Origin of the sequence: Streptomyces sp. NPDC059398, assembly GCF_042751845.1 — a bacterium.
GTDB lineage: Bacteria > Actinomycetota > Actinomycetes > Streptomycetales > Streptomycetaceae > Streptomyces.
Map to the genome: position 1 here is coordinate 1,115 of NZ_JBHYWP010000045.1, position 49,138 is coordinate 50,252.

The following is a 49,138-nucleotide window of genomic DNA, read 5'->3' on the forward strand; positions in this document are numbered from 1 at the left end:
AGGCGCGGGTGCCGGCGGTGAGTCCGGGGGCGGGGTCGGGGGGGCCCGGGGGGGGGGGAGCCCCGCCCGGCCCCCCCCCCGCGCGCGGGGGTGGGGGGCCCAATATCCGCGTGCCGGTCGTACTGGCTACTGGTGCGGCTCGGGCACCCGCATGGCCAGGATCGCCATGTCGTCCGATGCCGGTTCGGCGGCGAACCGCTCCACCGCGCGCAGGATACGGCCGGCCACCGCGCCCGCCGTCAGACCGGTACAGGTGCTGAGCACGTCGGCCAGCCCGTCGTCGCCGAGCATCCGGGTGCCCTCGCGGCGTTCGGTGACCCCGTCCGTGACACAGAGCAGCACGTCGCCCGGTTCGAGGGTCACGGCCTGTTCGTACAGCTCCAGGTCCTCCATCACACCGAGGAGCGGCTGGGGCTCCGCCGCGGGCTCCACGGTGCCGTCCTGGCGGAGCCGCAGCGGGAGCGGGTGGCCGGCGCAGACGACCTTGAGGAGGGCGCTGCCGTCCTCCTGGGGCCACAGCTCCCCGTAGAGGAGCGTCAGGAAGCGGCTGCGGGCGCCCTCGTCGAGGATCGCCGCGTTGAGCCGCTCCAGGACGGCGGGACCCGAGAAGCCCTCACGGGCGAGCAGGCGCAGCGCGTGGCGGGCCAGGCCGGTGACGGCGGCCGCCTCGGGGCCCGTACCGCAGACGTCGCCGATGGCGAAGCCGTAGGCGCCGTCCCGGATGGGGAAGAGGTCGTAGAAGTCGCCGCCCACTTCGTTGCCCTCGCCTGCCGCGCGGTAGATGACCTCCACCTCGACATTGGGCACGTCCGGCAGGCCCGGCGGGAGCAGGCTGCGCTGCAGGGCCTGGCTGATGGCGGTGCGCTCCGAGTACAGGCGGGCGTTGTCGAGGGCGAGCGCCGCCCGGCGGGAGAGGTCTTCGGCCAGCTCCAGGATCTCCTGGCGGAAGTGGTCGTCGGACGGTTTGCCGAGCGTGAGCATGCCGATGACGCGGTTCCGGGCGACCAGGGGCAGTACGACGGTCTCGCCGCCGACCGCGGCCGCCGTGGCGAGCGTGGTGCCGATGCCCGAGCCGAGCGCCGGGCTCGATCCGAGACCGAGGCTGCGCATCGAGGAGGTCAGCGCCGCCTGGTGCGCGGCCTCACCGGGGGCGGCCCAGCTCCTGGCGCCCGGCGTCGGGACAGGCTCGGGCGGACTGATCCGGGAGAGCAGCGCCTTGAGGCCGTCGATGCGCTCCTCGTCCTCGTGCAGGACGTAGGAGAGGTACGGCTCCGACGACTGGTCGGCGATCGTGTAGACGGCGCACCAGGCGGCCAGGGTCGGCACGGTCATCTGTGCCATCAGGGCCAGGGTCTGATCGCGGTCGAGGGTCCCCGCCAGGAGGTCGGAGGCCTCGACGAGGAAGGAGAGCGAGCCGCGGCGCAGCTTCTCCAGCTCACCGAGGCGGGCCGACTCGACGGCGAGCGCGATGCGGTCGGCGGCGAACTGGAGGCGCAGCGCCTGCTCGTTGGAGTACCGGCCGGGGGCCTCGGTGGAAACGCCCAGAGAGCCGGTGAGGCGGCCCTCGACCTTGAGCGGGACGGTGACGACCGAGCGCATCCCCGTGCCGTTGAGCAGCGGCACGGCGCCGGGCACGGCGGCCAGGTCCTCGTGGACCGCGGGCATCCGCGCCGATCCGTACCGTCCGGTGCCGGCCTCGACGGGGACCCGGGCGAAGCGCTGCCGGGCGGAGGGCAGCCCGGTGGTGGCTCTCACCTCCAGCTCCGTCTCGTCGTCGGTCGCGAGGAGCAGGAAGGCAGCGTCGGCGTCGAGCATGTCGCGGGCGCGCTCGACGGTGCGCTGGAGCAGGCCGTCGAGGTCGTCGGGGGCGGGGGAGCCGATGAAGACTTCGAACGGGTCGGTGGTGCGGTGGTCGGAGAAGGAGTTCGAGTCGTTCTGCGGGGTGCGCGGCGGTGTCTGCAGCACCGCGCGTTCGTAGTCGTTCACCAGGAGGCAGACGGTGCTGGGCTCGCCCTGGGCGTCCCGTACGCGCAGATGTGACGCGTAGACGGGCACGACCCTGCCGTCGGCGGTCCGGATGCCGTAGCTGCCCTCCCAGCGGGAGAGCTGGAGGGCGTCGGCGATGCCGGTGCCGGTGCCGGGGGTGTGCGGCCAGGCGGCGAAGTCGGTGAGCTGCTTGCCGACGACCTGCTCGGCGGGGTGGCCGAAGAGCTCTGTCGCGTCCTCGTTCCAGGAGGAGACGGCGCCGTCCGCGTCGATCTGGACCACGGCCACGCGGACCCGCCCGTCGGCGACCGGGAGGAGCTCCGCCGGGAGCAGCGGGCCCGCCGAGCGGGCGCCCACCGGGCGCTGCGGAAGATCGAGTTGGAACCAGACCTGCTTCTGGGTGGGCGTGTAGTCGACGCCCCAGCGGGAGGCGAGCGCCGCGCAGAGCAGCAGTCCGCGGCCGCCCTCCCGGTCCGGGCTGCCGAAGGACTGGCCGCTGCCCTGGAGCGGGACCTCGCGCTCGGGGTAGTGGTCGGCGACCTCCACGCGGATGCCGTCGTCGGTCCGCAGGCACAGGACGTCGGCGTTGGTGCCCGCGTGGACCACCGCGTTGGTGACCAGCTCGCTGGTGAGGACGACGGCGTCGTCGACGACGTCGGAATATCCCCACCCCTGGAGGGTGTCACGTACAAAGGTACGGGCGGTCGCTACCGACCGTCCGACCGGTTCGAAACTGGCAGCCGCTCGCGCGGTGATCACAGAACTCCTCGTACGCGTCTCGACGCCCGGCTCTGCCATGTCGGCCCGCCCCTCGCTGCCCGGTGGTAGTACTGGTGCCTCCGCCCCCGCCGGGCGGACCGGGACGGTTGGACAGCCGGATGCCAGGTTACTTACCTTCGCTGTCCTTGCGGATGCCGGTTACAGGGTTTCCGCCCCGAGTGGGCGGGGACGGTATGCAAAGCTGCCGAACTGTTATGGCCTGGTCCTGCCATGGTGAAACACTGGGCACGCTTCTCGGTACAGCCCCGGGCAGTACGGCCAACCCCTGCGGGAGGGACACGGTGGAGTCTGGCACGGCGGCGCGTGACAAGAACACGCGCGCAAAAAGCGGACAGTCGCCCAAAAAGCGACACCACGGGACAACTGAAGTGGATACCGCTGCCCTGGGCAGACTGCTGACCGCTCTGGCCGCGATGCGCGACGGGAACTTCCGGCGGCGTCTGACGGTCTCGGGCGACGGCACGATGGCCGAGATCGCGGCCGTCTTCAACGAGGTCGCCGACCGCAATCTCCATCTGACGGGCGAGGTTGCCCGGGTGCGCAGGATGGTCGGCCGTGAGGGAAAACTCACGGAGAGGCTGGAGACGGGGGCCCTGGAGGGTTCCTGGGCGGTCGCGATCGACGCGGCGAACGAGCTGGTGGACGATCTGGCGCGGCCGGTCTCCGAGGTCGGCAGGGTGCTCTCGGCGGTGGCCGAGGGCGATCTGGAACAGCGGATGGATCTGCGCTCGCAGGCCATGGACGGTGTGGAACGGCCGCTGCGCGGTGAGTTCCTGAAGGTCGCGCGTACGGTCAACAACCTGGTCGACCAGTTGTCGGCGTTCACCGACGAGGTGACGCGGGTCGCGCTGGAGGTCGGCACCGAGGGCAAGCTCGGCGGTCAGGCCCAGGTGCGTGGTATGTCCGGTTCGTGGAAGGGCCTCACGGATTCGGTGAACACCATGGCGTACCGGCTGACCGCGCAGGTACGTGACATTGCTCTCGTGACGACCGCGGTCGCCCGGGGCGATCTGTCACGCAAGGTCACCGTCCATGTGGCCGGTGAGATGCTCCAGCTGAAGAACACCGTCAACACGATGGTCGACCAGCTGTCCTCGTTCTCCTCCGAGGTGACACGGGTCGCACGTGAGGTGGGGACCGAGGGGGAGCTGGGCGGTCAGGCGGCCGTGCCGGGTGTGGCCGGGGTGTGGAAGGACCTCACCGACTCGGTGAACACCATGGCCGGGAACCTGACGTCCCAGGTGCGCGGTATCGCGGAGGTCACCACGGCCGTCGCCAACGGTGATCTCTCGCAGAAGGTCACGGTGAGCGCACGCGGCGAGGTCGCCCAGCTCGCCGAGACCATCAACCAGATGACCGAGACGCTGCGTACCTTCGCGGACGAGGTGACCCGGGTGGCCAGCGAGGTCGGCGCCGAGGGGCTGCTGGGCGGCCAGGCGCAGGTGCCGGGCGCGGCGGGCACCTGGAAGGACCTCACCGACTCCGTCAACACCGTCTTCCGCAACCTCACGACACAGGTGCGGGACATCGCCCAGGTGACCACCGCGGTCGCCAACGGCGACATGTCGCAGAAGGTCACGGTGAACGTGGCCGGGGAGATGCTGGAGCTGAAGAACACCGTCAACACGATGGTGGACCAGCTGCAGTCGTTCGGTTCCGAAGTGACCCGGGTGGCACGGGAGGTCGGTGTCGAGGGCCGTCTCGGCGGGCAGGCCGAGGTGCCGGGCGCCGCGGGGACATGGAAGGACCTCACCGACTCGGTGAACACGGCCTTCCGTAACCTCACCGGCCAGGTACGGGACATCGCGCAGGTCACGACGGCGGTCGCCAACGGCGATCTGTCGCAGAAGGTCACCGTCGATGTGGCCGGCGAGATGCTGGAGCTGAAGAACACCGTCAACACCATGGTGGCGCAGCTCTCGTCCTTCGCCGACCAGGTGACGCGGATGGCGCGCGACGTGGGCACGGAGGGCCGCCTCGGAGGGCAGGCCCGGGTGGACGGTGTCAGCGGTACGTGGAAGGAGCTCACCGACTCCGTCAACTTCATGGCGGGCAACCTCACGTCGCAGGTGCGCCAGATCGCCCAGGTGACCACCGCGGTGGCGCGCGGTGACCTGTCGCAGAAGATCGACGTGGACGCGCGCGGCGAGATCCTGGAGCTCAAGAACACCATCAACACGATGGTCGATCAGCTGTCCGCCTTCGCGGAGCAGGTGACCAGGGTCGCCCGTGAAGTGGGTACGGACGGCAGGCTCGGCGGCCAGGCGCAGGTGCCGGGTGTGGCCGGGGTGTGGCGCGATCTGACCGACTCGGTGAACGGGATGGCGGGCAACCTCACCGCGCAGGTCCGCAACATCGCGCAGGTGGCGACGGCGGTGGCGCGTGGTGATCTGTCGCAGAAGATCGATGTGGACGCGCGTGGCGAGATCCTGGAGCTCAAGAACACCCTGAACACGATGGTCGATCAGCTGTCTTCGTTCGCGGAGCAGGTGACGCGGGTGGCCCGTGAGGTGGGCACCGAGGGGATCCTGGGCGGTCAGGCGGAGGTCCAGGGGGTCTCCGGCACCTGGAAGGACCTCACCCAGTCCGTCAACTTCATGGCGAACAACCTGACGTCGCAGGTGCGGAACATCGCCGAGGTGACCACCGCGGTCGCCAAGGGCGATCTCTCGAAGAAGATCACGGTCGACGCGAAGGGCGAGATCCTCGAACTGGTCACGACCGTCAACACGATGGTCGACCAGCTGTCGTCCTTCGCCGAGCAGGTGACACGGGTCGCGCGCGAGGTCGGCACCGAGGGAATCCTCGGCGGCCAGGCCCGGGTGCGCGGGGTCACCGGCATCTGGGAGGACCTCAGCGACAACGTGAACCTGATGGCCAACAACCTGACCATCCAGGTGCGGAACATCGCCCAGGTCGCCACGGCGGTCGCCAACGGCGACCTCACCAAGAAGGTGACGGTGGAGGCGCGCGGCGAGGTCGCGCAGCTCGCGGACACCGTCAACACGATGGTGACGACGCTCTCCTCGTTCGCCGACGAGGTGACGCGGGTGGCGCGTGAGGTGGGTACGGACGGCTCGCTCGGCGGTCAGGCACGGGTGCCGGGGGTCTCCGGTACGTGGAAGGACCTCACCGAGTCGGTGAACTCGATGGCCTCCAATCTGACCGGACAGGTGCGCCAGATCGCCACGGTCACCACCGCCATTGCCAAGGGCGACCTGACGAAGAAGATCGATATCGACGCCCAGGGCGAGATCCTGGAGCTGAAGACCACCATCAACACCATGGTCGACCAGTTGTCGAGCTTCGCCGAGCAGGTGACCAGGGTGGCCCGCGAGGTGGGCACCGAGGGTCAGCTGGGCGGTCAGGCGCGGGTGCGGGACGTGGACGGCACCTGGCGCGACCTGACCGAGTCGGTGAACGAGATGGCCGGGAACCTGACCCGTCAGGTGCGGGCCATCGCGGCCGTGGCCACGGCGGTGACCCGCGGCGATCTCAATCTCAAGATCGATGTGGACGCGGCCGGTGAGATCCAGGCGCTCCAGGACAACATCAACACGATGATCGCCAACCTGCGTGACACCACGGTCGCCAACAAGGAGCAGGACTGGCTGAAGGGCAACCTGGCCCGTATCTCCGGACTGATGCAGGGGCGCCGTGAACTGGTCGATGTGGCGTCGCTGATCATGAGCGAGCTCACGCCGGTCGTCTCGGCCCAGCACGGCGCGTTCTTCCTGGCCGTGCCGACCGGCTCGGCCGCGGAGAGCGGTGCGGACGCCGAGAACGCGTACGAGCTGCGGATGCACGGCAGTTACGGGTATTCGGCGGGCTCCATGCCGACGACGTTCCGGCCGGGTGAGACGCTCATCGGCACGGCGGCCGAGGAGAAGCGCACGATCCTGGTGGAGAACGTGCCGCCGGGGTACCTGAAGATCTCGTCCGGTCTCGGCGAGGCGCCGCCCGCCCATGTGATCGTGCTGCCGGTGCTCTTCGACGGGAAGGTACTCGGAGTCATCGAGCTGGCCTCCTTCCAGCCCTTCACACATATCCAGAAGGACTTCCTCAACCAGATCGCGGAAATGATCGCGACGAGCGTCAACACGATCAGCGTCAACTCGAAGACCGAGGTGCTGCTCAAGCAGTCGCAGGAGCTGACCGAGCAGCTGCGGGAGCGCTCCGCCGAACTGGAGAACCGGCAGAAGGCACTTCAGGCGTCCAATGCCGAACTGGAGGAGAAGGCCGAGCTGCTGGCCCGGCAGAACCGCGACATCGAGGTGAAGAACACCGAGATCGAGGAGGCCAGGCAGGTCCTCGAAGAGCGTGCCGAGCAGCTCGCGGTCTCGATGCGCTACAAGTCCGAATTCCTGGCGAACATGTCGCACGAGCTGCGTACGCCGCTCAATTCGCTGCTGATTCTCGCCAAGCTGCTCGCCGACAATGCCGAGGGGAATCTCTCCCCGAAGCAGGTGGAGTTCGCGGAGACGATTCACGGTGCGGGTTCGGATCTGCTCCAGCTGATCAACGACATCCTGGATCTGTCCAAGGTCGAGGCGGGCAAGATGGATGTCAGCCCGACCCGGATCGCGCTGGTCCAGCTCGTCGACTACGTCGAGGCGACCTTCCGGCCGCTCACGGCGGAGAAGGGCCTCGACTTCTCGGTACGGGTCTCGCCCGAACTGCCCGCCACGCTGCACACGGACGAGCAGCGGCTGCTGCAGGTGCTGCGCAACCTCCTCTCCAACGCGGTGAAGTTCACCGACTCCGGAGCGGTGGAACTGGTCATCAGGCCCGCCGGAGCCAATGTGCCGAACGCCATCCGTGAGCAGTTGCTCGAAGCCGGTTCGCTGCGCGACGCCGACGGGGATCTGATCGCGTTCTCGGTCACGGACACCGGGATCGGTATCGCGGCGAGCAAGATGCGGGTGATCTTCGAGGCCTTCAAGCAGGCGGACGGGACCACCAGCCGCAAGTACGGCGGCACCGGGCTCGGTCTGTCCATCAGCCGGGAGATCGCCCGGCTGCTCGGCGGTGAGATCCATGCGGCGAGTGAGCCGGGGCGCGGTTCGACGTTCACCCTGTATCTCCCGCTGCACGGCAGTGAGCTGCCTCCCCAGGGATATCCGCAGCTGGCTCCGGGTTCCGTGGAGCGGACGCCCGGCGGGTCCGACGACGGGACACGGACCGAGGCCGGCCAGACGCCCGGCATGACGCCCACGGACAGCCAGGGTGGTCCCGCGGAGCTGCTGCGCAGGCGCCGCAGGTCGCTGGGGCAGGCGAACGGACAGCCGGCGCTGCCCGCCAGTTCAGGGGTGCAGGCAGCTACGTCGGAACCAGGGACATGGGTGGAGGAGACCGAGGAGACGGCCGAGCCGCGCCGGGTCTTCCAGTTCGGCGGCGAGAAGGTGCTGATCGTCGACGACGACATCCGCAACGTCTTCGCGCTCACCAGCGTCCTGGAGCAGCACGGCCTCTCGGTGCTGTACGCGGAGAACGGCCGGGAGGGCATCGAAGTCCTCGAACAGCACGACGACGTGACGGTCGTTCTGATGGACATCATGATGCCGGAGATGGACGGTTACGCGACGACCACGGCCATCCGCAGGATGCCGCAGTTCGCCGGGCTGCCGATCATCGCGCTCACCGCGAAGGCGATGAAGGGCGACCGGGAGAAGGCCATCGAATCCGGTGCTTCCGACTATGTCACCAAGCCGGTGGATCCCGATCATTTGCTCACGGTAATGGAACAGTGGATGAGCGGTGAGTGATCGATTGAAGAGGAAATCTCCATGAGTTGCTGACTGGCCGTGGCCGGAGGCGTGTGAGGCGGGCGTATGCGGGGAACCTTCTGGGCTCCCGGCGCGTTTCTGCATACATGTGCCGTGACATGGCGGTGACATCGCGGTGACAGGGTGTGGCGACAGGCGGGGTGCGGTTACCATGACCGGCACAAGGACGGACGGCGTTACGGAGCTGTCCCCTGGGGCGGCGCCCGGTGCACTGCCGGGACGAGGAGGACGGGCCATGGTGCAGAAGGCCAAGATCCTCCTGGTCGATGACCGGCCGGAGAATCTGCTGGCGCTGGAGGCCATTCTCTCCGCGCTCGATCAGACACTGGTGCGGGCATCGTCCGGGGAGGAAGCGCTCAAGGCGCTGCTGACGGATGACTTCGCAGTGATTCTGCTGGACGTCCAGATGCCGGGCATGGACGGTTTCGAGACCGCCGCGCACATCAAGCGGCGGGAGCGGACCCGGGACATCCCGATCATCTTCCTCACCGCGATCAACCACGGGCCGCACCACACCTTCCGGGGCTATGCCGCGGGGGCCGTGGACTACATCTCCAAGCCTTTCGACCCGTGGGTGCTGCGCGCGAAGGTGTCGGTCTTCGTCGAGCTCTACATGAAGAACTGCCAGCTGCGGGAGCAGGCGGCGCTGCTCCGGCTCCAGCTCGACGGCAGCGCCCCCGCCGTCGGCGACGCCAAGGAGCCGGCCGGGCTGCTGGCCGAACTGTCCGCCCGTCTGGCGGCAGTTGAGGAGCAGGCGGAGGCGCTCTCCAAGCAGCTCGACGAGGAGTCGGCGGACGCGGCCGCGGTGGCCACCGCGGCCCATCTGGAGCGCAAACTCACCGGTCTCCGCAGGGCCCTGGACGCGCTGGAGCCGGGCACGGGCGGCCCGACCGCCGCGGTGCCGTCGCAGAATTGACGGCCCGTCCGGCCGCTGTTGCCGCTGAGGGGGCGTCATCACGCGTCACCGTGCGTCAAGAAGGCGTGCTCACCAGGGCGACACGAACGGGTGAAGCGGTAAGCACACGTGTCCGCCGCCGCGGACCCAGGTAACCTCGGCTCCATGGCCTCACGTACGTCCGGCAAGGGTTCCCCAGGTACGGCGGGCACCGCCAAGCCGCGTGCCGGCCGTACCGGCCCAGCCAAGAAGGCAGTTCCGGCGAAGAAGACGGCTGCGAAGAAGGCCGCCCCCGCGAGGCGGGCGCCCGCCAAGAAGGCGGCGGCGAAGCCCGCACCGAGACCGGCACCGTCCCCCACCGGGGGCGTCTACCGGCTCGTACGGGCCGTCTGGCTCGGCGCCGCGCACGGCGTCGGGGCGATGTTCCGCGGCATAGGACGCGGCGCGAAGGGGCTCGACCCGGCCCACCGCAAGGACGGGGTGGCCCTGCTGCTGCTCGGCCTGGCCCTCGTCACCGCGGCCGGCACCTGGTCGAATCTGCACGGGCCGGTCGGCGATCTCGTCGAGATGCTGATCACCGGCGCCTTCGGCCGGCTCGATCTGCTGGTCCCGATACTGCTGGGCGCCATCGCCGTACGGCTGATCCTCCACCCGGAGAAGCCGGAGGCGAACGGCCGGATCGTCATCGGACTCTCCGCGCTGGTGCTCGGGGTGCTCGGCCAGGTCCACATCGCCTGCGGAGCCCCCGGGCGCGGGGACGGCACATCGGCGCTGCAGGACGCCGGCGGCCTGATCGGCTGGGCCGCGTCCAAACCGCTGATCTTCCTGATGGGCGACGTCCTCGCCGTACCGCTGCTCCTGCTGCTGACCGTCTTCGGGCTGCTGGTCGTCACGGCCACCCCCGTCACCGCCATCCCGCACCGGCTCAGGGCGCTGGGGGCCCGTCTTGGCATCGTCGACCCGGAGCCCGCCGCCGAGCTGGACGAGGACGACGACGAGCGCTACGAGGACCAGTGGCGCGAGGCGCTGCCGGCCGGCCGGCGTACGAGCGGCGCGCGCGGGCGCACCCCCGAGCTCTACGACGCCGAGGCGGCCGAGGAGCAGGCCGTGGAGCAGGCCCTCACCAAGCGCCGCTCCAAGCCGCGCAGGCCCTCCGTGCAGCCCGCGCCGGGGCGGGGCATGGACCCCGTGGATGTCGCCGCCGCCGCTGCCGCAGCGCTGGACGGGGCCGTGCTGAACGGGCTGCCGCCCTCACCGCTCGTCGCCGATCTCACCCAGGGTGTCTCCGTGGAGCGCCCCGAGGCCACCCCGTCCGGTACGCCGGCCGCGGCGCCCGTGCCGTCCGCCCGTGAGTCGGCGGGGGCCGGGAAGTCGGGGGACGCGGACGCCGACGGGGCGAGCGGGGCCGTACCGGACCTGACGAAGAAGTCCCCGAAGCCGCCCGAGTCGCAGCCGCTGCCGTCCCGGGCCGAACAGCTCCAGCTCTCCGGCGACATCACCTACTCGCTGCCCTCACTGGACCTGCTGGTGCGCGGCGGCCCCGGCAAGACCCGCAGCGCCGCCAACGACGCGGTCGTCGCCTCGCTCTCGAACGTCTTCAGGGAGTTCAAGGTCGACGCGGCCGTCACCGGCTTCACCCGCGGCCCGACCGTCACCCGCTACGAGGTGGAGCTGGGCCCGGCCGTGAAGGTCGAGCGGATCACCGCGCTCACCAAGAACATCGCCTATGCGGTGGCCAGCCCGGACGTGCGGATCATCTCCCCGATCCCGGGGAAGTCCGCGGTCGGTATCGAAATCCCCAACACCGACCGGGAGATGGTCAACCTCGGCGATGTGCTGCGCCTCGCGGACGCGGCGGAGGACGACCACCCGATGCTGGTGGCGCTCGGCAAGGACGTCGAGGGCGGCTATGTGATGGCCAACCTGGCGAAGATGCCGCACGTCCTGGTCGCCGGTGCGACCGGTTCCGGAAAGTCCTCCTGCATCAACTGCCTGATCACCTCGATCATGGTGCGGGCGACCCCCGAGGACGTACGGATGGTGCTCGTCGACCCCAAGCGCGTCGAGCTGACCGCGTACGAGGGCATCCCGCATCTGATCACCCCGATCATCACCAACCCCAAACGCGCCGCCGAGGCGCTCCAGTGGGTCGTACGCGAGATGGACCTGCGGTACGACGACCTCGCCGCGTACGGCTACCGGCACATCGACGACTTCAACCAGGCGGTGCGCAGCGGCAAGGCCAAGGCGCCCGAGGGCAGCGAGCGCGAGCTCGCCCCGTACCCGTATCTGCTGGTCATCGTCGATGAGCTGGCCGACCTGATGATGGTCGCGCCGAGGGACGTCGAGGACTCCATCGTCCGGATCACCCAGCTGGCGCGCGCCGCCGGTATCCATCTGGTGCTGGCCACCCAGCGGCCATCGGTCGACGTGGTCACCGGTCTGATCAAGGCGAACGTGCCGTCACGGCTCGCCTTCGCCACCTCGTCGCTCGCCGACAGCCGGGTCATTCTCGACCAGCCGGGCGCCGAGAAGCTGATCGGCAAGGGCGACGGGCTCTTCCTTCCGATGGGGGCGAACAAACCGACCCGTATGCAGGGCGCCTTCGTCACCGAGGAGGAAGTCGGGGAGATCGTCCAGCACTGCAAGGACCAGATGGCGCCCGTCTTCCGCGACGACGTGGTGGTCGGCACGGCCAAGAAGAAGGAGATCGACGGCGATATCGGCGACGATCTCGATCTGCTGTGCCAGGCGGCCGAACTGGTCGTCTCCACGCAGTTCGGGTCGACATCGATGCTCCAGCGCAAGCTGCGGGTCGGCTTCGCCAAGGCCGGCCGGCTGATGGACCTCATGGAGTCGCGGAACATCGTCGGGCCCAGCGAGGGCTCGAAGGCCCGCGATGTGCTGGTGAAACCGGATGAACTGGACGGTGTGCTCGCGGTGATCCGCGGGGATACCGAGCCGTAGCCGGTCCGTGGCCCTCAGGGGCAACCCTTTCCCCCGGCCGTACGTCCAGTTGGGGAGAGACAGCAGAGAAATTGGGCCGGAGATGTACCGCAGTCGGGTTGTCATCCGGTCCTACCGGCGGGTCGCCCCGTGATCCGCCTATCTGATGGCGTACAAAGTGCGCGCTCAGGTTGCCCCACCCTTTCACCACCCCCCTAGACTGAACATCCAGCAGGTGGCTCACGCTCGAAAGGCGCCCCCGTGTCCATCGGCAACTCCCCCCAGGACGACCGGCCTTCGATCGGTCACACCCTCCAGCAGGCCCGGATCGCCGCGGGTCTCACGGTCGAGGAAGTCAGCTCCGCCACACGGGTGCGCATCCCCATCGTGCACGCGGTCGAGCAGGACGACTTCTCCCGGTGCGGCGGCGATGTGTACGCCCGCGGCCACATCCGTACGCTGGCGCGCGCCGTCTCGGTCGACCCGGCTCCGCTGGTCGACCGGTACGACGCGGACCACGGCGGCCGTCCCGAGCCGACCCCCGTCGCGCCGCTCTTCGAGGCGGAACGGATCAGGCCGGAGCGCCGCCGCCCGAACTGGACCGCGGCCATGGTCGCGGCGATCGTCGTCGTGGTCGGCTTCGTCGGGTTCACCATGTTCAGCGGCGGCGACAGCGGCAGCAAGGGCAACAAGCAGGTCGCCGAAGGCCCCACCACCGCCACCAAAGGGCCCGGCCCCAAGCCCAGAAAGCCGGCCGATCCCAAGCCCAGCACCCCCGCCGCGTCGGACAGCGCCATCGCGGCCGTGCCGAAGGACAAGGTGACGGTCAAGCTCTCCGCCGTCGACGACAAGAGCTGGATCTCCGCGAAGGCGCACAACGGAAAGCTGCTCTTCGACGGGGTGCTGGCCAAGGGCGAGTCCAAGACCTTCACCGACGCACAGCAGGTCGATCTGATCCTCGGGAACGCCGGCGCGATCCAGCTGTTCGTCAACGGCAAGGACGTCCACAACGACTTCCAGGCCGGTCAGGTCGAGCGCCTCTCGTACACCAAGGGCGACCCGGAGGCGGGCTGATCACCCTCGCGGGACGGGCGTGGGCCGGGACAAAGTAGTCTTGAGCCCATGCCCGAACGCCGTACCGTCGCCCTTGTCACTCTTGGCTGCGCCCGTAACGAGGTGGACTCGGAGGAGCTCGCAGGCCGCTTGGCAGCGGACGGCTGGGACCTCGTCGAGGACGCCGCCGCCGCGGATGTGGCCGTAGTCAACACCTGTGGATTCGTCGAAGCCGCCAAGAAGGACTCCGTCGACGCCCTGCTCGAAGCCAACGATCTCAAGGATCACGGCAAAACCCAGGCGGTCGTCGCCGTCGGCTGTATGGCCGAGCGGTACGGCAAGGATCTCGCGGAAGCGCTCCCCGAGGCCGACGGGATCCTCGGATTCGACGACTACGCCGACATCTCCGACCGCCTCCAGACCATTCTGAACGGCGGGATCCACGCCTCGCACACCCCGCGCGACCGCCGCAAGCTGCTGCCGATCAGCCCTGCCGAGCGCCAGGAGACGGCCGGGGTGGCACTTCCCGGCCACGCCCAGGACACCCCGCCCGACGATCTCCCGGACGGTGTCGCCCCGGCCTCCGGGCCACGGGCCCCGCTGCGCCGCAGACTCGGCAACAGCCCCGTGGCCTCCGTGAAGCTGGCATCCGGCTGTGACCGGCGGTGCTCCTTCTGCGCCATCCCGTCCTTCCGCGGCTCCTTCATCTCGCGGCGCCCCTCCGACGTGCTCGGTGAGACACGCTGGCTGGCCGGGCAGGGCGTCAAGGAGGTCATGCTGGTCTCCGAGAACAACACCTCGTACGGCAAGGACCTCGGCGACATCCGGCTCCTGGAGACACTGCTGCCCGAGCTCGCCGACGTCGAGGGCATCGAGCGGATCAGGGTCAGCTATCTGCAGCCCGCCGAGATGCGGCCCGGACTGATCGACGTGCTGACGTCGACACCGAAGGTCGCCCCGTACTTCGACCTCTCCTTCCAGCACTCGGCGCCCGGGGTGCTCCGCGCGATGCGCCGCTTCGGGGACACCGACCGGTTCCTGGAACTGCTCGCGACGATCCGTGGCAAGGCGCCGCAGGCCGGCGCGCGCTCCAACTTCATCGTCGGATTCCCGGGCGAGAGCGAGAGCGACCTGGCCGAGCTGGAACGCTTCCTGACCGGTGCGCGGCTCGACGCCATCGGCGTCTTCGGCTACTCCGACGAGGACGGCACCGAGGCGGTCGGCTACGAGAACAAGCTGGACGCCGAAGTCATCGCCGAACGGCTTGAGCACATCTCGCGGCTCGCCGACGAGCTGACCGCGCAGCGGGCCGAGGAGCGGCTGGGTGAGACGCTCTCGGTGCTCGTGGAGTCGGTGGACGACGAGGACGGCGCCGTGGGGCGGGCCGCCCACCAGGCGCCCGAGACGGACGGGCAGGTGGTGTTCACGACAAGCGAGGGCCTGGTCCCCGGCCGTATGGTCGTGGCGAAGGTGGTCGGCACCGAAGGTGTCGACCTGGTGGCCGAGTGTCTCGGTGAGGAGGCAGCCAGATGACCGGAGTCCCGGCATCCGCCACAGGCGGTACCGGTGCCAAGCCGGCGCCCGCCGGCAAGCTGGGTGCTGCGGCGGTCAATCAGGCGAGCCTGTGGAATGTCGCCAATCTGCTGACCATGGTGCGGCTGGTGCTCGTGCCCGGGTTCGTGCTGCTGCTGCTCCACGGCGGCGGCTACGACCCGGTCTGGCGTGCCTGGGCCTGGGCCGCCTTCGCCGTCGCGATGATCACGGATGTCTTCGACGGCCATCTGGCACGGACGTACAACCTGGTCACCGACTTCGGGAAGATCGCCGACCCCATCGCCGACAAGGCGATCATGGGGGCGGCCCTGGTCTGTCTCTCGTACCTCGGTGATCTGCCCTGGTGGGTCACGGGTGTGATTCTCTTCCGGGAGCTCGGGATCACCCTGATGCGGTTCTGGGTGATCAGGCACGCGGTCATTCCGGCCAGCCGCGGAGGCAAGATCAAGACGCTCGCCCAGGGCACGGCCGCCGGGATGTACGTCCTGGCTCTGACCGGTCCGCTGGCGACACTGCGCTTCTGGGTGATGGCGGTCGCCGTGGTGCTGACCGTGCTGACCGGGCTCGACTACGTACAGCAGGCCGTGACCGCGCGCCGCAGGGGACTCGCGGCCGAGCGGGCCGCCCGGTGAGTTCGGCGGCCGTGGTGCTGGAGCTGCTGGCTGACCGGGGGGAGACCCTCGCCGTGGCGGAATCGCTCACCGGCGGTCTGCTGGCCGCGGAGCTCACTTCCGTCCCAGGGGCCTCCCGGGTCTTCCGCGGCTCTCTCACGGCGTACGCGACGGCCGTCAAGCAGGAAGTCCTCGGCGTCGACGGGGGGCTGCTCGCGGAGCGCGGTGCGGTGGACCCCGGGGTTGCCCGGCAGATGGCGGCCGGCGTGCGGCGGCTGCTGGGCGCGGACTGGGGGATGGCGACCACCGGGGTGGCCGGCCCCGGCACGCAGGACGGGCAGGCGGTCGGCACGGTGTATGTGGCGGTTTCCGGACCGGGCGGGGCAGAGAATATGGCCTCACTGCGGTTGAACGGGGACCGGGCGGAAATCCGTAGGGAGAGCGTGCTGGGCGTTCTCGGACTGCTCTGCGATGAACTCCGCAGGAATGCGCGGACACAGGATACGGAAGAGAACGGGGGGAATTGATGTTTGCAGCCCTGAGTGAACACGACATCGCTCCCCGCACGGCCGCGGCGCAAGGCGGTACGGTGGGGCGTGAAGGATGCGGCTACGCGGTCCGAGGAGGGAGCCACCGATGATTCTGCTCCGTCGCCTGTTGGGTGACGTGCTGCGTCGGCAGCGCCAGCGCCAGGGCCGTACTCTGCGCGAAGTCTCCTCGTCCGCCCGAGTTTCTCTCGGTTATCTGTCCGAGGTGGAGCGGGGGCAGAAGGAGGCATCCTCCGAGCTGCTCTCCGCGATCTGCGACGCGCTTGACGTACGGATGTCCGAGCTCATGCGGGAGGTGAGCGACGAGCTGTCGCTCGCGGAGCTGGCCGAGTCGGCGGCGTCGACCGAGCCCGTACCCGTGCCGGTACGCTCGATGCTCAATTCCGTCTCCGTGACGTCGGTCACGGGCGTGCCCGAGCGCGTGACGATCAAGGCGCCTGCCGAAGCCGTGAATGTAGTAGCGGCGTAGTACGGCTTTCCGGCTCCGGCTGGTCCTCAGGGACCGGTCGGAGCCATTTTTTTGCCCTGAATGTCCGGTGTGAGGATATTTGTGCCATGGTGGTGGGAACGTACGAACATATGGGAGGCCCCGCATGTCTGGCGTGAAGAGCTCTCTGCCCGAAGCCGATCTGAAAGTGGTCGGAGAGGCACTTCAGGGTGCGCTCGCGGATCTGGTCGATCTCTCGCTGGTCGCCAAGCAGGTGCACTGGAATGTGGTCGGGCCGCGCTTCCGGTCGGTGCACCTCCAGCTCGACGAGGTGGTCGACACCGCGAGGCAGTACATGGACGCGGTCGCGGAGCGGGCCTCCGCGGTCGGGGTGACACCGGACGGACGGGCCGCGACGGTCTCCAGGACCAGTGCGATCAGTGAAGCCCCCGCAGGGTGGATCAAGGACACCGACGCCATCAGGACGCTGGTGGACGCGCTCGGGGCCGTCATCAGCCGGATGCGGGAGCGGATCGCGGCCACCGATGCCCCGGACCCGGTGACACAGGATCTGCTCATCGGGGCCACCGCGGCCCTGGAGAAGCACGCCTGGATGTACCAGGCGGAGAACAACGCGTAACGGCGTGCGCATATGCGCCGGGCGGGCGTCTCGTGCGCCCTCCCGCCGGGTGGCGGTGACCGGCCCCAGGCGGCGCCCCGGCCGGAACGTTTACCGGGCTCCCCGCTCCGGTGCGACCTCTGCGACGGCCTGCTCTGCCTTCTCGTCGTTCCCCGCGCCTTTTCCGGCGCGGTTCCGGCGGTGCGGGCGGCTCGGTTTTCGGGCTGATGGGGCTGACTGCAAGGGAGTGGCGCGGCGGTGGGTGCCGGCGGGGGCGCTGGCGCTGCTGCTCGGCGGGCTGTGGTGGTGGGCCGTGCTGCGGCTGGTGCTGACACCTTCCGGGTCCGGGCCGCTGGAGAGCGCTGTCGCGGTCGGGGGATGGGGGCTGAGCCTCCTGCCGATACATGTGGTGGCGTTTCCGGCCGGGCGGGCGGGGGGCCGTTCGCGGTGGGCGGGTCCGCGCTCTGCCTCGGCGCGGCGGCGGGGGTCCGGACGGTGCCGGTTCACCAGGGCATCGCGACGCCGCCGTTGGGGCGCAGGATCTGACCGGTGGTGAAAGCGGCGGCGTCGGATGCCAGATGGAGTACGGCGTGCGCGATCTCCTCCGGGGCGCCCACGCGGCCCAGCGGTGACATCCGGGACATCAGGGCGGCGGTGTGCGCCTGGGCCTCGCTGTTGTTGTGCCGCTCCGTCATGGGGGTGCGGATCCAGCCGGGCGCGACCGCATTGACCCGGATCCCGTGCGGGCCCACCTCGGTCGCGAGTGTTTTCGTGAGCTGGAAGACGGCGGCTTTCGTCACGCCGTAGCAGAGCAGGCCCGGCCCGCCGGTGTCCACGGCGCCCGATGCCATCGTGACGATGCTCCCCGCAGTGCCCGTCGCGATCATGGCGCGGGCCGTGGCCTGGCAGGCGTAGAGCACGCCCTTGAAGTTGACGGCGAGAACGCGGTCCAGATCCTCGTCCCGCGTCTCCAGGACGGGACTGCTGTGCATGATTCCCGCGACTGCGGCGAGGATGTCCAGCCGGCCGGCGGCTGTGACGGCCGACTCGACGGCCGCCTCCACACCGGCGCGGTCGGAGACGTCCAGCGGATGGGGGTGCGCGGCGCCGCCCGCATTCGTGATCGTGGCGACGGTCTCGCGCAGCCCCGCATCGTCGCGGTCCGCGCAGTGGACGGCGGCGCCCGCCTCCGCGAGGAGTACGGCACTGGCGCGGCCGATGCCGCTCGCCGCGCCGGTGACGAATGCGGTGCGGCCGGTGAGGTCGTACGCCGTGACGGGCATGACGGGACCGTACGACCGGAACTGACGGGTCGTCAACTGTGTTGCGGGCGGGGGCTAGGAGGCGGTGGGATCAGTGGGGCTGGTGGGTTCTGTGGGACTGGTGGGTTCGGTGGGTCCGGTCTGGCAGGTGGGGCACCAGTACGTCGGACGCTCACGGCTGCCGTTGCCCTGGCCGCTGTCGGTGCGGATGGCCCGGCGTACGGAGGTGCCGCAGCGCAGGCAGGGGCGGGGTGCGCGTCCGTAAACGTACAGACGCTGGTCCGGCCGGCCCGTGGTGCTGCGGACCGGGCGGTCGCGGTTGGCCTCCAGTAGCTTCTTCGCCACGGTGACCGCCCTTTCGGGGCGGGGGAGCTGCCCGACCGGCAGCCAGGGGGTGGCGCGCAGCAGGAAGCAGATCTCCGCTGCGAAGACATTTCCGATTCCTGCGAGGTTGCGCTGGTCGAGCAGGGCCTCGACGAGCGGCCGGCCGGGGTCGGCCAGCAGGTTGGTGAGTGCTCTGCCGGGGTCCCAGTCGGGGCCCAGGAGGTCCGGGCCGAGATGGCCCACCACCGTGCTCTCGTCGGTGGTCCGCAGCAGTTCGAGTACGGGGAGGCGGTAGCCGACGGCGGTGTGGCCGGACGTCCCGAGGACGGCACGGATCTCGTACGTGGGGCCGCCGCGCCAGCGTTCACCCGGGACGTAGACCTTCCAGGCGCCTTCCATCCGCAGATGGCTGTGCAGAGTGAGGCCGCCTTCGACACGTGTCAGCAGGTGTTTGCCGCGCGGGATGACGCCGAGGACGGTGCGCCCGGTGAGATCTGCGGTGGCGAACCGGGGGACGCGCAGGTCGAACCGGGTGAGAACGTGGCCGGCGAGCGCCGTGTGCAGTCGCGTGGCCGCCTGGTGGACGCTGTCTCCTTCGGGCATGTCTCCATGATGCGGGCTGCACGGCGGGACCCGCAGACCCGCGCTGTTCAGGCCCGCAGCCGCAGCCCCCTGGGGGTGGCGACGAATCCGGCCGCCTCCAGGGTGCGGCCCAGGTCGGAGGTGAGGGCGGACGCACCATTGGTGCGCTCCACGGTCACGGTGCCGAGAGCCCCCGAAGCCGCCGCTGCGGCGAGGGCCTGCCCCGCGGCGAGCAGCCCGGGGTGGTCGGGCTCGGTGGGCCAGGACAGCAGGCTCTTGCCGCCGCGCTCCATATAGAGGACGAGCTCTCCGTCGACCAGGACGACGAGGGAGCCCGCCTTGCGGCCTGGCTTGTGGCCCACCCCGCCCGGGGACTCCGGCCAGGGCAGCGCCGCTCCATAGGCGTTGGCCGGATCCGCCGCGGCCAGCACCACCGCCCGGCCCGGCGCGCCCGCTTCCGCGCGGTCCCGTGCGGTGGACGCGGCACGCAGCCGGTCCACCGCGCCGTCCATCGCGAACTGCGCCGCGCCCAGGCCCTCCACGACATAGCCCCGTCTGGCCTGCCCGGTGTCCTCGAACGCGGAGAGGATGCGGTAGACCGCGGAGAAGCCGCCCTCGACACCCTCGGCCGAGACCGCGCCGCGGGTGACGACACCATGCCGGTCCAGGAGCGTACGGGCCAGGGCGTGCGCCCGGCGGGTCGCGTCGGGCTCGGCGGCCGGCAGCACGGACCAGCGGCCGGCCACGGTCGGTGGCCCGGTCCGTGAGCCGGGGCGTGCCGCCCCGGTGAGGGAGCCGTACCGCCCGCGCGGGACCGTACGGCGGGCCCGGTGGGCGGTGGAGCCCGCCGTACGGCCGGAGCCCAGCAGGGAGCGGAGCGGGGCCAGTGTGTCGTTGGTCAGCCGGCCCGACCAGGCCAGGTCCCAGATGGCGTCGGCCAGTTGGGGATCGGTGCAGTCCGGGTGGGTGGTGGCGCGGACATGATCCTTGAGCTGGCGGAAGAACAGGCCGTAGCCGGGGGCGAGGGCCTGGAGCACGGACTCGTGCAGCGCGCTCAGCTCCAGAGGGTGCGGGGGTGGGACGAGCAGTGGCGCGCTGTCCGCGAGGAAGAGGGAGATCCAGCCGTCCTTGCCCGGGAGCGCGCCCGCTCCCGCCCAGACGACCTCACCCGTCGTGGTGAGTTCGTCGAGGAGCGCCGGGGTGTAGCCGGCCACCCGGGACGGCAGGATCAGTCTCTCCAGTGCGGAGGCGGGGACAGGCGCTCCCTGGAGCTGCTCGACGGCGCGTGCCAGTCCGTCGATGCCCCGCAGGCTGCCGTCGCCGAGGTGCTGCCACTGGGGCAGGAACGAGGCCAGCGCCTCGGGCGGCACCGGTTCCAGCTCCTCGCGCAGAGCTGCCAGAGAACGGCGGCGGAGCCTGCGCAGCACCGTGGCGTCGCACCACTCCTGGCCGATGCCCGAGGGGTGGAACTCGCCCTGGACCACCCGGCCCGCCGCGGCGAGCCGCTGCAGCGCGCCGTCCGTGACCGCGCTGCCCAGACCGAAGCGCGCCGCTGCCGCGGACGAGGTGAACGGGCCGTGCGTCCGGGCGAAGCGGGAGAGCAGATCGCCCAGCGGGTCCTTGACCGGCTCCGTGAAGGCCTCGGGCACCCCCACCGGGAGCGCGGTGCCGAGCGCGTCCCGGAGCCTGCCCGCGTCCTCGATCGCCGCCCAGTGGTCGGTCCCCGCGATACGGACCCGGATGGCGCGCCGGGCGGCTGCCAGGTCGGGTGCCCACTGCGGCTCCGCCCCGCGGCCGGCCAGCTCGGCGTCGGTCAGCGGGCCCAGCAGCCGCAGCCGGTCCGCGACCCCCTCGGCGTCCTTGATCCGCCGGTCCTCCGTCAGCCACTGGAGCTCTCTCTCCAACTCGTCCAGCACATCGGCGTCCAGCAGCTCGCGCAGCTCGGCCCGGCCGAGCAGCTCGGCGAGGAGCCGGGAGTCCAGCGAGAGGGCCGCCGCCCTCCGCTCGGCGAGCGGTGAGTCGCCCTCGTAGAGGAACTGGGCGACATAGCCGAAGAGGAGCGAGCGGGCGAAGGGTGAAGGCTCGGCCGTGGTGACTTCGACGAGCCGGACACGGCGCGACTCGATGTCGCCCATCAGCTCGGTGAGACCGGGTACGTCGAACACGTCCTGCAGGCACTCGCGAACGGCTTCGAGAACGATCGGGAACGAGCCGAACTCGCTCGCGACCTGAAGCAGCTGGGAGGCTCGCTGGCGCTGCTGCCACAGCGGCGTCCGCTTTCCGGGGCTGCGGCGCGGCAGGAGGAGCGCTCGGGCCGCGCACTCGCGGAAACGGGAGGCGAACAGGGCCGAGCTGCCGACCTGGTCGGTGACGATCTGGTTGATCTCGCCCTTGTCGAAGGCCACATCGGCCGCCCCGAGCGGGGCCTGTTCCGTGTCGTACTCGATGCCCGGCGCGGCCGGATCGGCGTCCAGCAGGTCGAGGCCCATCAGATCCGCGTCGGGGAGCCGCAGCACGATCCCGTCGTCGGCGTGCATGACCTGGGCGTCCATCCCGTACCGCTCGGAGAGCTTGGCGCCCAGCGCGAGCGCCCAGGGCGCGTGCACCTGGGCGCCGAACGGGGAGTGGACCACCACCCGCCAGTCGCCCAGCTCGTCGCGGAACCGCTCGACGACGATGGTCCGGTCGTCCGGCACATGGCCGCAGGCGCGGCGCTGCTCGTCCAGATAGCCGAGGACATTGTCGGCCGCCCAGGCGTCCAGCCCGGCGGCGAGCAGCCGCAGCCGCGCGTCGTCCGGTGCGAGCCCGCCCACCTCACGGAGGAACGCGCCCACGGCACGGCCCAGTTCGAGCGGGCGGCCCAGCTGGTCGCCCTTCCAGAACGGCAGCCGGCCCGGCACCCCCGGCGCCGGGGTGACCAGCACCCGGTCACGGGTGATGTCCTCGATGCGCCAGGAGGTGGTGCCGAGGGTGAAGACGTCACCCACCCGGGACTCGTAGACCATCTCCTCGTCCAGCTCGCCGACCCGGCCCCCGCCCTTCTTGGGGTCGGCCCCGGCGAGGAAGACCCCGAAGAGTCCGCGGTCGGGGATGGTGCCGCCGGATGTGACGGCGAGACGCTGCGCCCCGGGGCGGCCGGTGACTGTACCGGCGATGCGGTCCCACACCACACGCGGGCGCAGCTCCGCGAAGGCGTCCGACGGATAGCGTCCGGCGAGCATGTCCAGGACCGCTGTGAAAGCGGATTCGGGGAGTGCGGCGAACGGTGCGGCGCGGCGGACCACCGCCAGCAGGTCGTCTGCCTGCCAGCTGTCGAGCGCCACCATGGCGACCAGCTGCTGGGCGAGCACGTCCAGCGGGTTCGCCGGGACGCGCAGCGCCTCGATCGAGCCGGTCCGCATCCGCTCGGTCACCACGGCGGCCTGCACCAGGTCCCCCCGGTACTTGGGGAAGACGACACCGGTGGAGACGGCGCCGACTTGATGTCCGGCGCGGCCCACCCGCTGGAGGCCGGAGGCCACCGACGGCGGTGACTCGACCTGGATGACCAGATCGACAGCCCCCATGTCGATCCCCAGCTCAAGGCTGGACGTGGCCACGACCGCGGGCAGCCGGCCCGCCTTGAGGTCCTCCTCGACCTGGGCGCGCTGCTCCTTGGAGACCGAGCCGTGGTGCGCACGGGCCAGCAGCGGGGGCGCACCCTTGGCGGCGCCCGACTCGGCCATCACTTCGGCGGGGGAGTGGGCCTCGGGCATGACCTCCCCGGTGGCCCGCTCGTACGCGATCTCGTTCAGCCTGTTGCACAGGCGCTCCGCCAGGCGGCGGGAGTTGGCGAAGACGATCGTCGAGCGGTGCGCCTGCACCAGATCCGCGATGCGCTCCTCGACATGCGGCCAGATGGAGGGCTTCTCCGCCTTGTCCGGATCGGTGTCGGAGGCCGGAGAACCACTCAGCTCGCCCAGGTCCTCGACGGGGACGACCACCGAGAGGTCGAACTCCTTGCCCGACGCGGGCTGCACGATCACGGCCTTGCGCTGCGGCGAGAGATAGCGGGCGATCTCGTCGACCGGCCTGACCGTCGCCGACAGCCCGATACGGCGGGCCGGGCGTGGCAGCAGCTCGTCCAGCCGCTCCAGGGAGACGGCGAGGTGGGCACCGCGCTTCGTGCCCGCGACGGCGTGGACCTCGTCCAGGATCACCGTCTCGACGCCCGTCAGCGCTTCCCGCGCGGACGAGGTGAGCATCAGAAAGAGCGATTCGGGGGTGGTGATCAGGATGTCCGGCGGGCGGAGCGCCATCGACCGCCGCTCGGTGGCGGGGGTGTCGCCCGAGCGGATACCGACCCGGACATCGGGCTCCTGGAGCCCGAGCCGCACCGACTCCTGACGGATACCGGTCAGCGGGCTGCGGAGGTTGCGCTCGACATCGACCGCGAGCGCCTTGAGCGGGGAGACATACAGCACCCGGCAGCGCTTCCTGGCTTCGGCGGGCGGGGGCGCCGAAGCCAGCTGGTCGAGGGCGGCGAGGAACGCGGCGAGCGTCTTGCCGGAACCGGTCGGCGCCACGACCAGCACATCGGACCCGGCACCGATCGCCCGCCACGCACCGTCCTGGGCCGGGGTGGGCGCGGTGAAGGCGCCCGTGAACCAGCCGCGGGTCGCGGGGGAGAAGGAGTCGAGCGCTGACGTCACCATGTCCCCATCGTGCACCGCACCACTGACAACCGCCCGGACCTGGGGAAACAATGGAGGCATGGAGGTATCGGGAACAGCAGGACCGGGCGACCGGGAGCAGGCACGGCACTGGCAGCTCGACGCGCTGCCGGGCGTCGATCTGCTGCACGCCCGCTACATCCGCAAATCGTTCCCGAGGCACACGCACGAGTCGTTCGTCATGGCCGCGATCACCTATGGCGTCGAGGCCTTCCACTACCGCGACGAGCTGGTCAGGGCGGGGCCGGGGCAGCTCGCCCTGGTGAACCCCGACACCGCGCACACCGGATTCGCCGGCGTACCCGAGGGCTGGGTCTACCGGACGCTCTACCCGGCCGCAGGACTGATCGCCGAAGTCGCCTCCGACATCAGCACCCTCAGCGGCCCGGTCGGCTTCACCTCACCGGTCGTCGACGACGCGGAGGCCGCGCGCCTCGTCGTCGGGGTGCACCGCGCGGCCGAGCAGGGCAACGCGCTGGCCGCCGACAGTCTGCTACGGCTCGCCGTCGCCCGGCTGCTGCGCGCCCACGGGGGCCGGCTCCCCGAACGGGTGCCGCGCACGGCGGGCGCCGGGAACGCGGCCCGCGCGCGTGCGGTGCTGGAGGAGCGGATGGTGCGGCCGCCGTCTCTCGAACAGCTCGCCACCGGCCTCGGTACGAGCCCCTTCGCCCTGCTGCGTGCCTTCCGGACGGCGTACGGCATGCCGCCGCACAGCTGGCTCACCGATGCCCGGGTGCGGCGGGCCAGGCACCTCCTGGAGGCGGGCGCCACCCCCGCGGCGACCGCGGCCGCCGTCGGGTTCGCCGACCAGCCCCATCTGAACCGGCATTTCACCCGGATCGTGGGGGTGCCGCCGGGTGCCTACCAGCGGGAACGCGCAAGAACGTACAAGACCGGGCCGGGCCGTTCCTCGTAGCGTCTGCCCGGTGGCAACGGATCGGACAATATTCACGGACCCCGGCACCGGACCGGGCCGGCCAGGCGCGAGACCGGAACAGACCGGCACCGGACCGGAACAGCCCCGTACGGGACCGGAAGACCCCGGCACAGGACCGGACCGGCCAGGCACAGGGCCGGAGCAGCGGGCGGACGCGGCCGTCGTCCGGGACGCGCTGGGTGTCGGCGTCGCGGTCGGCCTCTCCGGGTTCGCATTCGGCGTGACCTCGGCGGGCTCCGGTCTCAGCCTGCTGCAGACCTGCCTGCTCAGCCTGCTGGTCTTCACCGGCGCCTCGCAGTTCGCGCTGGTCGGTGCGCTCGCGGCAGGCGGCAGCCCGTTCGCCGCCGCAGCGGGCGCCTTCTTCCTCGGAGTCCGCAACACCTTCTACGGGCTGCGGCTGTCCCAGCTGCTGGCCCTGCCGCGCGCCGTACGGCCTCTCGCCGCGCACTGGGTGATCGACGAGACGACCGCCGTCACCCTCGCCCAGGCGACCCGGCGTGCTGCCCGGATCGGCTTCACCGCCACGGGCCTGACGCTGTACGTGCTGTGGAACCTCACGACGCTGCTCGGGGCGCTGGGTGCGCGGGCGCTCGGCGACACCGGGGCCTGGGGCCTCGACGCCGCCGGCCCCGCGGTCTTCCTGGCGCTCCTCGCCCCCATGCTGCGGACGGCGACAGAACGGGCGGTCGCCGGGCTCGCCGTCGTACTGGGGCTCGGACTGCTGCCGCTGCTGCCCGGCGGGGCGCCGGTGCTGGTCGCCGCACTCGCGGCTCCGGCCGTCCTGCTCTTCAAGGGGCGCGAAGTAAGCCGTGCGCCGGGGGCGGACAAGCGCTCCTGCCCGGAGCGGGGCGCCGGGCAGGAGAAGAAGGAGGGACCGGAGCGATGAACGGCGTCTGGATCGCGATCGGGGTGACGGCCATCGGCTGCTACCTGGCCAAACTGCTGGGTCTGCTGATCCCCGCGGGCATGCTTGAGCGGCCGGTCGTCAAGCGGCTGTCCGCGCTGCTCCCGGTCGCGCTGCTGGCGGCCCTCACCGCCCAGCAGACCTTCGGAAGCGGCCACCACCTCACGGTGGACGCACGGGTCGCCGGGGTCGCAGCGGCGGCGCTCGCGCTGGCCCTGCGCGCTCCCTTCCTGGTCATCGTCGGGGCAGCGGTGGTGGTCACCGCGGGGGTGCGCGCACTGGGCTGAACCCCACGCGTGGGTACACCCCCGCGCTCCGTTAGACCCCGCGCTCCGTTGGACCCCGCGCGCCCCGCAGCGCCGCGCACGCTGGGCTACGCGGCCACGGCACCGTCAGGCGATGCCGCGGCCGTGTGCGCGCAGCGTCAGCAGCGCCTGGACCGTCACCATGGGCCTTGCCTCCATCAGGGGGGCCGGCGCCCAGGAACGCCAGTTGACCGGCCAGCCGCCGTCCTGGCCCTGCTCGTCCGCCAGGAAGTCCAGTGACCGGTCCATCTCCTCGTCGGTGAACCAGCCGCGCGCCAGGGAACCGGGCACGCGCGCGTAGTCGTACGGAAAGTGCAGTTCCCCCGGCGCGTACCCCGGCGCGACCGGATACGACGCGCGGTCCGCCGGGTCCAGCACGGCCAGCCGCTGTTCCCGCACCCGCCGGCCCAGCCGGTCGGCAGCCGCCTCCGCCCGGGACCGGTCGGGGACCCCGTCCAGGAAGGCGACCGCCGCCTGGATCTCGTACGGGTGGGAGTGTTCCAGCGCGTCGACGGCCCTCCAGCAGAACTCGGTGGCCCGGAAGAGCCAGGCGTGCCAGACCTCATTGCGGTGCAGCACACCCACCACGGGCCCGGTGGCCAGCAGTTCGCTCGGCGGGTCGTCGACCACCGGGACGAACGGCGCGCAGGGGTAGCCGCGCTGCGAGGGGTGGACTGCGGGCAGTGCGCCGTCCCTGGTGGAGACCCCGGTCAGATAGCGGCACACCCGCTCCACCCGCATCCCGCCGCAGCGCCCCACGGAGTCGAGTACATGCAGCGCGTGCGCCGTGTGCAGGGGCTGGCTCACCGGTCCGCGCAGATCGGGTTCGAGCCCGTGCCCGTACCCGCCGTCCGGATTGAGGTGGGCGGCGAGTGCCGCTTCCACCGCGTCGGCGCGTCCGTCGAGGAAGTGGTACGCGAACCTCCGCTGTTCCAGCACCCGGGCCGTCAGCCAGATGAAGTGCTCGGCGCGTGCGAGAGGAGATGCTCCGGTTCCAGCCATGCTCCGAAGGTAGAGCGGAAAGAGCCGGGGGCAAGGGAGACGGGCTGGGCTGCACTCCCAGGGGCTGGATACTGAAGTCATGCGGTTGACGATTTTCTGGGAACGGATGGCGGAGCACTTCGGCGAGGCGTACGCCGACTCGTTCGCGCGTGACCATGTGATGGCGGAGCTGGGCGGTCGTACGGTGCACGAGGCACTGGCCGCCGGCTGGGAGACGAAGGACGTCTGGCGGGGCGTCTGCGCCGCGGCCGGCATCCCCGAGGAACGGCGCTGAGCGCCGCCCGGGCCCGGGCCGTGCGGCCGGTTGTCACAGGGGTGCGCAAGACTGGGCCCGTGCCATCGCATGCCTGTGCCACCGATCGACGACCGAAGAGACTGCCGAGGACCAGATGACCCCGGACGACACCGCCGCGGACCGGACGACCGGTGACCGGACCACCGCGGACCGGGCCGCGCCGGGCAGTGCCACGCCCCCGCCCGCCACCGGGCGCGGTGTGCCTGCGGGCCGCGCATCCATGCCCCGCTGGCTGCCGAAGGCGATGGTGCTCGCCCTCGCCCTCGTCGCCTGCTTCGAGCTGGGCAGCTGGGCGTTCTACCAGCTCATCGGGTTGCTGACGAACATCCTCATCGCGTTCTTCCTGGCGCTGGCCGTGGAGCCCGCGGTGGGGCGGATGGCGGCGCGCGGCATGCGCCGCGGCCTCGCCACCTTCCTGGTCTTCTTCGCGGTGGCGCTCGCGGCGGCCGGATTCGTCTTCCTGCTCGGCTCGATGCTCGCCGGACAGATCGTGGACATGGTCGAGGAGTTCCCCAAGTACCTGGACGTGGTGATCAACTGGACCAACCACACCTTCCACAGCGAGCTGTCCCGGGTGCAGGTCCAGGACAGCGTGCTGCACTCGGACTGGCTGCAGAAGTACGTCCAGAACAGTGCGAGCGGTGTCCTCGACGTGTCGACCACCGTGCTGGGCGGCCTCTTCCGGCTGCTGACGATCTTCCTGTTCGCCTTCTACTTCGCGGCCGACGGCCCACGCCTGCGACGCGCCCTGTGCTCCGTACTGCCGCCGTCGAAGCAGACCGAGGTGCTGCGGGCCTGGGAGATCGCGGTCGACAAGACCGGCGGCTATCTCTACTCGCGCGGTGTGATGGCACTGATCTCCGGCGTGGCGCACTACATCGTGCTCGTCGTGCTGAACGTGCCGTACGCCCCCGCGCTCGCGGTCTGGGTCGGTCTGGTCTCCCAGTTCATCCCGACCATCGGCACCTATCTGGCGGGCGCGCTGCCCATGCTGCTCGCCTTCACGGTGAACCCCTGGTACGCGGTGTGGGTGCTGGTCTTCGTGGTGATCTACCAGCAGTTCGAGAACTACGGGCTGCAGCCGAAGCTCACGGCGAAGGCCGTCGACATCCATCCCGCGGTGGCCTTCGGCTCGGTCATCGCGGGTACCGCGCTGCTGGGTGCGGTGGGCGCGCTGATCGCCATTCCGGCGGTGGCCACCCTCCAGGCGTTCCTGGGCGTTTATGTGAAGCGCTACGACGTCACGGACGATCCGCGCGTCCACGGGAGGCGCGGGATACGTGACGTACGCGGGCTCCGGGACGCGGCCTCGGTGCCCGCGCGGATCAGGGGCTCCCTGTTCCAGGGCCGGGTCCCGAGGCCGGGGAACGGCGGCGACGACACATCAGCCCCTTGAGACGGCCCCCCTTGCGACGGCCTCCTCGGACCGCCCCCTGAGGAGACCGCGAGACCGCGGCGCCGCCCTCATGATTCCGCGGTCATATGGCGCGGAGGACGCCGGTGCCGGCCCTCCGGCTCCGGCGCGAGGGCAATCCGTACGCGGGGAACGCGCCGAGCGACCAGCGACACCGACATGGCGCGGAACACCGTCATCACCAGCACGATCGCCATGACGGCCAGGGTCACCGCCGCCCCGCCCCACGCGATCGCCGGGCGGGGGCCCCACATCTGCGCCGCCCAGCTCGCGAGCAGGGTGCCGAGGAACCAGCCCCCGCGGTAGACCAGCTGGAAGATCGCCATCACCCGGCCCCGGAACTCCGGCAGCGTCTGGAGCTGCGCCAGGCTGAGCAGGCCTGCCCGCAGGATGAGCGAGACCATTCCGACCGGCAGCAGCACCAGGCCGAGGGTCAGCAGGGACGGCATGGCCGCGGTGACGAGTTCCAGGATCCCGAGCAGGATGCTGCCCACCAGCACCGTGCCCAGCACGATCTTGGTGCTCCAGGTCAGCCAGGCCCCGATGAGGGAGCCGACGGAGATGACGGCGAGCAGGATGCCGTATGCCCCGGCCTGCTCCGTGAGTTCGCTGGACGTCAGCAGGAGCAGCAGCGAGGGCAGACTCGTGCCGAAGAGGCCGACCGTGCCGATGACGAGCAGCAGGAGCGTGAGGCCGGGGCTGTGCCGTACGTACCCCCAGGCGCCGCGCACCCGGGGGCGCCCTCCCGTCCGCCGGGGGCGGGCATGGAGTTGCGCCGGGCGGACGAGGAGGAGCGCGGTGAGCATCGTCAGATAGGAGAGCCCGTTCAGCAGGGCCACCCCGCCCAGCCCCACCGCACCCATGAGAGGCCCCGCCAGGGAGGAGCCCACGACCAACGACAGGTTGAGAATGACGTTGTTGAGCGTGACCGCCCGCCTGAGCAGGGCATCGCCCGCGACTTCCGCTACGAAGACCTGCTCCGTCGGCAGACCGATCGCGTTGATGCCGCCGACACAGAGCGCGCTGACCACGAGATGCCACACCGCGAGCGAGCCGCTGCGCGCCAACAGGCCCAGCAGCAGAGCCAGTACGGCGAGCAGGGAGTGGGTGCACAGCAGCACCCGGCGCGGTGGGAAGCGGTCGGCGGCCAGCCCGCCCACCTGGCTGAACAGCAGCATCGTGAAGATCGGTGCGGCGGTGACGATTCCCAGCACGACCGCGTTGTGGCTGAGCTGGTAGGTGAACCAGCCCAGGGCCACGAGCTGTGTGTTGGTGCCGACCTGAGAGACGACCAGCCCGGTGTAGTAGAGCCGTGCGTTGCGGGACGCGAGAAGTCCCGGCGCGCGTACGCCCGATGTCGCGCCGGCCGCCCCGCCGGCCGCACTGTCCTGTGCGGTGTCGGCCGGCCCGTCCCGGGGTGCGCCGGTCACCCCGCCCGGTGTCGTGTCGGGCGCCCCGTGCGGCGCCGCGTCGCCGGTGCTGTGCGCCGTCCCACCCGTTGCTCCGCCCGTTGCCCCGTCCGTCATCCGGCGAGCTGCGCGTACAGATCGGAGACGCTCTCCATGAACGCGTCGGCCGACAGCCGTTCCTCCGCCAGGGCCCGGACGGCCCGGCGGTCGGAGTGCAGTGCCTCGCGGATGTCCGTCATGACCAGGGCCGGATCGCGGTCGCTGTCGGCGCCGGTGAGGTTGTACCGCAGCAGGGAGCCGATGTTGTCCGCCGTGACGGGCCCGGCGTAGTGGTGGCCCGCGCAGAGAGTCGGGATCCCCGTCGCCATGGCCTCCATCGCACCGCGCCCGAGCGAGATGACCACGTCCATCTCCGCGAGGAGGTTGGGTATCGACTGGCACGGCACATGGTTGATGAGAACGATGTCGCTGCCGAAGCGGTCGCTGGTGTCCCAGAACCCCGGGCCGTCGCCCGCCACGTACACGAGGAGTTCCTCGCGGTCGATGTTCTCGATGATCCGGCCGAGGAGCGCCTCGCGCCCGGAGTCCATCCGGCAGTAGACCAGGACCCGTGGCCGCCGCCCGCCGCTCCTGGTGAGGACCGCGGGGAAGCGTTCCAGGTCGACGCCCTGGTGGACGAGGACCGCACGGTCCGGAGGGAGGTACTTCTGCTGCAGCGACAGCGCGTTCTCGGTCATGCACAGGAAGCGCGCGCAGCGCGAGACGAGGTAGTCGGACGAGCGCCGGCCCGCGTGGTGGACGATCCTGAACGCCGGTATGTGCGCGTCGAAGTGCATCAGCATCTCATCGGGCACCTCGTCGACCAGGATCAGATCGGTCTTGCCCGAAGGGTCGATCTCCTCCGTCACGGTGACGGCGTCCATACCGTTGAACGTCGAGGTCAGGGCGAAGCTGGCAGGCGTGTCGACGATGAGCCGCACGCTGTGGCCCGCCCGGCTCATGGTCCTGATCAGGTCGAGGACGAAGCTTTGCTGGCCGTAGGTGTGGAAGCGCCCGCGCTGGCTGTACTTTCCGTCGTAGATCGCGTTGCTGCCGGTGGCGAGCAGATAGGTGATGTGCACGCTTCCTCATCGGGTCGCTGAGTGGGGGTGTTGACAGGGGCCCTGCGCCGGACACGCCCCAGGGGCGGCGGCTCCGCACGGAACCGCCGCCTGTTCAAGGTTCAAGGGAGAGTGGCGAAGGGGCTTCTGCCGGTGGATCGGGCGCCCGGCCGCGCGGTCGGCGGCGCGTGGACGCAGTGCGCGGTCAGGCGCCCTTCGGGTACTGCTCGAAGCCGAAGCGCCGGTCGAACTCGGCCTGGCGGTCCTTGTCGAAGAAGCGCACCATCTTGACCATCGGTCCCCAGCGCTCGTCCAGGCTCATGCCCTCGATGCTGAATCCGTGCTTGAGCTGGAAGATCATCGCGGTGCGGTTGCCCGGGTGGTGCTCGGAGGTCACCCGCTCGTAGCCGAGCGCCCGCAGATACTCCAGCAGCTTGACGTAGCAGAGAGCGGCGACGCGCTGCGCGCGGTATTCCGGCAGCATTCCGCTCGTGCCCAGATAGAACGTGTCGGGGTCCGCCATGCGGCCCTTCAGCCACCCCATCACCTTGCCGTCGCCGTCCTCCATGAGGATCCGCTCCTGGTGGAGCGCCCGGTATTCCGCGGCCAGCTCCTCGGACTTGGGGCGGTACGGGTAGGCGTCCCGGTCCGGGAAGACATCCGCGTAGATCGCTCCGACCGCTTCCCGGAATGTCGCCTCGTCGACGCAGCGGCCGACTCCGCTGCTCGCGCCGGGGAGCCGTACGGGAAAGAAGCGGCTGCGTACGGCGTCGATGGTTTCGGCAGTTCCGGTGGTTCCGGAGGTGCTGGTGGTCTCGGTGGAGGCCAGGGTGTCGGCAGAAGGCATGAGGTTCACCTGAGTCTGATCTGTGGCATGGACGGGCGGTGCTGCGGTCGCGACGGGCAGCGCAGGACCGCGTGGCGCGGGCCCGTACGGTCGGAAGGGCGGCGCTGAGGCGCCTCCGGCACCTGGGGAGGGCGCCGGGTCGGTGGCGTGGGAGTGCCGGAGCGGAAGTGTGTGGGGGGAGTGGGGGCGGGGGAGACCCGGCTGCCCGAGCGCTGGAGGACCGGCACGCAAGCTGGGGATGCCGGAAGACGGACACGCCGGTCGGGAAACCGGGGTTACCGGGTTCTCTCCCAGAAGGACGGCGGCCCGGTGGCAATGGTTCCATGATCGGCAGGGTTCAACCGGCCGATCGGTCAACCGGTCGTTCCGTCAACTGGTCGGCGTGCGGCGGCCCATGGGCCGGTGCTCGCCACCGGTCGCGTTCCATTCCGGCGCTTCCTCCCCGCCCCGTCTCCTCCCGTTGCAGAGCAAGCAGGGCAGAGCGGTCAGGGATCTTCGCGGCGCATACCTTCGGCGTGCAACAAGTCCACGTCGGTTTTTTCGCATCACAAGATCCGATGCCGACCGGGACGGAAAAGTTCACCGCTCGGGGCCTGCGGTCTCGTTCCGTCCGGTCCGCCGGCCTCGACCGGCCCGGCCGCCGACCGGTCCGGCACCCGCGTGGCGCGCTTGACAGCAAAATCGAACAGCCGTTCTTATGGGGGTCTGGCCCGGTACTCGGACGAGTTCTCGACTGCGTTGCCCACTGCGTTGTCCACCGAGTTGTCCACAGGCGGGACGGGCTTCGGAGCCCATTGTCAGTGGCAGGGGTTAGCGTCATTGACGTGAAGCGATCGACTCAAGCAAATCGGGTGGAACCCATGGCAGCAGGCAACGACCGCGAGAAGGCGCTGGACGCCGCTCTCGCCCAGATTGAACGGCAATTCGGCAAGGGCGCGGTGATGCGTCTGGGCGAGCGGCCCAACGAGCCCATCGAGGTCATCCCCACCGGGTCGACCGCTCTCGATGTCGCGCTCGGCGTCGGCGGTCTGCCGCGCGGCCGGGTGGTCGAGGTGTACGGTCCTGAGTCCTCCGGCAAGACGACGCTGACGCTGCACGCGGTGGCGAATGCCCAGCGGCTCGGCGGCCAGGTGGCCTTCATCGACGCGGAGCACGCTCTCGACCCCGAGTACGCGAGGAAGCTCGGCGTCGACATCGACAACCTCATCCTGTCCCAGCCGGACAACGGCGAGCAGGCCCTGGAAATCGTCGACATGCTGATCCGTTCCGGCGCACTCGACCTGGTCGTCGTCGACTCCGTCGCGGCTCTGGTGCCGCGTGCGGAGATCGAGGGCGAGATGGGCGATTCGCACGTGGGTCTGCAGGCCCGGCTGATGAGCCAGGCGCTCCGCAAGATCACCGGTGCGATGAACCAGTCGAAGACCACCGCGATCTTCATCAACCAGCTCCGCGAGAAGATCGGCGTCATGTTCGGCTCTCCCGAGACCACCACCGGTGGCCGGGCGCTGAAGTTCTACGCCTCGGTACGCCTCGACATCCGCCGGATCGAGACGCTGAAGGACGGCACGGAAGCGGTCGGCAACCGCACCCGGGTCAAGGTCGTCAAGAACAAGGTCTCGCCGCCCTTCAAGCAGGCCGAGTTCGACATCCTCTACGGCCAGGGCATCAGCCGCGAGGGCGGCCTGATCGACATGGGCGTGGAGAACGGCTTCGTGCGCAAGGCGGGCGCCTGGTACACGTACGAGGGTGACCAGCTCGGGCAGGGCAAGGAGAACGCCCGGAACTTCCTGAAGGACAACCCCGATCTCGCCAACGAGATCGAGAAGAAGATCCTGGAGAAGCTGGGTATCGGCGTCAGGCGGGAGGCCGAGCTCGGAGACGAGGCGGGCGCTGCAGGCACCCCCGCGGCCGATGAGGCGGCGAAGACGGTTCCCGCTCCGGCGGCCGGCGGCAAGGCCAAGACGGCCAAGACCGCCGTGGCCAAGAGCTGATCCGTGGTCCGGAGAACCGAGTGGCCGGATGCCACGGACTCCGGTGGCGAGGGTGAGAGCGAGGACGGACAGGGGGCTGGAGCAGCGGGACCGCGACGGCAGCGGTCCCGGCAAGAGTGGTCGCAGCAGAAGCGGTCCCAGGACCAGGGCCCGCAGAAGCCCCAGGATCCGGCGGAGCAGGCACGGGCCATCTGCCTGCGCCTGCTCACCGGGACCGCACGCACCCGTAAGCAACTGGCCGAAGCCCTGGAGAAGCGGGACATCCCCGACGAGGTGTCCGAGGAGGTGCTGTCCCGCTTCGAAGAGGTGGGGCTCATCAACGACGCGGCTTTCGCGGATGCCTGGGTGGAGTCCCGCCACCATGGGCGGGGGCTCGCCAAGCGGGCGCTCGCCCGGGAGCTCCGTACGAAGGGGGTGGGCTCCGAGCTCATCGAAGAGGCTGTCGGGCAGCTGGACTCCGAGCGGGAGGAGGAGACCGCCCGGGAGCTGGTCACCCGCAGGCTTCGCACGACACGGGGGCTGGACCGCGACAAACGGCTGCGGCGCCTCGCGGGCATGCTCGCCCGCAAGGGATACCCGGAGGGCATGGCCCTGCGGGTGGTGCGGCGGGCGTTGGAGGAGGAGGGCGAGGACCTGGCCGACCTGGAGCGCGGGGGGCTCCAGGACGACGGGTAGTGGGGTGGGGGCGGCTCACTGGGCTACGGGGCGCTGGGCTACGGGGGTGTCCAGGCATGCCGGGTGTCCGGACACCTCCCGAGGTGCAAGGACACCCGCCCCGGCCGGCCGCCCGGACTTTCAGCCTTCAGCGGCTGTCCGGGCACTCCCGCCGTTCCTGGCCCTGCAAGGTCGGGGACCGGCTTGTTCAGGGCCTGGCACGGCCAGGGCCCGGCCTGTTCGGGGGAGTCCACCGGTTCGGGGCTCAGCAGTTCACGATGGATCAGTCCGGAGTTCAGGGCTCACCGATCCGGGGCTCCCAGTTCATGGCCCGTCGACCGGGAGGCCCGCCGCGCGCCAGGCCTGGAAGCCGCCTATGAGGTCGGTCGCCCGGTAGAGGCCCAGCTGTTGCAGGGAGGCTGCGGCGAGGGACGACGCGTACCCCTCGTTGCAGATCACCACGGTCCGCAGACCGTGGCCGGTGGCCTCCGGTGCGCGGTGGCTGCCCTGCGGGTCGAGCCGCCACTCCAGCTCGTTGCGCTCGACCACCAGAGCCCCGGGGATCAGTCCGTCGCGCTCTCGCAGCTCCGCGTACCGGATGTCCACCAGCAGCGCCCCTCGCGCGGCGGCGTCGAAAGCCTCCCGGGGCCCGATCCGGTCGAGCTGCGACCGGACCCGCTCCAGCAGCTCGTCCACCGAGACCGGGCCCGGTGCGGGAAGCGGGTCCGGTGCAGGAAGCAGGCCGGGTACGGGGAGCGGCTCCCCCGCCGGTACCGGCCCGGGCGGGGGCGACGGCTCGGAGGGCTCGCTCACTCCCACTCCCCGGGGTGCTCGACCTGCTCCAGGCGGAGGAGCGGGCCGCTGCGGCTGTAGCGGCGCATCAGCGGCAGCGGCGGATAGTAGGCGTGCACGGAGACCGCGTGCTCGGCGGCGGACTCGTTGAGCACCTGGTGGACATGGTGGGCGCCGAAGGCCCGTCCGTCACCGGATGACAGCTGCCGGGTGCGGTCCACCCCGTCGGCCAGTTCGAGGGTCTTCCACCCTTCGGTGGGCAGCCGAGCGGCAAGGGAGTCCTCCGTGAGCACGCCGGCCGCCGTGGCGAACGCGCCCCGGGAGCCCCCGTGGTCGTGCCAGCCGGTGCCGGTGCCCGGCGGCCAGCCGATCAGCCATGCCTCGCTCCCGCCGGGACCGTCCAGCCGGATCCAGGTACGGCCCCCGGGATCGAGGGGGAGCGAGCGGATGAGTTCGGAGTCGGCCGCGGTGCGGGTGACGAAGTCGAGGAGGCGGCTCGCGGTGGGCGCGGTGGAGCGTGCGGGCGCGGGGGCAGGCAGGGGTGCGGAGAGAGACATGGTGACCGTCCGGAGTGGTTCGCGGAGACGTGCGGCGCGGCAGCCCGGAAAAGAACAGCACGGTGCGGCGCAGGCACGCGGGGGAGAGGCGAATCAGCGGGATGGGCGACACGTGCAGCCCGCATAGCGGACGAGGTCCATATGGACCCTCCGCCACAGGCGCACATCGGTGTCGGTCACGCTCCGCAGTACACCATGTGCGCCCACGACGGTCAATTGACGTCCGCGGTGCTCTCCTCCCGGACCGTCGTCGGCGCCCCGCCCCGGACCGCGTCGGCCGCTTCGTACAGTTCGGCGGGGCGCACTCCGCTGAACGCGGTGACCAGATGTCCGTCCGGGCGCACCAGCAGCACGGTGTGCGCCGAAGCGCCCGGATAGGCCTCGGCGACCAGGAGTTCGCCCCTGACCGGCAGTGCGCTCACCGCGGCGGCCAGCCTCGGCATCACTCCCGCCTTCATCCAGTGCCGCCGGTCCCACACCCCGGTGCCCGGTGCGACCAGCACCACAAGGAGCTGCCCGCGCCCGAGCCGTTCGCGCAGTCGTACGGCCGTACCGTCCGGCGCCGTGACCCGTACGTCGGCGACCGGGGCGCCCGCGGCCGTACCCACCGCGGTCTGCGAGGGCGTGCGCGGCGGTGCCAGCGGTGAGTGGGCGTACCCGGGGGGCGCGCCGAGTGCGCCGCTGCCCAGATGGCCGTCCGCGAGCAGCGCGTCGTGCCCGCGCGCCCGGCCGGGGAGGTAGGCCCGCAGTCCACCGCGGCCGCGCAGTATCGGAAGGGACTGGTCAGCGGCGCGCAGCCGGGCCGCGACCGCCGTACGGCGCTCCGCCTGGTAGCTGTCGAGCAGCAGCTCGGACGCCCCGTGGTGCCAGGTCTGGGCCAGTTTCCAGGCGAGGTTGCCGGCGTCCAGCAGCCCCTCGTCCAGTTCCTGGGTGCCGAGCGCGCCCAGCAGATGCGCGGCGTCCCCGGCGAGGAAGGCCCGGCCCACCCGCCAGCGCCTGGCCAGCCGGTGGTGCAGGGTGTAGACGCCGGTGTCGATCAGTTCGTACGGGGGTGTCTCACCGCCGCACCAGCCGGCCAGCGCCGCCCGGACCCGCGCCACCAGCGCCTCGGGGGTGACCAGTTCGGCGCGCGGCGGAAGCAGCCAGTCGATCCGCCAGACGTCGTCCGGCAGCGGACGGGCCGTCACCTCTTCGCCGCCGGTGCGCCAGGGCGGCAGCCGGTGCAGCAACGCCTCGCCCGGCCAGGGCAGTTCGGTGCGGAGCGCGGCCACCGCGTGGCGCTCCACCGCCGTACGGCCGGGGAAGCGGATACCGAGCAGTTTGCGGACGGTGGACCGGGCCCCGTCGCAGCCGACCAGATGGCTGCCGCGCCACCAGGTCCCCTGGGGTCCCGCCGTGTGCACGGTCACGCCGGTGTGGTCCTGTTCCACGGTGTCCACCCGGCTGCCGGTGACCAGTTTCACCTGCTCGCGCTTGGCGATCGCCGCCCGCAGCCCGCGGGTCAGCGCGTGCTGGGGCAGATGGAGCGGCGAGGGTCCGCCAGGTCCGGACCCGCCGGTCGCACCCAGCCCGCCGGTCGTATCGGCCCCGTCCGGTCCACCGGAGCCACTGACCCCACTGACGGTGAGTGACTGCCCGCTGGTCCCCAGCGGTCTGGCGGAGCCCCGGCCGGGCTCGTCGAAGACGACCCGCTGCATCTGCTGGCTCCGCCTGAGGGACCGCCAGGCCACCCAGCGCGCGGTCTCACCCGGCGCCGTCGCACAGCCGAGCCCGCCCAGGAAGTCAGCGGATTCCGGGCGCAGTACGACCGTGCGGGCGGGCCGCGGTCCGTCCTCGCCTGTCCCTTCCTCGAGCACGACGGACGGGACGTCCTGGGCGGCGAGCGCCAGAGCCAGCGCGAGCCCGACCGGGCCCGCGCCGACGATGATCACCGGGTCCACGGTGCGGCTCCTCGAACCCGTGCGGAGAAGTGGCTGATGGCAGGTAGAGCCCGGTGCGCGATCACAGAACGTATGCAACCCACTGCGGGTGCTTGCGTCAAGTGACGGCGGTATGCGGCGGGGTGGGCTCACCCCTGGCCCGGACTCACCTCACCCGCGCGGCGCTCACTTCCCGGATACGGTGCCGTCCGTGGTCGGTACGGCCGTTCCCGGAGCCTGGTCGGCGCCGGGCGCGACCGCCCCGACCGGGTCCAGCGCTCCCGGGGCCCCGGTGGGCCCGGCCGTGGCCACGGCGATCCCGGTCTTCGCCCGCCGCCCGCGCTTCTCGATCCAGGTGGCGAGCGCCGAGAGGAGCAGGCACATCGCCAGATAGATCGAGCCGATGACGACGATCGTCGAGACGTACGGGTACTGGCCGTTGACCGGGGTGTTGCTGGCGATCAGCCGTGCGGTCGCCAGCAGCTCCGGATAGAGAATGATGTAGCCGAGCGAGGTGTCCTTCAGCGTGACGACCAGCTGGCTGATGATCGTCGGCAGCATGGCACGGACGGCCTGCGGCATCAGCACGGTCGCCACGACCTGCGACTTGCGCATGCCCAGGGCGTACGCGGCCTCCCGCTGTCCCTTCGGGACGGAGTTGATACCGGCCCTGAGCACCTCGGCCTGCACACAGCCGTTGTAGATCGCCAGGCCCAGTGCCAGCGCCCACATCGAGTAGTCGGTGAGGAACCCGACCCAGATCGCGTAGATGGTGATCAGCAGCGGGATGGAACGGAACAGTTCGATGAAGGCGGTCGCCAGCCACCGCACCGGGCGGTGGTCGGAGAGCCGGCCCACGACCAGCACCACACCCAGGACCAGCGAACCCGCCGCGCCGATGGCGAACGCCTTCAGCGTGGCGACGACGGCGTCGGCGATGTTCGTGCGGATACCGCTGTAGTTGAAGATGTCCCACATGCCACCGTCGAGGTCCCCCTTGCTGGAGAGACGGACGACGGCGACGACGATCAGCGCGACGATGGCCGCACTGCCGAGGACCGAGTAGATCCGGTTGCGTACGACGGCCTTGGGGCCGGGTGCGTCGTAGAGCACGCTGGCACTCATCGGGCGACCTCCATACGGCTCTCGACGAGGCGGAAGATGCCGCTGATCGCGAAGGTGATGACCAGGTAGCCGATGGCGACCCAGATGAAGATGGGAACGATGCCGTAGCCGAGGTCGCTCATCGCCTTCTGCCAGCCGAAGAGTTCGGTGACGCTGAAGGCGCCCGCGATGGCCGAGTTCTTGGTCAGCGCGATGATGAGGCTGCTCAGCGGGGCGATGACGGTCCGGGTGGCCTGCGGCAGGACGATCATCCGCAGGGTCTGGGAGAAGCTCAGACCGAGCGAGCGGGCCGCCTCGGCCTGGCCCAGCGGAACCGTGCCGATACCGGATCTGATCGCTTCACAGACGAACGACGAGGTGTAGAAGCCGAGCGCCAGCGACGCCAGCAGGAAGGGGCTCATCCCCGGGAAGAAGATCTCGGGGACCACGAAGGTGGCGACGAGGAAGAGCAGGGTCAGCGGGGTGTTCCGCAGAATGGTGACCCAGGCCGTCCCGAAGAACCGCAGCGGCGGCACGGGCGAGACCCGGAAGCCGGCGATGACGATGCCGAGGACACAGGCGATCACCGCGCTGATGACGGTGATCTCCAGGGTTCCTATGAAACCGTCGCGGAACGCCGAAAAGTGGTCGAAAAGTACGTTCATGAGGTCTCCGCGTCGGCGGGCAGCAGCTGGAAGACAGGGGGCGCGGCGCCCCGTACCCGGGTACGGGGCGCTTCAGCGCTTACGGACAGGCGGCGACGGGCCGGCCGTTGGGGCAGCCGGTCCGCTGTGCCGGGTGGATCAGTAGCGCTCGACGGCCGGCGGTGCGACGTACGAGGAGCCGGAGAGGCCGAGGGTGGCGTCGTAGATCTTCTTGTACGTGCCGTCCTTGACGTGCTTCTCCAGGGCCGAGTCCATGAAGTCGCGCAGTGCCTTGTCGCTCTTGCCCATGCCGACGCCATAGGGCTCCTCGGTGAACGGCTTGCCGACCACCTTGAGCTTCTTCGGGTTCTGGGCCGCGTACCCCTTGAGGATCGCGTCGTCGGTGGTGACCGCGTCGACCTGCTTGGTCAGCAGCTCCTGGACGCAGTCGGAGTACTTGGCGAGCTCGGTGGTCTTCGCGCCGTACTTCGGCTTCTCGATCTCCGCGAGCGGGGTGGAGCCCTTGATCGAGCAGACCTTCTTGCCCTTCAGGGTCTCCGGACCCGTGATGGCCTTCTCGTCCTTGCGGACGAGGAGCGCGGCACCCGCCTTGTAGTAGGGCCCGGCGAATCCGACGAGCTTCTTGCGCTCGTCGTTGATCGTGTACGTACCGACGAAGTAGTCGACCTGGCCCTTGGAGATGGCGGTCTCACGGATACCGGAGTCCACCGTCTTCCACTCGATCTGGTCCTTCGAGAAGCCCAGGTCGGCAGCGATCATCCGGGCGATCTCGACATCGAAGCCGGAGCGCTCCTTGGTCGACTGGTCCTCGAAGCCGAGGTAGGGCTGGTCGGCCTTCGCGCCGATCACCAGCTTCCCGCGCTTCTTGGCCCGCTTGAAGGCGGGGGAGTCGAGGGAGACGTTCTTGGCGACGGTGTACGCGGGGAGCTTGGGAGCGTCGGCGCCACCGGGCTTCGCCGCACCGTTGTCGCCGGCCGAGCCGGACTTGCCACCGCAGGCGGTGCCGGTGAGAGCGAGCACGGCGATCGTCGCGAAGGCGGCGGACTTACGGAACTTCATGCTGAACATCCTCTATTTCGGCGCACGTCGGACGTCTGTCTCATCAGTGGTGAAGGATCTTCGACAGGAAGTCCTTGGCGCGGTCACTGCGGGGGTTGCTGAAGAACTGCTCCGGGGCGGCCTCTTCGACGATCTTCCCGTCGGCCATGAAGACGACCCGGTTGGCCGCGGAACGCGCGAAACCCATCTCGTGGGTGACGACGATCATCGTCATGCCGTCACGGGCCAGCTGCTGCATGACCTCAAGGACTTCGTTGATCATCTCGGGGTCGAGCGCGGAGGTCGGCTCGTCGAAGAGCATGACCTTGGGGTCCATCGCCAGCGCCCGCGCGATCGCGACGCGCTGCTGCTGACCGCCGGAGAGCTGCGCGGGGAACTTGTCGGCCTGGGCACCGACACCCACCCGGTCGAGCAGCGCACGCGCCTTGTCCTCGGCGGTCTTCTTCTCGGTCTTGCGCACCTTGAGCTGGCCGAGCATCACGTTCTGCAGAACGGTCTTGTGCGCGAAGAGGTTGAACGACTGGAAGACCATGCCGACATCGGCGCGCAGCCTGGCCAGCTCCCGGCCCTCGGCGGGCAGGGGCTTTCCGTCGATCGTTATCGCGCCGGTGTCGACCGTCTCCAGGCGGTTGATGGTGCGGCACAGCGTGGACTTGCCGGACCCCGAGGGCCCGATGACGACCACGACCTCGCCGCGGGCGATGGTCAGGTCGATGTCCTGGAGCACATGCAGCGCGCCGAAGTGCTTATTGACGCTGCTCAGTACGACCAGGTCGTCCGAGACCGGCAATGAGTCCTCGGCGGATTCGGCGGACTTGGTCACTGGCACTCCGCTCATCGGCTGTTCGCTCCGTCCTCCTCAACCGCAAGTGCGGTCGTGGTTGAGGAGGACAGTAATGAGACGCCCCTACCAGCGTCATCACATCTGAGCGGAAATTGAGCATCACGATCCGGTTGCAGGCGGGCACGGCCCGGACACTCCTGGTGAAGCAGACCGCGGGCGGAGTACCGGGTGCGTAACGGATCACCCGCGGGATCCGGAACCCCTTGACTGGTGCGGCAGCCATCAGCGTGGATGCCTCAGTACGGCTGGAATCCGACCCGGCGGGGAACCGGCGAGGACGGCCGGGCGTATCGAGGACGAGACCCCCGGCCGAGGAGGCCCGGGGCCGGCGGGCCCCGCGGCCGGCGAGACGTACGGATGACAGAAGCGCGCACCACAGAAGGGGCCCATGAGACTGCTGCTCGTCGAGGACGACAACCACGTGGCCGCCGCCCTGTCCGCCGTACTGGCCAGGCACGGATTCCGGGTCGTGCACGCCCGCAACGGCGAGGAGGCACTCCGTTGCCTGCTGCCCGACGAGCAGGAGCCCTTCGGGGTCATACTGCTCGACCTCGGCCTGCCCGACCTGGACGGCTACGAGGTCTGCGGCAAGATCCGCAAACGCACCGCAACGCCGGTGATCATGGTGACGGCACGGGCCGATGTGCGGTCCCGTATCCACGGACTGAACCTCGGCGCCGACGACTACGTCGTCAAGCCCTATGACACGGGTGAGCTGCTCGCCCGGATCCACGCCGTCAGCCGCCGCAAGAGCGCGGGCGAGGACACCGGACCGGTCCCCGCGGCGGCGCTGCGTATGGGCCCCGTCGAGATCCAGCTTCCCACCCGGCGCGTCAGCGTGGAAGGCAGCGAAATCCAGCTGACCCGCAAGGAGTTCGACCTGCTGGCGCTGCTCGCCCAGCGCCCCGGGGTCGTCTTCCGCCGGGAGCAGATCATCAGCGAGGTCTGGCAGACCAGCTGGGAGGGGACCGGCCGCACCCTTGAGGTGCATGTCGCCTCGCTCCGCTCCAAGCTGCATCTGCCCGCCCTGATCGAGACCGTGCGCGGCGTCGGCTACCGCCTCGTCGTCCCGGCCTGAGGCGCGTCCCCTCCCGTGCGCGCCCGACTGCTTCCGCTGCTCATCGTCCTCATGGCCGGCGTGCTGCTCGCGCTCGGCTTCCCGCTCGCGCTGAGCGTGGCATCCGCCGCGCAGCAGAACGTGGTGGTCGACCGGATCGACGACACCGCGCGGATGGCCGAGGAGGCGCAGTTCGTCACGGAGATACCGGCGAGCGAACAGGAGCGGCACGACACCCTCCAGGAGGAACTCGCCCGCTACGAGACGGTGTACGGCATCCGGGCCGGCGTCTTCTACCGGGACCGCGTCGCCATGGCCGCGGCCCCGCAGTCCTGGACGGTGCCGGTCAGCGGCGAGGGCCGGATCGCCTTCGATGACGCGCTCGCGGGGCGGCGCAGCCGGGACCCCGGCCAGATCTGGCCCTGGCAGCACGGGCGGCTGATCGTCGCGTCGCCGGTCGTCAGGAACGGCGATGTGATCGCGGTGGTGGTCACCGACTCGCCCACCGACCAGATGCGTTCCCGTACCCTGCGCGGCTGGCTGCTGACCGCCGCGGGTGAGGCGGGGGCGATGCTGCTCGCGGTGGGCGCGGCCTTCCGGCTCGCCGGCTGGGTGCTGCTTCCGGTGCGGACCCTGGACGCCGCCACCCACGGCATCGCGACCGGGCTGATGAAGTCGCGGGTCGCGTCCGGCAGCGGGCCTCCCGAACTGCGGCGTCTGGCACGGTCGTTCAACGAGATGGCCGACAACGTGGAGGACGTGCTGGAGCAGCAGCGCGCCTTCGTGGCCGACGCCTCCCACCAGTTGCGCAATCCGCTCGCCGCCCTGCTGCTGCGGATCGAGCTGCTCGCCTTCGAACTCCCCGAGGGCAACGAGGAGATCGCCTCCGTGCGGACCGAGGGCAAGCGCCTGGGCCAGGTCCTCGACGATCTGCTCGACCTCGCGCTGGCCGAGCACACCGCGGCGGAGCTGCGGGTCACCGACATCGCCGAGCTGGCGGCCGAGCGGATCTCGGCCTGGCGGCCGGTCGCGGAGGGCAAGGGCGTCCGGCTCGTCGCGGGCGGCGCCGCGGCGGTCACCGCCTGGGCCGACCCCGTCGCGCTCTCCAGCGCCCTGGACGCCGTGATCGACAACGCCCTGAAGTTCACCCCCGAAGGGGAGGAGGTCCGGGTCGAGACCTCCTCGCACGGCCCCTCGTCCCGGATCACGGTCGCCGACGGCGGACCGGGCCTCAGCCAGGAGGAACTCGCCCGCATCGGCGACCGCTTCTGGCGCAGCGGCCGCCATCAGAACATCAAGGGCTCGGGCCTGGGCCTCTCCATCTCGCGCGCCCTGCTGACAGCGGGCCGCGGCACGATCGCGTACGAGCAGAACGAACCGCACGGGCTCCGGGTGACCGTGACGGTGCCCCGCACCCCGCCCGAACCGTAGACCCGGCGGCCCGGGGCCGGTCTGCGGCCGGTCAGTGTGCGGCGCCGTACGGGGTCAGGGCTTGACCGACCGGTAGTAGCGACGGGCGCCCTCGTCCAGCTTCAGCGGGTCCGTGTAGATCGCGGTCCGTACGTCGACCAGCTGCGCCGCGTGCACCTGCCGTCCGATACGGTCCCGGCTGCGGATCACGCTGCGGGTGAAGCCCTCGGTCAGCTTCGGGTCCTCACGGTCGGTGGTGACCAGGACGTTCGCAACCGCGATCGTGGGCACCGCGGCACCGTTGCGGGCCTGACGGTAGGCGTCGGCCGGCATGACGGCCGAGCGGTAGTAGCGGGTGGTGCCGCCCGCCGCGTGCAGCCGGGTCACCAGGTCGTCGAGAGGTATCAGCCGGATCGGATGGTGCGCCGCCAGATCCCGTACCGCGTCGGTCGGCAGGCCGCCGGACCAGAAGAACGCGTCGATGCTGCCCGCCTTGAGCAGGGCGGGGCTGGTGTCGATCCCCGCGGGCACGGCGGTGATGTCCTTGGCCGGATCGATCCCGGCGGCCCGCAGCACCCGGTCGGCTATCAGCCGCACACCGGATCCCGGCTGGCCCACGGCGACCCGCTTGTGCCGCAGGTCGGCGGCGCGCCTGATGGTGGATCCGTCCTCGACGGCGAGCTGCACATAGTCGTCGTACAGCCGCGCGCAGCCGCGCAGCCGGTCCGCGCCCGGCTTGCCGTCCTCGCGGTACTTCGCGATCGCGTCGGCGGTCGCGATGGTGAAGTCGGCCTGGCCGGTCGCCACCCTGGCGAGGTTCTGCTGGGAGCCCTCGCTCGGCTGGAGGTGAATGTCCACACCGGGCAGGTCATGGGCCAGTGTGGGTTTCAGCAGCTTCCCGTAGAGCTGGTAGACGCCGGTCCGCACCCCCGTACTGAAGGTGACCGTCCCGTGCGGCGAGGGCGAGCCGAAGGGCAGCAGCCACCACATCAGCAGTCCCGAGACCACCAGGACGGCCGCCGTCCCCTGGAGGGCGCGGCGGCGGCTGATACGGGACAGGGCGTTGGGCATGCGCGCGATCCTGCCAGTTCACGCCCCTGGCGAACAGGGGAGCGGGGCCGCGCCCCGCGACCGCTCTGCGTCCGGAATTATTCAGTCCGGTTCATGGCTGTCACTATTGATCCTTGATCACCCGCATTGATCCCTGATCACCAGCAGGCAGCCGGTTGCCGCTGGACCCGCCCCGGAGGACCGCAGTGACGTCGAGCCGAACCGTCGGACAGATGATGTCGACCAATGTCGTACGGGTGCAGCGGGGGACGTTCCTCAAGGAGATCGCCCGGCTGCTCACCGAACACCGTATTTCGGCCGTTCCCGTCGTGGACGAGGACGACCGTCCGGTGGGCGTGGTCTCCGAGGCGGATCTGCTCCGCAAGCAGCTGGGCCTGACCGCACTGCTGCCCGCCGTCCGGCAGGCGGCCGACCACCGCTCCAAGACCGAGGCGACCACGGCGGAAGGCCTGATGACCAGCCCGGCGGTGGTCGCGCACCCGGACTGGACGATCGTCGAGGCGGGCTGGCTGATGCAGGCCCGGAGCGTCAAACGGCTGCCGGTCGTCGACGACACCGGCAGGCTGGCCGGGGTGATCAGCCGCAGCGATCTCCTCCAGGTCTTCCTCCGCCGCGACCGCGCCATCCAGGAGGAGGTGCTCGAAGGCGTCCTGACGCGGACCCTGGGCCTCTCACCCTCCGCGATCACGGTGGACGTCAGCGACGGCCATGTCATGCTCAGCGGCCTGGTCGAGCGGCGGAGCGTGATCCCGGCCGCGGTGCGGCTGTGCCGCGGGGTGGACGGGGTGGTCGATGTCGCGGAACGCCTGCAGTACGACGTGGACGACAGCGCGGGCGGGCGCTGAGGTCTCCCGGCGGACCGGGCACGCGGCCGGGGGCGGGAGCTCCGCCCCGTACCGCCTACCCTGGTGACATGACCGCGCAGGACGCCCTGAACCGAAGTTACGAGATCCGCACCTACGGCTGCCAGATGAACGTCCACGACAGCGAACGGCTGTCGGGGCTTCTGGAGGACGCCGGATACGTCCGCGCGCCGGAGGGCGCCGACGGGGACGCCGATGTCGTCGTCTTCAACACCTGCGCGGTGCGCGAGAACGCCGACAACAAGCTGTACGGCAACCTCGGCAGGCTCGCCCCCATGAAGACCACGCGCCCCGGTATGCAGATCGCCGTCGGCGGCTGCCTGGCCCAGAAGGACCGGGACACCATCGTCCGCCGCGCCCCGTGGGTGGACGTCGTCTTCGGCACGCACAACATCGGCAAGCTGCCCGTACTCCTGGAACGCTCCCGTATCGAGGGCGAGGCCCAGGTCGAGATCGCCGAGTCGCTGGAGGCGTTCCCCTCGACGCTGCCGACCCGGCGCGAGAGCGCGTACGCCGCATGGGTCTCGATCTCCGTCGGCTGCAACAACACCTGCACCTTCTGCATCGTCCCCGCACTGCGCGGCAAGGAGAAGGACCGCAGGCCCGGCGACATCCTCGCCGAGATCGAGGCGCTGGTGGACGAGGGCGTATCGGAGATCACGCTGCTCGGCCAGAACGTCAACGCCTACGGCTCGGACATCGGCGACCGTGAGGCGTTCTCCAAGCTGCTGAGGGCCTGCGGGAAGATCGACGGGCTGGAGCGGGTCCGCTTCACCTCGCCGCATCCCCGGGACTTCACGGACGACGTGATCGCGGCGATGGCCGAGACGCCGAACGTCATGCCGCAGCTGCACATGCCGATGCAGTCGGGTTCGGACACCGTCCTCAAGGCGATGCGCCGTTCCTACCGGCAGGAGCGTTTCCTCGGAATCATCGGCAAGGTGCGGGCCGCGATCCCGCACGCCGCGATCTCCACCGACATCATCGTGGGCTTCCCCGGCGAGACCGAGGAGGACTTCCAGCAGACGATGCACGCGGTCCGGGAGGCCCGCTTCGCGCAGGCCTTCACCTTCCAGTACTCCAAGCGTCCGGGAACCCCCGCCGCGACCATGGACGGCCAGATCCCCAAGGAAGTCGTCCAGGAGCGCTACATGCGGCTCTCGGCGCTCCAGGAGGAGATCTCCTGGGAGGAGAACAAGAAGCAGGTCGGCCGCACGGTCGACGTCATGGTCGCCGAGGGCGAGGGCCGCAAGGACGGCGCGACCCACCGGCTCTCCGGGCGTGCACCCGACAGCAGGCTGGTGCACTTCACCAAGCCGGAGACCGAGGTGCGCCCCGGCGATGTGGTGACCGTCGAGATCACTTACGCGGCGCCGCACCACCTGCTCGCGGAGGGCCCGGTCGGCGCCGTACGGCGCACCCGCTCCGGGGACGCCTGGGAGAGGCGCAGCACCGCGGCCGCCGCCAAACCGGCCGGTGTGATGCTCGGGCTCCCGGGCATCGGCGCCCCGGCGCCGCAGCCCGCAGCGGCCGGAGGCTGCGGCTGCGACTAGGCAGCCCCGGGGGCTGTGGCGGCGACTGGGCCGTTCTCCATGGACGGGCGCCGTCGCCCGCCGGTCTCTGCGTGCACCGGGCAGGACTAGGCTGCGGATCATGCTCGTAGCCGCCGCCGTATGTCCCTGTCCGCCGCTGCTCGTGCCCGAGGTGGCCGCGGGGGCGGCGCCGGAACTCGACGCGGCCAGGGCCGCCTGCCTCGACGCCGTCGGGGTGCTGGCGGCGGCCCGGCCCGGTCTGCTGGTCGTCGTGGGACCTGCCGATGCCGGGGCCCGGGGGACGCACCCCGAGGGCGCCACCGGCTCGTTCGCCGGTTTCGGCGTGGACCTCCGGGTACGGCTGGGGACATCGGTCACCGAGGCCGGACGGGAACTCCCGCCGTCCCTGTCGGTGGCCGCCTGGCTGCTGGGCCGCGCGGAGTGGGCCGACGCACCGGTCGAGGGCCTTGGCGTGGGCGAACCGCTGGAGCCGGAACACTGTCTGGCGGCCGGACGCGAGCTCTCGGCCCGCGCCGACCGGGTCGCGCTGCTGGTCATGGGCGACGGCAGCGCCTGCCGCACGCTGAAGGCGCCGGGCTACCTCGACGAACGTGCCGCCGCCTTCGACGCGGCCGCCGCCCGCGCACTGGGCACGGCGGACCTGGTCGCGCTGAAGGCGCTGGACGCCCCGCTGGCGTACGAACTGAAGGCCGCCGGCCGTGCGCCCTGGCAGGTACTCGCGGGCGCGGCCGAGGGCACGGAGCCGGGCGGCCGGCTGCTCTACGACGACGCCCCGTACGGCGTCGGGTACCTCGTGGCCACCTGGTCCTGACGGCGGCCGAAAAGCAGCGGGCGGCCCTGGAGCGAGGTGCTCCAGGGCCGCCCGCCGTGCCGTGCCGGATCAGGAAGCGGTGGGTGGCTTGGTCGTACCGCCGTCGTTCTTGCCGTCGTCCTTGTGCGAGAGGCGCTCCAGGGCTTCCTTGGCCTTGCCGGTACCCGTCTCGATCTTGTCGGTGTACTTGCCGTTGGTCCGGGCGTCGACGGTGTGAGCGGCCTTGTCCAGACCCTCCCCGATCTTGTCCCCGTGCTGCTGCGCGAGGTCGGAGACCTTGTCCTTGGCCGGTTCGAGCTTGGCTTTCACATTGTCCAGGAATCCCATGGCATACCTACTTCCCTCCAGGAGGGCGTTCTACTTGCGAACGCCCTCTCCGGCTTCATTGTCCGCGGCCGCGGCGGCAGACTGCTGACGCGGGATCTCCACGGCCTCGGCGGGACCGGCCGAGGCGTCCCCGGCCGGCGGGGGCGGCCCCGCCCGCCCCCCC

General features: G+C 70.7%; 39 protein-coding genes. 21 read left to right on the forward strand and 18 right to left on the reverse strand.

All coding sequences use genetic code 11. The features are described 5' to 3' along the window. Positions 1 to 126 precede the first annotated feature (126 nt). Entirely contained in the window at positions 127 to 2,784 is a 2,658-nt protein-coding gene (locus ACFXBC_RS17945) for a SpoIIE family protein phosphatase (protein WP_385024628.1), read from the reverse strand. A gap of 263 nt (positions 2,785 to 3,047) precedes the next feature. Between ACFXBC_RS17945 and ACFXBC_RS17950 the strand changes: the two genes are divergently transcribed. The 9 genes from ACFXBC_RS17950 to ACFXBC_RS17990 all read left to right on the forward strand — a co-directional run bounded on the left by ACFXBC_RS17950 (position 3,048) and on the right by ACFXBC_RS17990 (position 17,226). Next, complete coding sequence (locus ACFXBC_RS17950; RefSeq protein ID WP_385024630.1) at positions 3,048 to 8,531, forward strand: HAMP domain-containing protein; 5,484 nt, start codon at positions 3,048 to 3,050, stop codon at positions 8,529 to 8,531. Positions 8,532 to 8,787: 256 nt separating this feature from the next. Further along, positions 8,788 to 9,468 carry a two-component system response regulator gene (locus ACFXBC_RS17955; RefSeq protein ID WP_385024632.1) on the forward strand — a complete coding sequence of 227 codons (681 nt, stop codon included), beginning with the start codon at positions 8,788 to 8,790 and terminating at the stop codon, positions 9,466 to 9,468. Positions 9,469 to 9,612: 144 nt separating this feature from the next. After that, the gene (locus tag ACFXBC_RS17960) at positions 9,613 to 12,414 is read left to right on the forward strand and encodes a DNA translocase FtsK (RefSeq protein ID WP_385024634.1); all 2,802 of its coding nucleotides are present in this window, start codon (positions 9,613 to 9,615) and stop codon (positions 12,412 to 12,414) included. Positions 12,415 to 12,654: 240 nt separating this feature from the next. Next, on the forward strand, positions 12,655 to 13,467 hold the full coding sequence (locus ACFXBC_RS17965; protein WP_385024636.1) for a helix-turn-helix domain-containing protein: 813 nt from the start codon (positions 12,655 to 12,657) through the stop codon (positions 13,465 to 13,467). A 48-nt stretch (positions 13,468 to 13,515) separates the two neighbouring features. Beyond that, on the forward strand, positions 13,516 to 14,979 hold the full coding sequence (gene rimO / locus ACFXBC_RS17970; protein ID WP_385024638.1) for a 30S ribosomal protein S12 methylthiotransferase RimO: 1,464 nt from the start codon (positions 13,516 to 13,518) through the stop codon (positions 14,977 to 14,979). Then, positions 14,976 to 15,632 carry a CDP-diacylglycerol--glycerol-3-phosphate 3-phosphatidyltransferase gene (gene pgsA, locus ACFXBC_RS17975; RefSeq protein ID WP_385024640.1) on the forward strand — a complete coding sequence of 219 codons (657 nt, stop codon included), beginning with the start codon at positions 14,976 to 14,978 and terminating at the stop codon, positions 15,630 to 15,632. The genes rimO and pgsA overlap by 4 nt, the downstream gene beginning before the upstream one ends. Continuing rightward, positions 15,629 to 16,138 (forward strand): CinA family protein, encoded by a 510-nt coding sequence (locus ACFXBC_RS17980; RefSeq protein ID WP_385024642.1) that lies wholly within the window; start codon positions 15,629 to 15,631, stop codon positions 16,136 to 16,138. The genes pgsA and ACFXBC_RS17980 overlap by 4 nt, the downstream gene beginning before the upstream one ends. Positions 16,139 to 16,247: 109 nt before the next feature. Continuing rightward, on the forward strand, positions 16,248 to 16,628 hold the full coding sequence (locus ACFXBC_RS17985) for a helix-turn-helix domain-containing protein (RefSeq protein ID WP_385024644.1): 381 nt from the start codon (positions 16,248 to 16,250) through the stop codon (positions 16,626 to 16,628). Positions 16,629 to 16,752: 124 nt separating this feature from the next. Further along, positions 16,753 to 17,226, forward strand: a complete 474-nt coding sequence (locus tag ACFXBC_RS17990) for a Dps family protein (protein WP_385024646.1) — start codon at positions 16,753 to 16,755, stop codon at positions 17,224 to 17,226. A 482-nt stretch (positions 17,227 to 17,708) separates the two neighbouring features. Here the strand turns inward: ACFXBC_RS17990 and ACFXBC_RS17995 are convergent, their stop codons facing one another. Genes ACFXBC_RS17995 through ACFXBC_RS18005 form a run of 3 tightly spaced genes read right to left on the reverse strand, consistent with a single transcriptional unit; the run spans position 17,709 to position 24,067 of the window. Beyond that, complete coding sequence (locus ACFXBC_RS17995; RefSeq protein WP_385024648.1) at positions 17,709 to 18,488, reverse strand: SDR family NAD(P)-dependent oxidoreductase; 780 nt, start codon at positions 18,486 to 18,488, stop codon at positions 17,709 to 17,711. A 54-nt stretch (positions 18,489 to 18,542) separates the two neighbouring features. Then, entirely contained in the window at positions 18,543 to 19,394 is an 852-nt protein-coding gene (locus ACFXBC_RS18000; RefSeq protein ID WP_385024650.1) for an Fpg/Nei family DNA glycosylase, read from the reverse strand. A 47-nt stretch (positions 19,395 to 19,441) separates the two neighbouring features. Next, positions 19,442 to 24,067, reverse strand: coding sequence for an ATP-dependent helicase (locus ACFXBC_RS18005; RefSeq protein WP_385024652.1), 4,626 nt, complete (start codon positions 24,065 to 24,067; stop codon positions 19,442 to 19,444). A gap of 58 nt (positions 24,068 to 24,125) precedes the next feature. On the opposite strand from ACFXBC_RS18005, the gene ACFXBC_RS18010 reads away from it, so the two are divergent. The 3 genes from ACFXBC_RS18010 to ACFXBC_RS18020 are packed head-to-tail and all read left to right on the forward strand — an operon-like array spanning position 24,126 to position 26,213. Continuing rightward, positions 24,126 to 25,001, forward strand: a complete 876-nt coding sequence (locus ACFXBC_RS18010) for an AraC family transcriptional regulator (RefSeq protein WP_385024654.1) — start codon at positions 24,126 to 24,128, stop codon at positions 24,999 to 25,001. Between the two features lie 28 nt (positions 25,002 to 25,029). After that, positions 25,030 to 25,908: an AzlC family ABC transporter permease gene (locus ACFXBC_RS18015; protein ID WP_385024711.1), complete on the forward strand. Its 879-nt coding sequence runs from the start codon at positions 25,030 to 25,032 to the stop codon at positions 25,906 to 25,908. Then, complete coding sequence (locus ACFXBC_RS18020) at positions 25,905 to 26,213, forward strand: AzlD domain-containing protein (protein WP_385024656.1); 309 nt, start codon at positions 25,905 to 25,907, stop codon at positions 26,211 to 26,213. The genes ACFXBC_RS18015 and ACFXBC_RS18020 overlap by 4 nt, the downstream gene beginning before the upstream one ends. Before the next feature lie 105 nt (positions 26,214 to 26,318). On the opposite strand, the gene ACFXBC_RS18025 is transcribed toward ACFXBC_RS18020, so the two are convergent. Continuing rightward, positions 26,319 to 27,233 (reverse strand): hypothetical protein, encoded by a 915-nt coding sequence (locus tag ACFXBC_RS18025; RefSeq protein WP_385024658.1) that lies wholly within the window; start codon positions 27,231 to 27,233, stop codon positions 26,319 to 26,321. 79 nt (positions 27,234 to 27,312) lie between these two features. On the opposite strand from ACFXBC_RS18025, the gene ACFXBC_RS18030 reads away from it, so the two are divergent. Both ACFXBC_RS18030 and ACFXBC_RS18035 read left to right on the forward strand, forming a co-directional pair. After that, a complete protein-coding gene (locus ACFXBC_RS18030) occupies positions 27,313 to 27,507 on the forward strand; it encodes a DUF3046 domain-containing protein (RefSeq protein WP_385024660.1) in 195 nt (64 codons plus the stop codon). A 241-nt stretch (positions 27,508 to 27,748) separates the two neighbouring features. Further along, positions 27,749 to 28,924, forward strand: coding sequence for an AI-2E family transporter (locus ACFXBC_RS18035; RefSeq protein WP_385024713.1), 1,176 nt, complete (start codon positions 27,749 to 27,751; stop codon positions 28,922 to 28,924). A gap of 68 nt (positions 28,925 to 28,992) precedes the next feature. Here the strand turns inward: ACFXBC_RS18035 and ACFXBC_RS18040 are convergent, their stop codons facing one another. The 3 genes from ACFXBC_RS18040 to ACFXBC_RS18050 all read right to left on the reverse strand — a co-directional run bounded on the left by ACFXBC_RS18040 (position 28,993) and on the right by ACFXBC_RS18050 (position 32,298). Then, a complete protein-coding gene (locus tag ACFXBC_RS18040) occupies positions 28,993 to 30,468 on the reverse strand; it encodes an MFS transporter (protein WP_385024662.1) in 1,476 nt (491 codons plus the stop codon). Beyond that, positions 30,465 to 31,472 (reverse strand): hypothetical protein, encoded by a 1,008-nt coding sequence (locus ACFXBC_RS18045; protein WP_385024664.1) that lies wholly within the window; start codon positions 31,470 to 31,472, stop codon positions 30,465 to 30,467. Before ACFXBC_RS18045 ends, ACFXBC_RS18040 begins: the two co-directional genes overlap by 4 nt. 184 nt (positions 31,473 to 31,656) lie before the next feature. Beyond that, entirely contained in the window at positions 31,657 to 32,298 is a 642-nt protein-coding gene (locus ACFXBC_RS18050) for a GNAT family N-acetyltransferase (RefSeq protein WP_385024666.1), read from the reverse strand. An 860-nt stretch (positions 32,299 to 33,158) separates the two neighbouring features. Here ACFXBC_RS18050 and recA point away from each other — a divergent pair. Both recA and recX read left to right on the forward strand, forming a co-directional pair. Next, on the forward strand, positions 33,159 to 34,289 hold the full coding sequence (gene recA / locus ACFXBC_RS18055) for a recombinase RecA (RefSeq protein ID WP_385024668.1): 1,131 nt from the start codon (positions 33,159 to 33,161) through the stop codon (positions 34,287 to 34,289). 3 nt (positions 34,290 to 34,292) lie between these two features. Then, complete coding sequence (gene recX / locus ACFXBC_RS18060) at positions 34,293 to 34,964, forward strand: recombination regulator RecX (protein WP_385024670.1); 672 nt, start codon at positions 34,293 to 34,295, stop codon at positions 34,962 to 34,964. A 303-nt stretch (positions 34,965 to 35,267) separates the two neighbouring features. Here recX and ACFXBC_RS18065 read toward each other — a convergent pair whose 3' ends face one another. The 8 genes from ACFXBC_RS18065 to ACFXBC_RS18100 all read right to left on the reverse strand — a co-directional run bounded on the left by ACFXBC_RS18065 (position 35,268) and on the right by ACFXBC_RS18100 (position 41,877). Beyond that, complete coding sequence (locus ACFXBC_RS18065; protein ID WP_385024715.1) at positions 35,268 to 35,684, reverse strand: rhodanese-like domain-containing protein; 417 nt, start codon at positions 35,682 to 35,684, stop codon at positions 35,268 to 35,270. A gap of 68 nt (positions 35,685 to 35,752) precedes the next feature. Next, positions 35,753 to 36,292: a cysteine dioxygenase gene (locus tag ACFXBC_RS18070; protein ID WP_385024672.1), complete on the reverse strand. Its 540-nt coding sequence runs from the start codon at positions 36,290 to 36,292 to the stop codon at positions 35,753 to 35,755. Positions 36,293 to 36,385: 93 nt separating this feature from the next. Next, positions 36,386 to 36,499 (reverse strand): putative leader peptide, encoded by a 114-nt coding sequence (locus ACFXBC_RS18075; protein ID WP_385024674.1) that lies wholly within the window; start codon positions 36,497 to 36,499, stop codon positions 36,386 to 36,388. A gap of 5 nt (positions 36,500 to 36,504) precedes the next feature. Then, entirely contained in the window at positions 36,505 to 38,232 is a 1,728-nt protein-coding gene (locus tag ACFXBC_RS18080) for an FAD-dependent monooxygenase (protein ID WP_385024676.1), read from the reverse strand. Positions 38,233 to 38,397: 165 nt separating this feature from the next. Continuing rightward, complete coding sequence (locus ACFXBC_RS18085; protein WP_385024678.1) at positions 38,398 to 39,336, reverse strand: amino acid ABC transporter permease; 939 nt, start codon at positions 39,334 to 39,336, stop codon at positions 38,398 to 38,400. Next, positions 39,333 to 39,980: an amino acid ABC transporter permease gene (locus ACFXBC_RS18090; RefSeq protein WP_385024680.1), complete on the reverse strand. Its 648-nt coding sequence runs from the start codon at positions 39,978 to 39,980 to the stop codon at positions 39,333 to 39,335. Before ACFXBC_RS18090 ends, ACFXBC_RS18085 begins: the two co-directional genes overlap by 4 nt. A gap of 138 nt (positions 39,981 to 40,118) precedes the next feature. Beyond that, on the reverse strand, positions 40,119 to 41,039 hold the full coding sequence (locus ACFXBC_RS18095; RefSeq protein WP_385024682.1) for a transporter substrate-binding domain-containing protein: 921 nt from the start codon (positions 41,037 to 41,039) through the stop codon (positions 40,119 to 40,121). A gap of 43 nt (positions 41,040 to 41,082) precedes the next feature. Continuing rightward, positions 41,083 to 41,877 (reverse strand): amino acid ABC transporter ATP-binding protein, encoded by a 795-nt coding sequence (locus ACFXBC_RS18100; RefSeq protein ID WP_385024684.1) that lies wholly within the window; start codon positions 41,875 to 41,877, stop codon positions 41,083 to 41,085. 394 nt (positions 41,878 to 42,271) lie between these two features. Between ACFXBC_RS18100 and ACFXBC_RS18105 the strand changes: the two genes are divergently transcribed. Further along, positions 42,272 to 42,961, forward strand: a complete 690-nt coding sequence (locus tag ACFXBC_RS18105) for a response regulator transcription factor (protein WP_385024686.1) — start codon at positions 42,272 to 42,274, stop codon at positions 42,959 to 42,961. 15 nt (positions 42,962 to 42,976) lie between these two features. Beyond that, positions 42,977 to 44,371: a sensor histidine kinase gene (locus ACFXBC_RS18110; RefSeq protein WP_385024688.1), complete on the forward strand. Its 1,395-nt coding sequence runs from the start codon at positions 42,977 to 42,979 to the stop codon at positions 44,369 to 44,371. Positions 44,372 to 44,425: 54 nt separating this feature from the next. On the opposite strand, the gene ACFXBC_RS18115 is transcribed toward ACFXBC_RS18110, so the two are convergent. Continuing rightward, positions 44,426 to 45,421: a TAXI family TRAP transporter solute-binding subunit gene (locus ACFXBC_RS18115; RefSeq protein ID WP_385024690.1), complete on the reverse strand. Its 996-nt coding sequence runs from the start codon at positions 45,419 to 45,421 to the stop codon at positions 44,426 to 44,428. Positions 45,422 to 45,633: 212 nt separating this feature from the next. Here ACFXBC_RS18115 and ACFXBC_RS18120 point away from each other — a divergent pair, with 212 nt between their 5' ends. The 3 genes from ACFXBC_RS18120 (at position 45,634) to ACFXBC_RS18130 (ending at position 48,648) form a co-directional block, all read left to right on the forward strand. Further along, positions 45,634 to 46,266, forward strand: coding sequence for a CBS domain-containing protein (locus ACFXBC_RS18120; protein WP_385024717.1), 633 nt, complete (start codon positions 45,634 to 45,636; stop codon positions 46,264 to 46,266). Positions 46,267 to 46,334: 68 nt separating this feature from the next. Further along, entirely contained in the window at positions 46,335 to 47,837 is a 1,503-nt protein-coding gene (gene miaB / locus ACFXBC_RS18125; RefSeq protein WP_385024692.1) for a tRNA (N6-isopentenyl adenosine(37)-C2)-methylthiotransferase MiaB, read from the forward strand. A gap of 100 nt (positions 47,838 to 47,937) precedes the next feature. After that, positions 47,938 to 48,648 carry a class III extradiol dioxygenase subunit B-like domain-containing protein gene (locus ACFXBC_RS18130; protein WP_385024694.1) on the forward strand — a complete coding sequence of 237 codons (711 nt, stop codon included), beginning with the start codon at positions 47,938 to 47,940 and terminating at the stop codon, positions 48,646 to 48,648. A 69-nt stretch (positions 48,649 to 48,717) separates the two neighbouring features. Here the strand turns inward: ACFXBC_RS18130 and ACFXBC_RS18135 are convergent, their stop codons facing one another. Continuing rightward, entirely contained in the window at positions 48,718 to 48,975 is a 258-nt protein-coding gene (locus ACFXBC_RS18135) for an antitoxin (RefSeq protein WP_385024696.1), read from the reverse strand. Between the last annotated feature and the right edge of the window lie 163 nt (positions 48,976 to 49,138).

Bases quoted from the DNA above. Each gene is read 5' to 3' on its own strand.
- ACFXBC_RS17945 (WP_385024628.1), bottom strand. From the start codon at position 2,784: ATGGCAGAGCCGGGCGTCGAGACGCGTACGAGGAGTTCTGTGATCACC.
- ACFXBC_RS17955 (WP_385024632.1), top strand. From the start codon at position 8,788: ATGGTGCAGAAGGCCAAGATCCTCCTGGTCGATGACCGGCCGGAGAAT.
- ACFXBC_RS17960 (WP_385024634.1), top strand. From the start codon at position 9,613: ATGGCCTCACGTACGTCCGGCAAGGGTTCCCCAGGTACGGCGGGCACC.
- rimO (WP_385024638.1), top strand. From the start codon at position 13,516: ATGCCCGAACGCCGTACCGTCGCCCTTGTCACTCTTGGCTGCGCCCGT.
- pgsA (WP_385024640.1), top strand. From the start codon at position 14,976: ATGACCGGAGTCCCGGCATCCGCCACAGGCGGTACCGGTGCCAAGCCG.
- ACFXBC_RS17985 (WP_385024644.1), top strand. From the start codon at position 16,248: ATGATTCTGCTCCGTCGCCTGTTGGGTGACGTGCTGCGTCGGCAGCGC.
- ACFXBC_RS17990 (WP_385024646.1), top strand. From the start codon at position 16,753: ATGTCTGGCGTGAAGAGCTCTCTGCCCGAAGCCGATCTGAAAGTGGTC.
- ACFXBC_RS17995 (WP_385024648.1), bottom strand. From the start codon at position 18,488: ATGCCCGTCACGGCGTACGACCTCACCGGCCGCACCGCATTCGTCACC.
- ACFXBC_RS18000 (WP_385024650.1), bottom strand. From the start codon at position 19,394: ATGCCCGAAGGAGACAGCGTCCACCAGGCGGCCACGCGACTGCACACG.
- ACFXBC_RS18005 (WP_385024652.1), bottom strand. From the start codon at position 24,067: ATGGTGACGTCAGCGCTCGACTCCTTCTCCCCCGCGACCCGCGGCTGG.
- ACFXBC_RS18010 (WP_385024654.1), top strand. From the start codon at position 24,126: ATGGAGGTATCGGGAACAGCAGGACCGGGCGACCGGGAGCAGGCACGG.
- ACFXBC_RS18020 (WP_385024656.1), top strand. From the start codon at position 25,905: ATGAACGGCGTCTGGATCGCGATCGGGGTGACGGCCATCGGCTGCTAC.
- ACFXBC_RS18025 (WP_385024658.1), bottom strand. From the start codon at position 27,233: ATGGCTGGAACCGGAGCATCTCCTCTCGCACGCGCCGAGCACTTCATC.
- ACFXBC_RS18030 (WP_385024660.1), top strand. From the start codon at position 27,313: ATGCGGTTGACGATTTTCTGGGAACGGATGGCGGAGCACTTCGGCGAG.
- ACFXBC_RS18035 (WP_385024713.1), top strand. From the start codon at position 27,749: ATGCCCCGCTGGCTGCCGAAGGCGATGGTGCTCGCCCTCGCCCTCGTC.
- ACFXBC_RS18040 (WP_385024662.1), bottom strand. From the start codon at position 30,468: ATGACGGACGGGGCAACGGGCGGAGCAACGGGTGGGACGGCGCACAGC.
- ACFXBC_RS18050 (WP_385024666.1), bottom strand. From the start codon at position 32,298: ATGCCTTCTGCCGACACCCTGGCCTCCACCGAGACCACCAGCACCTCC.
- recA (WP_385024668.1), top strand. From the start codon at position 33,159: ATGGCAGCAGGCAACGACCGCGAGAAGGCGCTGGACGCCGCTCTCGCC.
- ACFXBC_RS18070 (WP_385024672.1), bottom strand. From the start codon at position 36,292: ATGTCTCTCTCCGCACCCCTGCCTGCCCCCGCGCCCGCACGCTCCACC.
- ACFXBC_RS18085 (WP_385024678.1), bottom strand. From the start codon at position 39,336: ATGAGTGCCAGCGTGCTCTACGACGCACCCGGCCCCAAGGCCGTCGTA.
- ACFXBC_RS18090 (WP_385024680.1), bottom strand. From the start codon at position 39,980: ATGAACGTACTTTTCGACCACTTTTCGGCGTTCCGCGACGGTTTCATA.
- ACFXBC_RS18095 (WP_385024682.1), bottom strand. From the start codon at position 41,039: ATGAAGTTCCGTAAGTCCGCCGCCTTCGCGACGATCGCCGTGCTCGCT.
- ACFXBC_RS18100 (WP_385024684.1), bottom strand. From the start codon at position 41,877: ATGAGCGGAGTGCCAGTGACCAAGTCCGCCGAATCCGCCGAGGACTCA.
- ACFXBC_RS18105 (WP_385024686.1), top strand. From the start codon at position 42,272: ATGAGACTGCTGCTCGTCGAGGACGACAACCACGTGGCCGCCGCCCTG.
- ACFXBC_RS18115 (WP_385024690.1), bottom strand. From the start codon at position 45,421: ATGCCCAACGCCCTGTCCCGTATCAGCCGCCGCCGCGCCCTCCAGGGG.
- ACFXBC_RS18120 (WP_385024717.1), top strand. From the start codon at position 45,634: ATGATGTCGACCAATGTCGTACGGGTGCAGCGGGGGACGTTCCTCAAG.
- miaB (WP_385024692.1), top strand. From the start codon at position 46,335: ATGACCGCGCAGGACGCCCTGAACCGAAGTTACGAGATCCGCACCTAC.
- ACFXBC_RS18130 (WP_385024694.1), top strand. From the start codon at position 47,938: ATGCTCGTAGCCGCCGCCGTATGTCCCTGTCCGCCGCTGCTCGTGCCC.
- ACFXBC_RS18135 (WP_385024696.1), bottom strand. From the start codon at position 48,975: ATGGGATTCCTGGACAATGTGAAAGCCAAGCTCGAACCGGCCAAGGAC.